The organism is Bacillus sp. AY3-1, from assembly GCF_008368785.1.
GTDB lineage: Bacteria > Bacillota > Bacilli > Bacillales > Bacillaceae_G > Bacillus_A > Bacillus_A wiedmannii.
In genome coordinates, this window is record NZ_QORZ01000009.1 from 230,686 (window position 1) to 288,356 (window position 57,671).

57 protein-coding genes and 2 pseudogenes (1 of these 59 running past the window's edge) are annotated in these 57,671 nt (G+C 37.4%); 15 read left to right on the top strand and 44 right to left on the bottom strand.

Annotated elements, in window-relative coordinates:
* The 5 genes from spoVAD to clpP form a co-directional block, all read left to right on the top strand.
* Positions 1-784, top strand: partial view of a stage V sporulation protein AD gene (gene spoVAD / locus DN389_RS06505; RefSeq protein ID WP_149236928.1) — the 3' portion only. The gene continues 233 nt to the left of window position 1, outside the view; only the last 784 of its 1,017 coding nucleotides appear in the window; its start codon lies beyond the left edge, outside the window; it ends in the stop codon at positions 782-784.
* Positions 781-1,131: a stage V sporulation protein AE gene (gene spoVAE, locus DN389_RS06510; protein WP_000575918.1), complete on the top strand. Its 351-nt coding sequence runs from the start codon at positions 781-783 to the stop codon at positions 1,129-1,131. Before spoVAD ends, spoVAE begins: the two co-directional genes overlap by 4 nt.
* 11 nt (positions 1,132-1,142) lie before the next feature.
* A complete protein-coding gene (locus DN389_RS06515; RefSeq protein WP_000215899.1) occupies positions 1,143-1,349 on the top strand; it encodes a DUF1657 domain-containing protein in 207 nt (68 codons plus the stop codon).
* 20 nt (positions 1,350-1,369) lie between these two features.
* Positions 1,370-2,239, top strand: coding sequence for a DUF421 domain-containing protein (locus DN389_RS06520; RefSeq protein WP_149236929.1), 870 nt, complete (start codon positions 1,370-1,372; stop codon positions 2,237-2,239).
* A 240-nt stretch (positions 2,240-2,479) separates the two neighbouring features.
* On the top strand, positions 2,480-3,061 hold the full coding sequence (gene clpP / locus DN389_RS06525; protein ID WP_001049163.1) for an ATP-dependent Clp endopeptidase proteolytic subunit ClpP: 582 nt from the start codon (positions 2,480-2,482) through the stop codon (positions 3,059-3,061).
* 395 nt (positions 3,062-3,456) lie between these two features.
* Here the strand turns inward: clpP and DN389_RS06535 are convergent, their stop codons facing one another.
* From DN389_RS06535 to DN389_RS06655, 25 genes are all read right to left on the bottom strand, one after another.
* Entirely contained in the window at positions 3,457-3,705 is a 249-nt protein-coding gene (locus DN389_RS06535) for an HPr family phosphocarrier protein (protein ID WP_000250305.1), read from the bottom strand.
* 23 nt (positions 3,706-3,728) lie between these two features.
* Positions 3,729-4,679 (bottom strand): DNA-binding protein WhiA, encoded by a 951-nt coding sequence (gene whiA, locus DN389_RS06540; RefSeq protein ID WP_000006567.1) that lies wholly within the window; start codon positions 4,677-4,679, stop codon positions 3,729-3,731.
* An 89-nt stretch (positions 4,680-4,768) separates the two neighbouring features.
* Positions 4,769-5,722: a gluconeogenesis factor YvcK family protein gene (locus DN389_RS06545; RefSeq protein WP_000712182.1), complete on the bottom strand. Its 954-nt coding sequence runs from the start codon at positions 5,720-5,722 to the stop codon at positions 4,769-4,771.
* Positions 5,723-5,725: 3 nt separating this feature from the next.
* Positions 5,726-6,607, bottom strand: coding sequence for an RNase adapter RapZ (gene rapZ / locus DN389_RS06550; RefSeq protein ID WP_000138461.1), 882 nt, complete (start codon positions 6,605-6,607; stop codon positions 5,726-5,728).
* A gap of 20 nt (positions 6,608-6,627) precedes the next feature.
* Positions 6,628-7,086, bottom strand: coding sequence for an NUDIX hydrolase (locus tag DN389_RS06555; RefSeq protein WP_001190080.1), 459 nt, complete (start codon positions 7,084-7,086; stop codon positions 6,628-6,630).
* A 228-nt stretch (positions 7,087-7,314) separates the two neighbouring features.
* Entirely contained in the window at positions 7,315-8,121 is an 807-nt protein-coding gene (locus DN389_RS06560) for a DUF368 domain-containing protein (protein ID WP_149236930.1), read from the bottom strand.
* Between the two features lie 163 nt (positions 8,122-8,284).
* Complete coding sequence (gene trxB, locus DN389_RS06565; RefSeq protein WP_001288065.1) at positions 8,285-9,241, bottom strand: thioredoxin-disulfide reductase; 957 nt, start codon at positions 9,239-9,241, stop codon at positions 8,285-8,287.
* A gap of 85 nt (positions 9,242-9,326) precedes the next feature.
* Complete coding sequence (locus tag DN389_RS06570; protein ID WP_000517700.1) at positions 9,327-10,838, bottom strand: tetratricopeptide repeat protein; 1,512 nt, start codon at positions 10,836-10,838, stop codon at positions 9,327-9,329.
* Between the two features lie 145 nt (positions 10,839-10,983).
* Positions 10,984-11,490 (bottom strand): acyltransferase, encoded by a 507-nt coding sequence (locus tag DN389_RS06575; RefSeq protein ID WP_098802151.1) that lies wholly within the window; start codon positions 11,488-11,490, stop codon positions 10,984-10,986.
* Between the two features lie 75 nt (positions 11,491-11,565).
* A complete protein-coding gene (gene ppaX, locus DN389_RS06580; RefSeq protein ID WP_088123735.1) occupies positions 11,566-12,216 on the bottom strand; it encodes a pyrophosphatase PpaX in 651 nt (216 codons plus the stop codon).
* 67 nt (positions 12,217-12,283) lie between these two features.
* On the bottom strand, positions 12,284-13,096 hold the full coding sequence (gene lgt, locus DN389_RS06585; RefSeq protein ID WP_000924234.1) for a prolipoprotein diacylglyceryl transferase: 813 nt from the start codon (positions 13,094-13,096) through the stop codon (positions 12,284-12,286).
* Positions 13,097-13,120: 24 nt separating this feature from the next.
* The gene (gene hprK / locus DN389_RS06590; protein ID WP_001127245.1) at positions 13,121-14,050 is read right to left on the bottom strand and encodes an HPr(Ser) kinase/phosphatase; all 930 of its coding nucleotides are present in this window, start codon (positions 14,048-14,050) and stop codon (positions 13,121-13,123) included.
* 156 nt (positions 14,051-14,206) lie between these two features.
* Positions 14,207-14,587, bottom strand: a complete 381-nt coding sequence (locus DN389_RS06595; RefSeq protein WP_001267307.1) for a phage holin family protein — start codon at positions 14,585-14,587, stop codon at positions 14,207-14,209.
* A 97-nt stretch (positions 14,588-14,684) separates the two neighbouring features.
* A complete protein-coding gene (locus DN389_RS06600) occupies positions 14,685-15,152 on the bottom strand; it encodes a DUF4275 family protein (protein WP_098189362.1) in 468 nt (155 codons plus the stop codon).
* 59 nt (positions 15,153-15,211) lie between these two features.
* Positions 15,212-18,082, bottom strand: coding sequence for an excinuclease ABC subunit UvrA (gene uvrA, locus DN389_RS06605; protein WP_033662791.1), 2,871 nt, complete (start codon positions 18,080-18,082; stop codon positions 15,212-15,214).
* An 11-nt stretch (positions 18,083-18,093) separates the two neighbouring features.
* Complete coding sequence (uvrB, locus tag DN389_RS06610) at positions 18,094-20,070, bottom strand: excinuclease ABC subunit B (RefSeq protein ID WP_046955584.1); 1,977 nt, start codon at positions 20,068-20,070, stop codon at positions 18,094-18,096.
* A 151-nt stretch (positions 20,071-20,221) separates the two neighbouring features.
* Positions 20,222-20,644 (bottom strand): DUF4362 domain-containing protein, encoded by a 423-nt coding sequence (locus tag DN389_RS06615; protein ID WP_098189360.1) that lies wholly within the window; start codon positions 20,642-20,644, stop codon positions 20,222-20,224.
* A gap of 52 nt (positions 20,645-20,696) precedes the next feature.
* The gene (locus DN389_RS06620) at positions 20,697-21,317 is read right to left on the bottom strand and encodes a hypothetical protein (RefSeq protein WP_088123738.1); all 621 of its coding nucleotides are present in this window, start codon (positions 21,315-21,317) and stop codon (positions 20,697-20,699) included.
* Positions 21,314-22,078 (bottom strand): MerR family transcriptional regulator, encoded by a 765-nt coding sequence (locus DN389_RS06625; RefSeq protein ID WP_149236931.1) that lies wholly within the window; start codon positions 22,076-22,078, stop codon positions 21,314-21,316. The genes DN389_RS06620 and DN389_RS06625 overlap by 4 nt, the downstream gene beginning before the upstream one ends.
* Positions 22,079-22,178: 100 nt before the next feature.
* Positions 22,179-22,406 (bottom strand): hypothetical protein, encoded by a 228-nt coding sequence (locus tag DN389_RS06630; protein ID WP_046955580.1) that lies wholly within the window; start codon positions 22,404-22,406, stop codon positions 22,179-22,181.
* Between the two features lie 16 nt (positions 22,407-22,422).
* The gene (locus DN389_RS06635) at positions 22,423-22,815 is read right to left on the bottom strand and encodes a hypothetical protein (protein WP_000043114.1); all 393 of its coding nucleotides are present in this window, start codon (positions 22,813-22,815) and stop codon (positions 22,423-22,425) included.
* A complete protein-coding gene (locus DN389_RS06640) occupies positions 22,812-23,033 on the bottom strand; it encodes a hypothetical protein (RefSeq protein ID WP_001150207.1) in 222 nt (73 codons plus the stop codon). Before DN389_RS06640 ends, DN389_RS06635 begins: the two co-directional genes overlap by 4 nt.
* 18 nt (positions 23,034-23,051) lie before the next feature.
* The gene (locus DN389_RS06645) at positions 23,052-23,441 is read right to left on the bottom strand and encodes a hypothetical protein (protein WP_060488049.1); all 390 of its coding nucleotides are present in this window, start codon (positions 23,439-23,441) and stop codon (positions 23,052-23,054) included.
* 11 nt (positions 23,442-23,452) lie between these two features.
* Positions 23,453-23,650, bottom strand: a complete 198-nt coding sequence (locus DN389_RS06650; RefSeq protein WP_000538359.1) for a helix-turn-helix transcriptional regulator — start codon at positions 23,648-23,650, stop codon at positions 23,453-23,455.
* A 234-nt stretch (positions 23,651-23,884) separates the two neighbouring features.
* Positions 23,885-24,907: a YeiH family protein gene (locus DN389_RS06655; RefSeq protein WP_142343537.1), complete on the bottom strand. Its 1,023-nt coding sequence runs from the start codon at positions 24,905-24,907 to the stop codon at positions 23,885-23,887.
* 151 nt (positions 24,908-25,058) lie between these two features.
* Between DN389_RS06655 and DN389_RS06660 the strand changes: the two genes are divergently transcribed.
* The 4 genes and pseudogenes from DN389_RS06660 to DN389_RS06675 form a co-directional block, all read left to right on the top strand.
* Positions 25,059-25,952, top strand: coding sequence for a LysR family transcriptional regulator (locus DN389_RS06660; protein ID WP_046955577.1), 894 nt, complete (start codon positions 25,059-25,061; stop codon positions 25,950-25,952).
* 51 nt (positions 25,953-26,003) lie between these two features.
* The gene (locus DN389_RS06665; RefSeq protein WP_046955576.1) at positions 26,004-26,372 is read left to right on the top strand and encodes a MerR family transcriptional regulator; all 369 of its coding nucleotides are present in this window, start codon (positions 26,004-26,006) and stop codon (positions 26,370-26,372) included.
* A 4-nt stretch (positions 26,373-26,376) separates the two neighbouring features.
* A complete protein-coding gene (locus tag DN389_RS06670) occupies positions 26,377-26,916 on the top strand; it encodes a flavodoxin family protein (protein WP_088123742.1) in 540 nt (179 codons plus the stop codon).
* Positions 26,917-26,927: 11 nt separating this feature from the next.
* Positions 26,928-27,286: pseudogene (locus DN389_RS06675) on the top strand (ribosomal protection-like ABC-F family protein); the annotation flags it as partial.
* 120 nt (positions 27,287-27,406) lie between these two features.
* On the opposite strand, the gene DN389_RS06680 reads toward DN389_RS06675, so the two are convergent.
* The 16 genes and pseudogenes from DN389_RS06680 to DN389_RS06755 all read right to left on the bottom strand — a co-directional run bounded on the left by DN389_RS06680 (position 27,407) and on the right by DN389_RS06755 (position 45,676).
* Complete coding sequence (locus DN389_RS06680) at positions 27,407-27,718, bottom strand: heavy metal-binding domain-containing protein (protein ID WP_000637523.1); 312 nt, start codon at positions 27,716-27,718, stop codon at positions 27,407-27,409.
* Positions 27,719-27,785: 67 nt separating this feature from the next.
* The gene (locus DN389_RS06685; protein WP_149236932.1) at positions 27,786-29,501 is read right to left on the bottom strand and encodes an ABC transporter ATP-binding protein; all 1,716 of its coding nucleotides are present in this window, start codon (positions 29,499-29,501) and stop codon (positions 27,786-27,788) included.
* Positions 29,502-29,730: 229 nt separating this feature from the next.
* On the bottom strand, positions 29,731-30,933 hold the full coding sequence (locus DN389_RS06690) for a PDZ domain-containing protein (protein WP_060488043.1): 1,203 nt from the start codon (positions 30,931-30,933) through the stop codon (positions 29,731-29,733).
* 244 nt (positions 30,934-31,177) lie between these two features.
* Entirely contained in the window at positions 31,178-32,614 is a 1,437-nt protein-coding gene (locus DN389_RS06695) for a S41 family peptidase (protein ID WP_080345565.1), read from the bottom strand.
* Positions 32,615-32,732: 118 nt separating this feature from the next.
* Positions 32,733-33,626, bottom strand: a complete 894-nt coding sequence (gene ftsX, locus DN389_RS06700) for a permease-like cell division protein FtsX (RefSeq protein ID WP_000645020.1) — start codon at positions 33,624-33,626, stop codon at positions 32,733-32,735.
* A complete protein-coding gene (gene ftsE, locus DN389_RS06705; RefSeq protein WP_000594325.1) occupies positions 33,616-34,302 on the bottom strand; it encodes a cell division ATP-binding protein FtsE in 687 nt (228 codons plus the stop codon). Before ftsE ends, ftsX begins: the two co-directional genes overlap by 11 nt.
* A 317-nt stretch (positions 34,303-34,619) precedes the next feature.
* The gene (cccB, locus tag DN389_RS06710; protein ID WP_000727965.1) at positions 34,620-34,943 is read right to left on the bottom strand and encodes a cytochrome c551; all 324 of its coding nucleotides are present in this window, start codon (positions 34,941-34,943) and stop codon (positions 34,620-34,622) included.
* A gap of 438 nt (positions 34,944-35,381) precedes the next feature.
* A protein-coding gene (prfB, locus tag DN389_RS06715; RefSeq protein ID WP_096001656.1) for a peptide chain release factor 2 occupies positions 35,382-36,480 on the bottom strand; the annotation gives its coding sequence in 2 pieces (ribosomal slippage) (positions 35,382-36,407 and positions 36,409-36,480; 1,098 coding nt in all).
* A gap of 144 nt (positions 36,481-36,624) precedes the next feature.
* Positions 36,625-39,132, bottom strand: coding sequence for a preprotein translocase subunit SecA (gene secA, locus DN389_RS06720; protein ID WP_098189356.1), 2,508 nt, complete (start codon positions 39,130-39,132; stop codon positions 36,625-36,627).
* A gap of 274 nt (positions 39,133-39,406) precedes the next feature.
* Entirely contained in the window at positions 39,407-39,949 is a 543-nt protein-coding gene (gene hpf / locus DN389_RS06725) for a ribosome hibernation-promoting factor, HPF/YfiA family (protein ID WP_000671189.1), read from the bottom strand.
* Positions 39,950-40,269: 320 nt separating this feature from the next.
* The gene (cspC, locus tag DN389_RS06730; protein WP_001990088.1) at positions 40,270-40,467 is read right to left on the bottom strand and encodes a cold shock protein CspC; all 198 of its coding nucleotides are present in this window, start codon (positions 40,465-40,467) and stop codon (positions 40,270-40,272) included.
* A 126-nt stretch (positions 40,468-40,593) separates the two neighbouring features.
* Positions 40,594-41,298, bottom strand: coding sequence for a ComF family protein (locus DN389_RS06735; RefSeq protein WP_149236933.1), 705 nt, complete (start codon positions 41,296-41,298; stop codon positions 40,594-40,596).
* Complete coding sequence (gene comFA, locus DN389_RS06740; protein ID WP_149236934.1) at positions 41,298-42,647, bottom strand: ATP-dependent helicase ComFA; 1,350 nt, start codon at positions 42,645-42,647, stop codon at positions 41,298-41,300. Before comFA ends, DN389_RS06735 begins: the two co-directional genes overlap by 1 nt.
* A 127-nt stretch (positions 42,648-42,774) precedes the next feature.
* A pseudogene (locus tag DN389_RS06745) lies at positions 42,775-44,200 on the bottom strand (C40 family peptidase).
* 146 nt (positions 44,201-44,346) lie between these two features.
* The gene (locus DN389_RS06750; protein ID WP_000400858.1) at positions 44,347-44,661 is read right to left on the bottom strand and encodes a winged helix-turn-helix transcriptional regulator; all 315 of its coding nucleotides are present in this window, start codon (positions 44,659-44,661) and stop codon (positions 44,347-44,349) included.
* Positions 44,662-44,833: 172 nt separating this feature from the next.
* On the bottom strand, positions 44,834-45,676 hold the full coding sequence (locus tag DN389_RS06755; RefSeq protein ID WP_000844776.1) for a DegV family protein: 843 nt from the start codon (positions 45,674-45,676) through the stop codon (positions 44,834-44,836).
* A 239-nt stretch (positions 45,677-45,915) separates the two neighbouring features.
* Here DN389_RS06755 and DN389_RS06760 point away from each other — a divergent pair, with 239 nt between their 5' ends.
* The gene (locus DN389_RS06760; protein WP_000926678.1) at positions 45,916-46,551 is read left to right on the top strand and encodes a YigZ family protein; all 636 of its coding nucleotides are present in this window, start codon (positions 45,916-45,918) and stop codon (positions 46,549-46,551) included.
* Between the two features lie 74 nt (positions 46,552-46,625).
* Positions 46,626-47,765 (top strand): LCP family protein, encoded by a 1,140-nt coding sequence (locus tag DN389_RS06765; protein ID WP_060488037.1) that lies wholly within the window; start codon positions 46,626-46,628, stop codon positions 47,763-47,765.
* 40 nt (positions 47,766-47,805) lie between these two features.
* On the opposite strand, the gene wecB is transcribed toward DN389_RS06765, so the two are convergent.
* The gene (gene wecB, locus DN389_RS06770; RefSeq protein WP_000140139.1) at positions 47,806-48,921 is read right to left on the bottom strand and encodes a non-hydrolyzing UDP-N-acetylglucosamine 2-epimerase; all 1,116 of its coding nucleotides are present in this window, start codon (positions 48,919-48,921) and stop codon (positions 47,806-47,808) included.
* Between the two features lie 75 nt (positions 48,922-48,996).
* Positions 48,997-50,367 carry a UDP-glucose dehydrogenase family protein gene (locus DN389_RS06775; protein WP_142954188.1) on the bottom strand — a complete coding sequence of 457 codons (1,371 nt, stop codon included), beginning with the start codon at positions 50,365-50,367 and terminating at the stop codon, positions 48,997-48,999.
* A gap of 585 nt (positions 50,368-50,952) precedes the next feature.
* On the opposite strand from DN389_RS06775, the gene DN389_RS06780 reads away from it, so the two are divergent.
* The 3 genes from DN389_RS06780 to DN389_RS06790 all read left to right on the top strand — a co-directional run bounded on the left by DN389_RS06780 (position 50,953) and on the right by DN389_RS06790 (position 55,744).
* Complete coding sequence (locus DN389_RS06780; RefSeq protein WP_000378302.1) at positions 50,953-52,026, top strand: glycosyltransferase family 4 protein; 1,074 nt, start codon at positions 50,953-50,955, stop codon at positions 52,024-52,026.
* A 200-nt stretch (positions 52,027-52,226) separates the two neighbouring features.
* Positions 52,227-52,964: a polysaccharide deacetylase family protein gene (locus DN389_RS06785; protein WP_088123748.1), complete on the top strand. Its 738-nt coding sequence runs from the start codon at positions 52,227-52,229 to the stop codon at positions 52,962-52,964.
* Positions 52,965-53,068: 104 nt separating this feature from the next.
* A complete protein-coding gene (locus DN389_RS06790) occupies positions 53,069-55,744 on the top strand; it encodes a sigma-54-dependent transcriptional regulator (RefSeq protein ID WP_149236935.1) in 2,676 nt (891 codons plus the stop codon).
* A gap of 139 nt (positions 55,745-55,883) precedes the next feature.
* On the opposite strand, the gene exsM is transcribed toward DN389_RS06790, so the two are convergent.
* The gene (exsM, locus tag DN389_RS06795) at positions 55,884-56,297 is read right to left on the bottom strand and encodes an exosporium regulatory protein ExsM (protein WP_149236936.1); all 414 of its coding nucleotides are present in this window, start codon (positions 56,295-56,297) and stop codon (positions 55,884-55,886) included.
* A 189-nt stretch (positions 56,298-56,486) separates the two neighbouring features.
* Here exsM and DN389_RS06800 point away from each other — a divergent pair, with 189 nt between their 5' ends.
* A complete protein-coding gene (locus DN389_RS06800; RefSeq protein WP_149236937.1) occupies positions 56,487-57,668 on the top strand; it encodes a chromate transporter in 1,182 nt (393 codons plus the stop codon).
* The last annotated feature ends 3 nt before the right edge of the window (positions 57,669-57,671 follow it).

Genomic DNA, 57,671 nt, shown 5'->3' on the forward strand with positions numbered 1-57,671 from the left:
CGTACTTGCAGGAGATTTAATTAATCAAATCACTCCAACAAGCTTTGCCTGCCGTACACTCGGAACACCATATCTCGGATTATTCGGAGCATGTTCTACTTCCATGGAAGGATTAGCGCTCGGGGCAAGTATTGTAAATGCAAAAGGCGCAAAATATTTATTAACCGGGGCATCTAGTCATAACGCTGCTGTAGAGAAGCAGTTCCGATATCCAACTGAATACGGCGGTCAAAAACCTCCTACCGCACAATGGACAGTAACTGGAGCTGGCGCAGCTATTTTAAGCGACACTGGACATGGTCCTAGAGTAACATCTGCAACAATCGGACGAGTGATTGATATGGGATTAACAGATCCTTTTAATATGGGTGGTGCGATGGCCCCAGCAGCTGTCGATACGATTGAGGCCCATTTACGCGAACGACAAATTGACGCCTCTTATTACGACTTAATTGTAACAGGTGATCTTGGACATGTCGGTCGCGAAATTGCTTATGACTTACTACATAAACACGGAACAAAAGTAACGAGCGAACAGTTTCAAGATTGCGGCATACTCATTTATAGAGAAGGGCAACCTGTCATAGCTGGTGCTAGCGGACCGGGATGTTCCGCTACAGTCGTGTACGGTCATTTATTAAACCGAATGAAAAGAGGAGAATTCAAAAAAATACTTGTCGTTGCGACAGGCGCTTTACTATCTCCACTTACATTCCAACAAGAAGAAACGATTCCGTGTATCGCTCACGCCGTTTCGATTGAATTTGGAGGTGCAACGCAATGATTTTTTTCTGGGCTTTCGTCATCGGCGGACTCATATGTGTAATTGGCCAACTTATGTTTGATGTTGGCAAGCTAACACCCGCTCATACAATGGCAACACTCGTTGTTGCCGGTGCTATACTGGACGGATTCAACCTGTATGAACCATTAATCGACTTTGCTGGAGCCGGGGCAACTGTACCTATTACAAGTTTCGGTAACGCCCTCGTTCACGGCGCAATGGAAGAAGCTGCAAAACACGGCATCGTCGGTGTCATTACCGGAATGTTTAAAGTAACAAGCGCTGGTATTTCTGCTGCTATCATATTCGGGTTCATTGGTGCATTACTATTCAAACCGAAAGGATAAGAGGTGTTTGTATGACAGTTATCGCTAGCGTTAAAACCTGCCTTGCTAGTGTAAGGGGCGCTCAAGCAAGTTTAAGCTCCCTTTCACTACATTCACAGGACGCGGAATCAAAACGCGTATTTCATGAATGTATGTTAGAAATGGACAGCATCATCGCTGATTTACAGAATAGAGTTTCATTATTAGAACGTGAAGAACCTCAATATAAAGGGTTTTAAGTAGACTGGAGGAAATGACTATGTCTCACCTGCCGGAATGGACACTTGTCATTCTTCGCTCTGTATTCATATTAATTATTTTATTCGCTATTACGAAATGGTTAGGGAAAAGACAAATCTCTCAGCTCTCCTTTTTTGAATACATAGCCGGAATGACAATCGGTGACATCGCTGCCCAAGTATCTACGGGGCTCGATTCAAAATTTTTCCACGGCGTCTTTGCGATACTCATTTTCGCTGTGGTACCTTTTTTCACAGGAATCCTCTCTTTAAAGAACAAAACAGCTCGCGACTTCTTTGAAGGAAAATCTACCGTATTAATAAAAGACGGAAAGATACTCGAAGACAACTTAAAGAAAGAAAAATATACAAGTGACGAATTACTGGAACTACTCCGTGGAAAAAATGCTTTCAGCGTAGCTGATGTTGAATTTGCCGTACTAGAACCGAGCGGAGAATTAAATGTATTATTGAAGAAAGATCGCCAACCACTTACAGCAAAAGACGTTGGCTTAAAAGTACCGAATGAAAAAGAACCACAAACTGTTATTATGGATGGCAATGTCTTAGATGAACCTCTATCCTCTAGTGGACATAACCGTGCTTGGTTACATTCTGAACTAGAAAAGCTCGGTGTTATTATTGAAAATGTCTTTCTCGGTCAAGTGGATTCATACGGACAACTTACTATCGACATTTATAATGACAAACTACAAATGCCTTCTCCTCAAAACAAGCCTTTATTATTAGCATCTTTAAAAAAATGTCATGCTGATCTTGAACTATTTTCCCTAGAAACAAAGTCGAAATCAGCAAGCGAAATGTATAGTAAAAACGCGAAACACATCGAAAAGATTTTAAATAAAGTAACCTATCTTTTAAAAGAATAGATATCACAAGAACGCTTCAGTAAAAAGGCGTTCTTTTCTTTTTACTACAGATTTCATGACGTTTAAATTTATGTAATTCGGTTATGATGTTGAAGATACATAAGCAGGGAATTTCAAAAACATAGCGAATAATTCATGGTACAACTACATATTTTTTTGATTTAAAGTGGTTTCGTTTGACCTTTATTGACCATAATTGTATTATAAGACTAAGAAAGCTTTAGAAGGAGGAAATAACAGATGAATTTAATTCCTACAGTAATTGAACAAACAAATCGTGGAGAACGCGCTTACGATATTTACTCTCGACTATTAAAAGACCGCATCATTATGCTTGGTAGTGCAATTGATGACAACGTAGCTAACTCAATCGTTTCCCAGCTTTTATTCTTGGAATCTCAAGATCCAGAAAAAGATATTCACATCTACATCAATAGCCCTGGTGGTTCTATCACAGCAGGTATGGCAATTTACGATACAATGCAATTTATTAAACCACAAGTATCAACAATCTGTATCGGTATGGCTGCATCTATGGGTGCATTCTTACTTGCAGCAGGTGAAAAAGGAAAACGTTATGCACTTCCAAACAGTGAAGTAATGATTCACCAACCACTTGGCGGAGCACAAGGTCAAGCGACTGAAATCGAAATCGCTGCAAAACGTATCCTATTCTTACGTGAAAAACTAAACCAAATTCTTGCTGACCGCACAGGTCAACCACTTGAAGTACTACAACGCGACACAGACCGCGACAACTTCATGACAGCTGAAAGAGCTCTAGAATACGGCTTAATCGATAAGATCTTTACAAATCGTTAATACTTAAAAGCGGAAGCGGCTCGTTCAGAATCGCAGGGCGATGGAGCCCCTGATTCCGAGGCGCTTTTTGCCTCGAATGAAGGGGCGAAACGACCGGAGATTCTAGCCGCTGGAGCTGGATAGACTAAAAGCGGAAGCGCCCTATAATTGGGCGCTTCTTTTATATATTGTTCCCTGCTCACATACCCCACCTAGTATAACCCTAAATATATCAACGATTTTTCAAATATATCGACCGTAACTCCAATTATATCGGCGATTATTTTAATATATCGACGATTCGACACAACTTATCGACTTACCGACAATCCTCGACAAGCATGCACCCCCTACATACCCGACTCCCAACACCAAATAACAAAACAAAAAAGCTATCGCACATGCGCGATAGCTTCTTATTGTATATATGCAGCTAATGCTTCTAAAGCTTCTTCTGCATCTGAACCTTCTGTTGTAATTGTTATCATGCTACCAGTTCCAATTGCTAAGCTCATAATCCCCATTATGCTCTTTGCATTCACTGTCTTTCCATCTTTCTCGATGAAGATATCCGCATGAAAGCGATTGGCCTCTTGTACAAACAACGCAGCCGGACGTGCTTGTAAACCGTTTTTTAATGAAACCTTAACTCGTTTTTGAACCACAGCTCCATTTCCCCTTTAACCTCTTATTTTTTTGCTACCGCTTCCCCCGCGCGTAATTTCTCTGCAATCTCATCGATTTTACGCAAACGATGATTAATACCCGATTTACTAATTTTCCCCCCGGATACCATCTCGCCTAACTCTTTCAATGTTACATCTTGATAATCTCTTCGTAATTGTGCAATTTCTCGCAGTTTATCTGGTAATATATCAAGACCAACTGTCTCATCAATATAACGGATATTTTCAATCTGCCTTAGCGCTGCACCAATTGTTTTATTTAAATTGGCTGTTTCGCAGTTCACTAAACGATTTACTGAATTACGCATATCGCGAACGATTCGAATGTCTTCAAATCTTAAAAGTGCATTATGAGCGCCTATAATATTTAAAAACTCCGTAATCTTTTCTGCTTCTTTCAAATACGTAATGTACCCTTTTCTTCTTTCCAACGTCTTACTATTTAAATCAAATCCGTTCATCAATTCACATATAGCATCATTATGTTCCTTATATAACGAAAAGACCTCTAAATGATAAGATGATGTTTCTGGGTTATTTACTGAACCACCTGCTAAAAATGCACCACGTAAATACGATCGTTTACAACATTTCTTCTCAATCAATTCTTGTGATATATTTCGGATAAACGAAAAGTCGTCTCGAACAATATGAAGATCAGCTAATATTTCGCGAGACTTCTCAACAAGCCGCACAATATATACATTATTTTTCTTCAATCGCATTTTTTTACGAACAAGTAATTCTACCGTCACGTCATATCCTTTTTTCAAAAGCGTATAAATCCTTCTTGCGATTGCCGCATTCTCCGTTTGAATATCGATAGATAGACGACGGTTTGAAAAAGAAAGCGATCCGTTCATTCGAAGTAACGCTGATAATTCTGCTTTCTCACAGCATTCCTTCACCTCAAGATTCGTTAGCTCTTTCTTTGTTTCTGATGCAAATGACACAGTCAACACCTCCTTATACGATTACTTTGGAACAAAAATCTTGTCCTATATGAAATGATGAGCGTTACCTCAAACGAGGCAACGCACATCTACAACAGTGAATATAAAATAGAAGCTAGTTTTAATGTATCGTGCCTTACAACACGATCATCATACTTCGCTAATTGATCTTGAATGACATCAATATTGCTCTCTGTAAAACGCTCTTCATCTACTACAACTGGTGCCGACATTTCTTCCTCATACAACTGACGTAATTCACAAGGAATATCACGGTTATTTACAATTGCAGTATCGATAAATGGTTTACCTAAATGATCATGTAACGCCTGCACATGGTCAAACGCAGTATATCCCATCGTTTCACCAGCTTGCGTCATAACATTACACACATATACCTTCTTCGCTTTTGCAGCAAGAACAGCGTCCCCGATTTTGTTAACAACTAAATTCGGTAATATACTCGTATACAAACTTCCTGGACCAAACACAAGTAAATCAGCTCGTTTAATCTCAGCCAACGTTTCATGTAACGGCTCTACATCTTCTGGAGTTAAAAAGACGCGGTTAATCTTCTTCCCGGAATAAGGAATCTTTGATTCACCTGTTACAATTTCTCCATCTTCTAGTTCCGCATGAAGTACCGCACTTTGGTTAGCTGCCGGTAATACACGTCCTCTGACATTTAACACTTTACTCGTTTCCGTAATCGCATGGAAGAAGTCTCCTGTAATCGAGGTCATACCCGCTAATAATAAATTTCCTAACGCATGACCTTTCAGCCCGTCTCCCGTTGTGAAACGATGCTGAAATAAAGCTTCCACCAGCGGCTCTACATCTGATAACGCAACAAGTACGTTACGAATGTCACCTGGGGGTGGAATTTCGAGCTCATCACGTAGTCTACCTGAACTGCCACCATCATCAGCGATTGTAACAACTGCTGTAATATCAACTGGATATTGTTTTAATCCTCGTAATAAAACAGAGAGTCCAGTACCGCCTCCCATGATAACAATTTTAGGTTTTCTCTCTTTTTTCATCCCTTAATGGCCCTTTCTCTTCTCCACATCACGATGAGATACATGAACGCTATACTCTGGTTTCAAATGTTTCCCAAGGTATTCTGTAAGCGTAACAGAACGATGCTGTCCACCTGTACATCCAATTGCAATTACAAGTTGACTCTTGCCTTCTCTTTTATAATGAGGCAGCATGAAAGTAATAAGATCCGTCAATTTTTCTAAAAACTTATGTGTCTCATTAAATTTCAGTACATACGACGAAACTTCTTCATCTAGTCCTGTTAATGGCTTCATATGTGGAATGTAATATGGATTTGGTAAAAAACGAACATCAAATACTAAATCTGCATCAATTGGAATACCGTACTTAAATCCAAATGACATAACATTTACACGAAATGCTTGCTCAGTTTCAGTTGAAAACAGATGAACAATTTTTTCACGTAATTCTTTCGGTTTTAAATCTGATGTATCCAGCACAATATTCGCTCGTGCCTTCATATCAGTTAATAAGCCACGCTCCATCTCGATTCCCTTTAACGGCAAACCAGTTGGTGCAAGTGGATGCGAACGTCTCGTTTCTTTATAACGAGTTACAAGCGTGCCATCTTTCGCATCTAAGAATAAAATATGAGGAATAATCCATGTACGTTCTGATAAATCATCAAGTGCTCCCCATAAATGTTCGAAAAACTCTCGGCCACGTAAATCAACGCCAAGTGCCACTTTATTCATTTTCCCTTTTGAATCCGCCATAAGCTCAATAAACTTCGGCAATAACATCGGTGGTAAATTATCTACACAGAAATATCCTAAATCTTCAAAACTTTGTAAAGCTACTGTCTTTCCAGCTCCAGACATTCCTGTAATAATTACCATTTTTATATCATTATTCTCTGTCATCGTATCCTCTCCTTGACGGTTTAACTCGGATCTAATCGATATGAAAGCAACTCAAAATCTGGGGTATATACAAATGTACCGTAGATTATGCCATTTCCTTTAATTAAATAATCAATAATGTGATAATCTCCTGGTGCCATTGCTAAATCATCAATTTTGTCAAATGTATGCCAACCAATGATGCCTTCTTCGCTCTCTAGTTTGTTTTCTCCTGCAAAATCTGTCGCTAAAAAGGAGAACATCATCCATTCAGAAACAACTTTATCACCTTCTTGGATGACAAAGGTGAAGACCCCTTTTAACGCTGGGTTCTTTAAATAAATACCTGTTTCTTCACGATACTCGCGAACAACGGAATCTCTTACTGTCTCACCACGCTCCATTTTCCCGCCTGGTGCAACCCACCAATTTCGGCGAGGTTTTTGGAGTAAGAGTACTTCATTATCTCTAATTAACACACAGTTTGTCACTCTTTGCATGTTTCTTCACCTCAGCTACTTGCAGTAAATTTCTCACTGCATACTCATTTCATTATACTATCAAAAACAGTTTGCTACAACGAAGGAGCCAGTCCTCTTTCGCTAAGCACATGCTACTCAACAATTTTAAAAAAGCTTTTTAGAACAAGCAATGTAAATGCCTAGACTTTCAATGAATAGCATGAAAAATCCCCTTAACGATTTTTATCGCCAAGGGGATTAAAGTCCTTATTTCTTACCGAAATAAGTAACAATCGCAAATCCTAAAATAAAGGTAATAATTGAACTTATAATTGAAAATCCTCCAGTTGGAATACCAGGGAACACAATTACAATCGAGCCGATAACAAGTCCAATAATTGCCGCAAATGTCATACTTTTATAACAATCTAACAAGAAACTAATTCCTTTACTACTTACAACAAACCCCGCCATAACACCGGCACCGATAACTACGATTAAAGGTAAGTTCAGTGTAGTTAAAGCATTAATTGCTGTCGGATACACACCAATAATTAATAAAATAAATGATCCGCTAATTCCAGGAAGCAACATAGCCATACTAGCCATCCATCCTGCGAAAAATAAACCAATTGCATTTAAAATTGTTAACGTCGTAATTGGATCTGCTGCCTTATCTGGTTTAAAGAAAGCTGTGATTGCAACAAGAATTGCTGCAACTATTAATAAAACAATGTGCTTACCTTTAAACGACGACTTTGCATCAGCTTCCCTCATTAACATCGGTAATATACTAATAATTAAACCGAGGAAGAAAAATTGAGTCGGTTCATAATGATTTGCAAGTAAATATTTAATAACGTGACTTAACGTTAAAAACGCTGCTGCCACACCAGCTGCAAGGGGAATTAAAAACCCTAAATGTTTTTTCCATTCACGACTAAAGAATCCACTAATTGCCGCAAGCAATTGTTCATAAATCCCTAACACAACAGCGATTGTACCGCCGCTCACACCAGGAATTAAATCACTAACGCCCATACAAAATCCACGATATATATTACGCCATTCCATACTGAATAAATTCCTCATTTCTTATAGTAATTTTTCCGTAAAGTCCAGTATATCAATAAGAAAGCTTATAATCCTAATATTTTTTGACAAAACTTTGACATTTTCAAAAAAAAAAGAAGAAAGCCCCTATCGGTAGCTTTCTTTTCAAAAGGCATATTATCCCTTATTTTTCTGATACTGTTTTTAGTTCTTCTAATAATTCTTCTACGTAATGTTGTGCACTTTGTGCTGCGATACTACCATCACCTGTTGCAGTTACAATTTGACGTAGCATTTTTTCACGAACATCTCCAGCGGCGAAAATACCAGGAACTTTCGTTTCCATACGCTCATTTGTTTCAAGGTAACCATTTTCATTTGTAATACCTAGTTCAACAAATGGTTTCGATAGTGGTAACATACCGATATATATGAACACGCCATCAGTTTTGACTTCTTTCTCTTCTCCACTGTTTACGTCTACAAGTGTTACGCTTCCCACTTTACCATTTGCATCGTTAATTTCTTTTATAGTGTGATTCCAAATGAAATCAACTTTCTCGTTTTGGAAAGCACGATCTTGTAAAATTTTCTGTGCACGAAGAGTGTCACGACGGTGAACGATTGTTACCTTTGATGCGAAGCGTGTTAAGAACACACCCTCTTCAACAGCAGAATCTCCACCACCAATAACTACAAGTTCTTTTCCTTTAAAGAAAGCCCCATCACATACTGCACAATATGATACACCACGGCCGCCAAGTTCTGTTTCGCCTGGCACACCAATTTTTTTATACTCTGCACCGCTTGCAACGATAATTGCACGTGCTTTATATTCTTTTTTACCAGCAATAATTGTTTTGTATTCTTTACCATCGATGACTGCTTTCACATCACCGTATGCATATTCAGCACCAAATTTCTTCGCATGCTCGAACATTTTATTTGATAAGTCTGGTCCTAAAATAGACTCATAACCTGGATAGTTCTCTACATCCTCTGTGTTTGCCATTTGGCCACCTGGGATACCACGCTCAAGCATTAATGTGCTTAAATTCGCACGAGATGTATATACTGCAGCTGTCATACCAGCTGGTCCTGCACCAATAATAATGACATCATAAATTTTTTCTTCTGACACACTATTCACTCCTATTCATTCCTACACAATTAAGTTACCCTCATTATACTGTTAGCATCATTTTTTTCCCAATGATTTGCTTACCCTATGTGTGCGTACGTTTAACAGCCTGCACATACTTTCGAACAGTCGCTACAGATACATTATATACATCCCCAAGTTCCGACTGTGTCATCTTATTTCCTTGTTCGCCGCGCACAATATATTCAACCGCAGCTGACCAGCCGTATACATTTGTAAAAACTGCCCCAGATGTATATAAACGTATGAACGTACAAAACCAAAATTGTAAACACTCTTCGATTAATTCATCATCTTTTTTCGTATAATTATATAAAGCATCCGCAATTTGCGCGCACTGTTCAAATTGCTGTAAATCAGCTGGAATGCTCTTATGGCTATTAAGTAAAAAGAAATACTTTGCAAGTTGCGATACGATTGGAACACCGTTCTTCGCCTGCGTTACATCAAAGAAGAATCCCACCTTCTCTGGCGTTGACAATTCATTCATTAAATATAAAGCTAGCATTTGTTCCTCTAGCGTCGCACTTTGTTGAAATGATTTTCGTAATTCTTCAAATAATACGTTTTGTCCTTCATCTGCTAAATTCAGCGCATTCCACGGTTCTTTTCCCTTTTTATCAGGGTGCAATTCTACAACATGCTGCCACATTTTTTCAGCTACTTGCTGATCTTTCACCATATAAGCAGAATATGCAAACCAATAATAAAAACTAACGTCTCCCTCATATCCTTGACGCTTTAATACTTTGAACCATTTATATGCAGGCTCAAAATGACCAATTGTTGCAAGTGTCGTTCCAAGTTTCAAACGATGCTCGAACGAAATCGGATATACTGAAACTAACTGCTCCGCTAACGCTTCTACTTGTTTATGCTCTCCAATTGAATATAGGAAAATAAGCGTATTACAAAGCGCATGTATATTACCAGGATTTTTCTCTAAAATCATTTCCGTTAACTTCAGAGCTTTATCTACATTACCAGATTGAAAATGTGCAATGGCTAAATTATTATGACCCGACCAAAATTCCGGATAATCTTTTGTAACAATTTCCAACGTAGCAATTGCTTCTTCCAATTGTCCGTTACGAATATAACGATTCGCTTCTTCTTGCATAACAATTAGATCGTCTTCATCCTCAATCTCTTCCTCACCCATCGCTTCTTCTTCCATAATTTCAAGTAATTCTAATGTATCTTCTACAAATTCCTTCTCTTCTGCAACTTCTAAATAGCGATCCGCATACTTTTTCGCCTGCTGAAATAGCCCCATATATGCATAATTATTTGCAATAAAATAATAGCATTGTTCAAGTTCTGGATTAGATCTAACAAGCTTAAAGAAGATTTGATTCGACTCTTGATATTCACCAGCCTCAGATAATACTGTTGCTAATTGGCATAAAATAAACGGCTCCTTCTCACTTTGTGCCGCTCTTCGAAAATATTTAATTGCATCTTGCAATTTTTGCCCTTTGTAAGCTCTCATCCCTTTTTTATAAAAGAAGTCCGCTAATTGATTAAAAGAGATAACTTGTCCGTTCTCCTTATATATTCCTTGATTTTTCCCCATATATCCTCCAGTTTTTTGTTTTCTTCGTTCACACATTCTTCTATCTATAAGTATAAACGATTCCGTAAAAAACAAAACAGTATATTATACTCAATTATTTCCTTTTTATTCATTAAAAAAGAAGAGAAATGTTACATTTTTAGCATCAACCTTCTCTAGCATCCATTTCTTCTTTCGTATAAATAACACGCATTGGATTTCCACCCACGAAAGCGCCGCTTGGTACATCTCTATGAACAAGTGTGCCAGCTGAAACAATCGCGCCATCCCCAATTTCCACACCTGGTAATATAGTTGTATTTGCTCCAATCATCACTTTATTTCCTATGACGATCTCTCCAAGTCGATATTCGCGAATTAAATATTCATGTGCTAAAAGCGTTGTATTATAGCCGATAATCGAATTTTCTCCCACAGTTATCTTTTCTGGGAACATAATGTCCGGCATTACCATAAGCGCAAATGATGTTTTCTCTCCGACTTTCATCCGTAAAAACGTGCGGTACAACCAATTCTTGACGGATAAAAATGGCGTATAACGCGCAATTTGGATAATAATAAAGTTCTTCATCACCTTCCAAAAAGACACTGTTTTATACACATTCCATAATGAATTTTCTCCTGAAACAGGATAGCGCGTTGTCCGTCGCACTTAGCTCGCCCCTCTACTAAAAAGTGAAACTGTAAGTTAGTAGAGAAACACACCCCTACTAACTTACTTGGACCTTTATGAACGGTTCATATTAGACAAAATCGGTAGTAAATCACTCATTTTATCTAACATAAAGTCCGGCTTGTAAGCCTCTAAATACGCTCTACCTTTCAACGTCCATGAAACCGCAGCTGTTTTCGTGCCCGCATTTTGTCCGCCGACAATATCATGATGATTATCCCCAACCATCAATGCTTCTTCCGGTTTTGCATCCAATAACTCAAGCGCTTTTTGAAGTGGCTCTGGATGTGGTTTCACATGCTCTACATCATCAATTGTCACGACAACATCAAAAAATTCATCAAGCTTTGACAACTTTAATCCCATCTCAACGGTTTGTCTCGCTTTCGTTGTAACAATACCAACTTTATAGCCTTGCTTCTTCAACTCTTGAACTGTTTCATATACAGTTTCATATTCTTCCACTAATTCATCGTGATGATCATGGTTAAATTGACGATAACATGTAATCATCTCTTCAACCTTGTTGTCATCAATCTTGCTGAAAGTATCATGTAAAGAAGGGCCAATAAATGGCAATACATCTTCACGCTTATATTGACTTGGATAATATGTATGTAACGTATGTAAAAAAGAAGAAATAATAAGTTCGTTTGTATTAATTAAAGTTCCATCTAAATCAAATAACACTGTATTTATTCTCATTGCCTTAGTCCCTTCTCTTTCCTGAATATGAAAGAAGCAGCATCTTATAATAAGATGCTACTTTTCTCTAATTTTCCGAATATCTTTTATCAGCTTGCCCCATTTTTCGTCTCACGATAATGAAAATAATAGAAATAACAACAAGTCCAATTGACATTACTTGTGCGATACGAAGTGGTCCTAACATTAAACTATCTGTACGTAAGCCTTCTACGAAGAAGCGCCCTATTGAATACCAAATTAAATATGTGAAGAATAATTCCCCGCGTCGTAAATTCACTTTTCGTAATGCAAGTAATAAAATGACACCTGCAAAATTCCATAATGATTCATATAAAAACGTTGGGTGATAGTAAACACCCTCAATATACATTTGATTAATAATGAAATCCGGTAAATGAAGTCCTTCTAAAAACTGTCTCGTTACTTCATCACCATGCGCCTCTTGGTTCATAAAGTTTCCCCATCGACCAATTGCTTGTCCTAGTAAAATACTTGGCGCAGCAATATCAGCCAACTTCCAGAATGAAACCCCGCGTCGTTTCGCAAAAAGAATCCCTGTAATAACAGCCCCGATTAAACCACCATGAATCGCCAAGCCACCTTGACGAATATTAATAATTTGACTCGGGTTTTGCGCGTAATATTCCCATTCAAAAATAACATAGTACATTCTCGCAAATAGAATAGCGATCGGTACTGCAATTAATACAAGGTCAACAAATGTATCTTTTGGAATACCTAGTCTTTCTCCCTCGCGAGTTGCTAGCCAAAGACCTAATAGCACGCCTGTACCGATAATAATCCCGTACCAATAAACAGGAAACGGCCCAAGTTGAATCGCTACACGGTCAAGCTGTGGTACAGAACCTAACAGCATATGTATGACCCCCCTCTCCAAAGTTTACTCCTGATTTCCTAACTCAATCGCACTCATTAATCGTTCAGAGAACTGTTGTGCTGCATTGACTCCCATACGTTTTAAACGGAAGTTCATCGCTGCTACTTCAATAATAACAGCCAAGTTTCGACCAGGACGAACTGGAAGTGTAATCTTCGTAAGCTCTGTATCAATAATCTTCATCTTCTCTTCATCAAGACCTAAGCGATCGTAATTTTTCTTTTGATCCCAAATTTCAAGATTAATAACAAGTGTAATACGCTTATAATTTCGCACTGCCCCTGCACCGAATAACGTCATAACGTTAATGATACCTAGACCACGAATTTCTAATAAATGCTCAATTAAATCTGGTGAGCTTCCTACTAATGTGTCTTCATCTTCTTGGCGAATTTCTACACTATCATCCGCAACAAGACGGTGACCACGTTTTACAAGCTCAAGAGCTGTCTCACTTTTACCGACACCACTTTGACCTGTAATTAAAACACCAACACCGTAAATATCTACTAACACACCATGTACAGCTGTTGTTGGTGCTAACTTACCTTCTAAATAATTTGTTAAACGACTTGATAATCTTGTTGTCGTTTGAGCAGAACGTAATAAAGGCATGCCTGATTCACGTGATGCATGCAGTAACTCATCTGGTACATCTTGATTACGAGTTATAATGATACATGGCGTCTCCTCAGTACAAAGCGCTTTCATTCTCTCTTGCTTTTGCTCTGACGTCAATGTGTCAAAGAACGTAAGCTCCGTCTTTCCAAGAAGCTGCACGCGATCAGCTGGATAATATGTGAAAAATCCTGCCATTTCAATTCCAGGTCGTGATAAATCACTTGTATCAATCGGACGATGAATTCCTTCTTCACCACTTATTAACTCCAATTGAAATTGTTCAATTAAATCTTTTGTCCTTACTTTCGGCATATGTATAAACCTCCACTCCGCTGCGGGTTCAGTCTCATTTGATGTAAAATTCCATTCTACCGGATATTGTACCATTTTTTTCTGGAAACAAGAAATACGGTTTCTAATAAATAGAAAAAAACATTTCATATACATCATGAAATGTTTTTCTTTTTGTCATTTTCTCTTTTTTTCATATAGTGGCTCCACAATTGCCTTTTCAATAATCATATTAAAAATAGAAATACAAATTGCCGCAACGATTGCTACACCAAACCCTGATATATTAAATGCATCTCCTAATAATGAATCTGCTATTTTTAACGTAATCGCATTAATAACAATTAAGAAGAACCCGAAAGTTACAAGAGTAATCGGTAGCGTAATTAAAATTAAAAACGGTTTTACGAACACATTTAAAACAGCCAAGATAATACTCGCAATAATTGCAGTCTGTATATTTGCTACGTAAAACGCGTCTGGTGCAATCCCTTTTAAAAGTCCCGATACAGCGATTAACACAACGCTATTTACAAGAAGTGATACAATCCATCTCATTTTCTTACACATCCTTTTGACATATATATTTCATCATACGCTAATAGATAATAAACGCAAGTATCATACAAACACTTATATCAATTTATTCTACTCTTCATGCTTGTATACCTACTAACATTTCCCCAGCAAAATAAGGGCCACACCATCTATGTTCATGAGTTTTCACAAAGGTCCAAGTGAAATCTTTGTCTACAATATAGATATCACCTTTATATGTATCATCCGTCTCCCGTAATATATCATCCATATGTAATAAACTCGCATCCGTTATTAGTATGACTTCCTCACAATGTTGATAGAATATGTAACAATTCTTTTTCACTACATTATGAAACGCGTTCTCCGCTTCTTTCCCATCTAAACACTTCTTTTTCTCATAACTAAATATGTGCCAAAGATACCCACATGCATACTTATCTCCATACAGAAAGATGTCTTCCTTTTCCTCATCACTTACATGATTTGCAAAGTTATCCTCCCAGCGCTTGCGAAAATATACACCCCAACTTTGAAACTCTCTTACTTTCATATTTTTCTTTCTTAAACCATCTACAAACTCCATCTTCTCCCCCTATGAACGAAAAACCGAGTGTCATTTCCACTCGGTTTTTCGTAATACACTTATTGTGATAATTCTACTTCTTTTATTTTTTCTTTCATTCTCGCTTTATCACGAACTAAAATCTCTTTTAAATACTTACCTGTATACGAGCGCTCTTCTTTCACTACTTGCTCTGGCGTTCCGGAAGCAACGATTTGCCCACCTTTATCTCCGCCCTCTGGTCCAAGGTCAACGATATAATCAGCTGTTTTAATTACATCTAAATTATGTTCAATAACAAGAACTGTCTCGCCACTTTCAACAAGGCGTTGCAGCACTTCTAGAAGACGCGCGATATCATGGGCATGCAAACCAGTCGTTGGCTCATCTAAAATATATAACGTACGCCCAGTAGAACGACGGTGTAATTCAGAAGCTAATTTCACGCGCTGTGCTTCTCCTCCAGATAACGTCGTAGCTGGCTGCCCTAATTTCATATAACCAAGCCCTACATCTACAAGCGTTTGAAGTTTACGCTTAATTTTTGGGATATTAGCGAAGAACTCTACTCCATCTTCAATTGTCATCCCTAACACTTCAGAAATGTTCTTATCTTTATACTTCACTTCTAACGTTTCGCGGTTATAACGTTTACCATGACAAACTTCACACGGAACGTATACATCTGGTAAGAAGTGCATTTCGATTTTAATAATTCCATCACCACGGCACGCTTCACAACGTCCACCTTTTACATTAAAGCTGAAACGTCCTTTTTGATATCCGCGCACTTTCGCTTCATTCGTTTGTGCAAACACATCACGAATATCATCGAATACACCTGTATACGTCGCTGGATTAGAACGTGGTGTACGCCCGATTGGCGATTGATCGATATCGATTACTTTATCTAAATGCTCAAGACCTTTAATTTCTTTATGAGTACCTGGCTTCGCTTTCGCTTTATATAACTTTTGCGCTAATGATTTATATAGTACTTCATTAATCATCGTACTTTTACCGGAACCAGATACACCCGTTATCGCTACAAACGTACCAAGCGGGAATGACATCTTTGCATTCTTTAAGTTATTCTCTTTTGCACCGACAATTTCCACTTTACGTCCGTCACCTTTACGTCTTTCAAGTGGAACCGGAATAAACTCTTTACCGCTTAAATACTTCCCTGTTAGCGAATTCTCATCTTGCATCACTTCAGCTGGTGTACCCGCTGATACAACTTGGCCACCGTGAATACCTGCACCAGGTCCGATATCAAGTAAATAATCAGCAGCCATCATCGTGTCTTCATCATGCTCAACGACAATTAACGTATTTCCTAAATCGCGCATTTCTTGCAACGTACGAATAAGACGATCGTTATCGCGCTGATGCAAACCGATTGAAGGCTCATCAAGAATGTAAAGTACGCCAGTAAGACGAGAACCGATTTGTGTCGCTAAACGAATACGCTGCGCCTCACCACCTGATAAAGTTCCTGCAGCACGACTTAACGTTAAATAGTCTAAACCGACGTTCACTAAGAATCCAACGCGCTCCTGGATTTCTCTTAAAATTAAATGAGCAATTGTTCGTTGTTTCTCCGTTAGCTCCACATTCGAGAAGAATTCCTGTACTTCTTGAACAGAATACTTCGTTACATCAGCAATCGTTTTATCACCAACGAAAACAGCTAAACTCTCAGGCTTTAAGCGTCCACCTTTACACTTCGGACAAGCTTGCTCTGCCATATACTTTTCCATTTGCTCACGGACATAATCAGAACTCGTTTCACGATAACGACGTTCGATATTTGGAATAACACCTTCAAATAAAATCTCATTTTCCTTTACTTGACCAAATTCATTTACATAGCGGAAATAAACTTTCTCTTCACCGCTTCCGTACAACACTTTATCAAATAAATCTTTCGGTATATCTTTCACAGGCATATCCATATCAACGCCGTAATGATTACATACAGATTGTAAAAGCTGTGGGTAATATTGTGAGCTTGTCGGCTCCCAAGGCGCAATCGCATGTTCATTTAATGATAAATCCCAATTCGGAATGACAAGTTCTAAATCCACCTCTAACTTTGAACCAAGTCCATCACAAGAAGGACACGCCCCGAATGGACTATTGAATGAGAACATGCGCGGCTCTAATTCTCCGATTGAAAAGCCACAATGCGGACAAGCATGATGTTCACTAAATAGAAGTTCCTCTTCTCCCATTACATCAATTAACACTCGGCCCCCGCCAAGCTTTAATGCACTTTCAAGTGAATCCGCAAGACGGCTTGCAATCCCTTCTTTTACAACAATACGGTCAATTACAACTTCAATAGAATGCTTCTTATTTTTATCTAACGCAATATCTTCAGATACATCAAGCATTTCACCATCAACACGTACACGAACATATCCTTGCTTCTTAATGTCTTCAAGCACTTTCACATGTGCACCTTTACGCCCAGAAACGATAGGAGCTAACACTTGTAATTTCGTACGTTCAGGATATTCAAGTACACGGTCTACCATCTGCTCTACTGTTTGTGATGTAATTTCAATACCATGATTCGGACAAATTGGCGTACCAATTCGCGCAAATAATAAACGTAAATAATCATAAATCTCCGTTACCGTTCCAACTGTTGAACGTGGATTACGACTCGTCGTTTTTTGATCGATTGAAATCGCTGGTGACAATCCTTCAATCGTATCTACATCCGGCTTATCCATTTGTCCTAAAAACTGACGCGCATACGCAGATAACGATTCTACGTATCTGCGCTGCCCTTCTGCATAAATCGTATCAAACGCTAATGATGATTTCCCTGAACCAGACAATCCCGTCACAACAACAAGCTGATTTCTCGGAATGGTTACATCAATATTTTTCAAATTATGTGCTCTAGCACCTTTTACGACAATAAAATCCTTGCTTATGCTCACTCTGTTCACCCTTCCGCTTTTAATTCTAATAGTAAATCTCTTAATTCAGCTGCACGCTCGAAATCTAACGCTTTTGCTGCTTCTTTCATCTCTGCTTCCATCTTCGCAATTGTCTTTTCACGCTCTTTTTTCGTCATCTTCTTGGCTGGTACTGCTTCATATGTTTCCGGCTCTTCAGCAGCTGTCGTTGCACGGATAACATCACGCACGCCTTTTTGAATCGTTTTCGGCGTAATACCATGCTCTTTATTGTAAGCTTCTTGTATAGTACGACGACGTTGTGTTTCTTCAATCGCAATTCCCATCGATCTCGTTATACGATCTGCATACATAATAACGCGGCCGTTTTCATTACGTGCTGCACGACCAATTGTTTGAATTAATGAACGCTCTGAACGCAAGAATCCTTCCTTATCAGCATCTAAAATAGCTACAAGTGATACTTCTGGAATATCTAATCCTTCTCGTAATAAGTTAATACCGACAAGTACGTCAAACTTACCAAGGCGAAGGTCACGGATAATTTCAATACGTTCTAACGTTTTAATTTCAGAGTGGAGATAGTTCACTTTAATTCCTACATCTTTTAAGTAGTCTGTTAAATCCTCTGACATTTTCTTCGTTAAAGTCGTAATTAATACACGTTCATTTTTTGCAATGCGATCTTGAATTTCTCCTAATAAATCATCAATTTGCCCTTCAATTGGTCGTATATCAATTGGTGGATCTAAAAGCCCTGTTGGACGAATAATTTGTTCTATTACCTCCGGTGCCTGCTCTAACTCGTACGGTCCTGGCGTTGCCGAAACGTAAATAACTTGATTCGTTTTCCCTTCAAACTCATCAAACGTAAGCGGTCTATTATCTAAAGCTGATGGCAAACGGAACCCATGATCCACAAGTACTTGCTTACGTGCTTGGTCCCCGTTATACATCGCTCTTACTTGTGGTACTGATACGTGTGACTCATCCATAACAATTAAGAAATCTTCCGGGAAATAGTCTATTAACGTATATGGCGTTGCCCCCGCCGGACGAAGTGTTAAATGACGGGAATAATTTTCAATCCCTGAACAAAAGCCCATCTCACGCATCATTTCTAAATCATAACGTGTACGTTGCTCTATACGCTGCGCTTCTAACAACTTGCCATTATCATTTAATTCCTTTAAACGCTCTTCTAATTCTTTTTCGATATTTTCAATAGCGACCTTCATTTTTTCCTCACGTGTAACGAAGTGAGATGCTGGGAAGATTGCTACATGATCACGTTCTGCTAATACTTCACCTGTTAACGCATTTACTTCGCGAATACGATCGATTTCATCGCCGAAAAATTCAATTCGAATACAATGCTCATCAAGTGATGCTGGGAAGATTTCAACTACATCTCCGCGCACACGGAATGTACCACGCTTGAAATCAATGTCATTACGTCCATACTGTACATCAACAAGTTCACGAAGCAATTGATTGCGGTCCTTTTCCATACCAACTCTAAGTGAAACAACTAACTCGCGGTATTCTTCTGGAGAACCTAAACCATATATACACGAAACACTCGCAACAATAATCACATCATCCCGTTCAAATAGTGCAGATGTTGCTGAGTGACGCAATTTATCGATTTCATCATTAATCTGCGCATCTTTTTCAATAAACGTATCTGTTTGCGGCACATACGCTTCTGGCTGATAATAATCGTAATAACTAACAAAATATTCAACTGCATTATTCGGAAAAAAATCTTTCAGCTCACTATATAACTGTCCTGCTAACGTTTTATTATGAGCCATGACAAGTGTTGGCTTCTGCACCTCTTTAATGACATTTGAAATCGTAAATGTCTTACCCGTTCCTGTCGCTCCAAGCAACACTTGCTTTTTCTTTCCACTATTAATTCCCTCTACAAGCTTCTCTATAGCTACCGGCTGATCACCTTGCGGGGAATACGCTGAGATAATTTCAAATTGATGTTCCAAACAAAACCGACCTCCTCGTAAAAAATCTGTATTCCCATTTTACCACGAATGCTCATAAAAAAACCAAGAAAACGAACAGATATTCGGTAAAACTTTCGACAATATATACATAGAAAAAGGAAGGAGCCAAAACTTCCTTCCTCTACTAACTCTATTTTTTAGGTACATATAATAAATCATATCCATTGCGCCCATTTTCATTCACACAGTCTATTAACCTATAAGCCGTTTGTAATTCACGCTGCTCTTTAACAATCCTTTTACAGCTATCTTCATCTATATCTGTATGATTACCAGCAAATCGATCTTGCCTATTATCTAATATACGAATTATATCTGTCCCACTATAATCTAACGTTTGAAAAACTGGATCACCTTCATGTGTATAATGTACAATTCTTATTTTATCAACTTCCCCTTGTTCCACATTCAAAACGAACTTTTCAAATTTATCTAGATTAGAAATTTCTGTTCCCTTTACAACAACATCATTCTTCTTATCAATTGTAATGTTAGGTTGTGAGCATGCTACTAAACTAAAGAGAAATAAGCATATAAAACCTGTTTTTCCTATTGTTACCCTCTCCTATACAAACTATTGGTATACTAGAAAAAGCTACTTTCCTCTACGAAAGTAGCTTCTCTTTTCCTTTCTCCTTCTTCGGGAAAAGAACATATGAAAACGAAATAACTGTATCCACTAAAAGTATAATCGCCCAAACTTGACTAACGCGATTAGCTGTTTTATTTAAAATAATCCCCGTTTCTAACCAATTATGCCATTGTTCAAACGGGACAAAACCGTACAGGAAGAAAAAGAAAATATGCACAACAACGAATAAAACAAGATGCAATACCCAATTTTTTATTTCTTGCTTCGCATAGGCCATACCTGTTAATTCTACCTGTTCTTCGATAATAGGCGCTGGTTCATTTCGCCATTTCGCAACTAGCTTTTGTACAAATATATCAAGCTTCTTCAAATCTTTTTTCCCGTAGAAGACCGCATACAATAAAATAATTACAGTAATAATTTGAAAGTTAGAGAACTTCCCTGTTTGATAATAGTCCACTACCCCTAAAGTTAAAATAAACACTTCATTTACGAGGATTACAATCCCCATAATAAAGCTCGCCTTCTTCAAACGGAATCCGTAACGAAGTAGAAAGAAACCGATAGCCGATAACCAAAATACAATCTCTGCCCCAATTAAAAAGTACCAACGATATTCTGCAAGTATACTCATTTATCCCTCTCCTTTTCATCATATATACGAAAAGCTTCATCCATCATATATAATAAAAGTTCTTCTTCAATTGGATACATGCTCATTTTCTGTGAATCTTCCTTCGATTTTCTAACTTCCCATAACTTATCTAAAAACGCTTCATCACCATTGGCCATTTCTAAACACTTCTGCATTAATCTCTTCGTTGCCCCTTGTACCTCATCACTCGCGGCTTCTTTGCCGTTTTTCATAAAAGTACGTAATTGCTTTAATAAATCTACCCATTCTAAAACATTCGGATCTTCTTCACTCATATTTGGCAAGTTATGAAGCAATTTTTGTTCTTCCTTTGAAAATACTTCATTTTGAAATATTTCACGTATACGAGACGACTGTTTCGAAAGTTGAATGAGTTCAAACATAACTTTCCAATCAAGTTCTCCCTCCACATCCACCGAATAAACAACAGCTTGTAAAACACGCTCCATTCGATTAAATTTCTTTTGTTCTTCCTGTACAAACCGAAGTTGTTTCTCAAGAGAACCCTTTAAGTTAAGCTCACCTTTTACTAACATATTCACAGCCTCTTTCAATGAAAAGCCCATTTCCTTTAAAAATAAAATTTGCTGCAGCCGTATTACGTCAGCTTCACTATATAAACGATGTCCACCTTCAGTCTTCCCGCTCGGCTTTAATAAATCTATTTGATCATAATAACGTAATGTACGTACTGTTATCCCTGTCTCTTTCGTCAATTGTTGTATTGAAATCACTACCATCACCTCTTCCCCTTCATTATAAAAGATGACGTTACGTAACTTTCAAGACTTTTGTAAAAAAAATACAAAAAGCTATTTATACTCTTTGTATAAACAGCTTTTACGGAAATAATCCCTTTTGTATAGCGCGCCCACAAAATAAAATAAGTGCTCCAACGACAACACTCGTTGCTGTTTTATGATAATGAGCTGAAACTAATAAATAATATGATAAACCTACAGTACCGAGCATAATACAAATGCTTGGCACTGGATAACGAGAGAAGTTCTGCATTCCCCAAAACAAAGCAAAAATAGCCGTAGCGACACATAACACCGGTAATCCCATCCCAGTTCCCCTTTTTCTATCTATTCCTTGTTGCTAACACACTCGTCGATGCCATACTTATTAATAGACCAAAAATAGCAATGTATAATAACTCATTTACATGTACTACTGGCCTATCTACATACTTATTTACACAAAGATATATAATGAACAAGAACACGAAGCTTGTAATACTAATCGTAAAATATGACTTCATCTTGTTCACAACTCGCTCATCAATCGACGGTACTCCCTCTTCTTTCAAACGCTTCTGTTCTCTATATTCCGCAATACTATATAAAATGATTAGTGCTACATTCGATATAAAAATAGTTCCCCACGAAATGCTTAAAATCATTAAACTCACATTTAAAACAAGACCCGCTAAAAACAAACTTCCTATGAACCGTATAACATCTTGCTTACTCATACATGATCGACCTCTTTTTGATTTCTATATTTCCACTTCGGCCAATAGTTCACAAGAAAATACACCCACTGCCCTAGTACAAATAAAACAAACGGCATACCAGCATTTCCATCAACAATTAAATTATATAAACTCCATATCGCTAAACTAATCGTAAAAAATACCCCTACATATTTAAACGCTTTATCCGACTGAAATCTCTCAAACTCATCTTGCATTTTTCATTCCTCCTATCTCTATGCCCGTTTTCCTATCATGACTCCTATGATGAGACTACCCGCAAATAAGGAACTACATATCATAAATATTTCTTGCACTGGTATAACAGCTCTGCCTATCGCTTTACTCGCAACAATATAAACAATAAGCAATAGAAACGCGAATACAAATGAGACATTTACATACTTTTTTATGTTTTCATTTACTCGCTCATCTATATCTGGAAGTTCTTCTTTTTTGTGCTTACGCTTTTTGTAATACGAATACACTATCAAAAATACAATTGCTAAAACGTTACTCACTACGAGCGATAATATTGGTATAGCCGGATTCATAATATGAACTACAATGTCTCCCAAAAACAATCCAAAAGTCGCACCGATAAATAACTTTTTAGTATCGTTCATTTTTTCTCCCCTTACTCTAGCGTAAATATTTCCTCCACCTTCACCCCAAAATATTTGGCGATTTTTAGGGATAACTCTAGACTCGGGTTATAATGATGGTTTTCAATCGCCACAATCGTCTGCCGCGTCACCTGCATCGCCTTTGCCATTTCAACTTGCGTTATATGATGTTGCTTTCTTAACTCTTTTATTTTATTTTTCACACCCATAGGCTCCACCTTCGAAAGTAAAGATATCTTTACTTTAATTATAAATATTTTCCAGTTATAAGTAAAGATATCTTTACAAATTTTAGAAAAACGTTTCACTGATCACCTTCTCTAACAAAGTACAAGCATAATTCAATTTATATCACCTATTTTTTTAATATATCGACACCCGTAGCACTATAAACATAAAAAAAGCTGTCCCAAAATATCTTTTGGAACAGCTTCTTCGCCCTACTACATAAATCCTAATACATATACAAGAACGTATCCAAGAATAGAAAGGAAAACCGAGCCGATCAGCCCCGCCACGAATGCCTTACTTCCTAACTTACGGAACGTTTTAAACTCTACATTTAAACCAAGACCCGCCATCGCCATTGCAATAAGCATGTAAGCAATGACAACAATATATCCAGCGACAACTTCTGGGATAATCCCGAGCGAATGCACTGCACTCATCGCTAAAAATCCGAAGATGAACCACGGAATTGGAAGGTCACGCCACGATTTTTTTTCCTCGCTGCCTTCACTCTTACCAAACCATAATCCAATTAAAATCGCTACTGGCACAAGCATTGCAACGCGCGTTAATTTCACGATAACTGCGATGTCTACAGCCGTACTTCCTCCTGGCGCCGCAGCTGCGATGACATGAGCGATTTCGTGCAGCGTCGCACCTGAGAATACACCGTAACCGTACGGTGAGAAGCCAAGCACTGGGTATAATAGCGTATAAATAAGTGTAAATATTGTACCTAAAATTGCAATAATTGCTGCCCCAACTGCCGTTTCTTCATCCTTCGCTTTCACTTGCGGTGCAATTGCCACGACCGCAGCCGCGCCGCAAATTGCTGTTCCACACGCTGTTAAAATTCCGAGTTTCTTTTCTACCTTAAATACTTTCGTTAGCCCATATACAACGAAAATCGTAAATGTAATAACAACGGCAGCGATGACCAATACTTTCGGCCCTGCCTTCGCAATATCAACAAGATTTAACCGCATTCCAAGTAAGATAATCCCAAAGCGCAGCAACTTCTTACTCGCAAAGTTCGTTCCGGCAATCGCATCATGAGGAACTCCAATTGCCGCACGCCAAACCATCCCAATTAGAATAGCAATCACTAATTGTCCCATAATATTTAAAAATGGAAGCTCTGCTAAATATTTCGCAGCAATTGCGATTAATAATGTAATCCCAATTCCTTGTGAAAATCCAAAGCCCTTCTTCTTTTGTATAACAAGTGTTTGTTCCACTTTGTACCACTCCAATAATCGTATTGGAACATGCATGTTCTTTCTACTTACATTATAAGAGAGTTTCTATAATAAGTTTAATATCAATATTGAATCTCTATCATCAGAAATACTTATGATAAGATGATAGAAAAAGAAAGGAGCCCATTACATGAACGTAGACATTTTAAAAATATTTGTTACTGTCGTTGAACAGAAGCATTTCTCCCGTGCAGCAGAATTATTAAACCTTTCACAGCCTGGCGTAAGTATGCATATACGCAACTTAGAAAACGAATTTGGCACTACTCTTATTCAGCGCTCCCCAAAGCACGTCCAAGTGACGGAGGCTGGAAACATATTATATATACATGCAAAACAAATGCTCTCTCTTTATGAAGATGCTAAGCAAGAAATTAACGAGCTACATAACGTTGTAACAGGAACTCTTCGCATCGGTGCTAGTTTTACAATTGGCGAATACTTACTTCCAAAAATACTGGCTAACTATGCGAATGAAAATCCACACGTTGAAGTTCATACCTTTATCTCAAATACAGAAGACGTTTTGCAAAGCCTTCGCTCTAATCAAATCGATATCGGCTTAGTGGAAGGGCAAGTCGTATACGCCGACGTGGACGTTGAAACGTTTATGCAAGATGAAATGAAGCTCGTCGTCCCGCCAAATCATCCACTGCTCCGCACAAATGAAATAAATGAAAGCACACTCCAAGATCAAGTATGGGTATTAAGAGAAAGTGGTTCTGGAACACGTGCTTATAGTGACCGCTTTATTCATCAACACCATTTAAAATTGAAGCGCTTCTTTACATTCAGTAGTATCCAAAGCGTGAAAGAAGCAGTTAGTGCCGGGCTTGGCATCGCTATACTTTCTGATTGGACTGTACGGAAAGAGTTACTGGCAAAAGAGCTATTCCACGTCGAAGTTCCAAATGAACAACTCATCCGTCCATTCTCCATCGTGCGCGGCAAATACTTCATCCCGTCTAAAGCTATTCAGGTGTTTTTAAATCATGTAGACTCTTTTGCGAAAAAACAGCATTGACCTTCACATTAGTGTGAAGGTTTACAATACATGTAAAAGGAGTGAAACACATTGCGAATTGGAGAGTTATCAAAAGAAACCGGGGTTAGCGAAAGATCACTAAGACATTATGAAGAAAAGGGATTACTCCCTTCTAAGCGCCTCGCAAATGGCTACCGTGACTTTGATGAAAGTGCCATCGAAAAAGTGGAGCTTATTCAAATGTACTTACAAATTGGCTTAAATTTAGAAGAGACGGCAAGGATGCTGCGCTGCCTCGAAATAGAGCCGCACCTGTACGAAAATCCTTGCAGCAGTATCCTTACGCTTTATGAAGATAAACTTAATGAAGTAACGAAGCAAATCTCATTACTTTCTAGCATTCAAACGAATTTGCAAAAACACGTTTCACTCCTAAAGCAAACAAAAGAAAAGGGATGATTACATGTTTGTTATACATGGCAGTTCAAGACAAAACGGAAATACAGAAGCTTTAACACATATGGTGATTGATGGAATTGAAACAGAACAAATTTACTTGCGTGATCATATCGTCCACCCAATCATAGATCAGCGCCATGATGCAGAAGGATTCCAACCTGTAAATGATGACTACGAGCAGTTAATCGAGCTTATGTTAGAGCACGACACAATTATCTTTGCTACACCGCTATACTGGTATGGAATGAGCGGTCATATGAAAAACTTCGTCGATCGCTGGTCACAAAGCTTACGCGATACATCCCTTCATTTCAAAGAAAAAATGAAAGGTAAAAAAATGTACGTTGTCATCGTTGGCGGAGACAATCCAAAGCTGAAAGCATTACCGCTTATTGCTCAGTTTCAATATATCTTTGATTTTGTTGGTTCATCATTTGAAGGGTATGTTATTGGGGATGCGAATGGACTAGATGAAATCAAAGACGATGCAGAAGCGCTAGCAAAGGCACAATTGTATAATAATGAATTCAAAAATAGCAAATAGAAATAAGTTTGACAAACTATTTAGACTTAGCAACGCAAGAAGAACTAGAAATCATGTTACAAGAATATCCTGGCACAATACTTTTCATTAGCCATGACCGTGCCTTCATTCGTTCTGTTGCAGACCATATTCTACAAGTAGATGAGAGTGAACCAAGAGTATTCCACGGTAATTACGAGCAATACAAAAAAAAAGAACAACCGATGCTTCTGTAAACGTTACTGAACAAGAATTATTACGATTACAAACAAAATTAACAGAAATCATCGGCCGAATCTCCATACCAAATCATCACGATGACATCACATCTCTCGAACAAGAATACGAAACATTATTAGTGCAAATCCGAAAATGTAAAGAAGCGCTCTAATGTCTTCCCTATATATCAACAAGGCCTTCCGCATTTCCCAAGAAATATTGAAACTTCGACATAGAATAGCATTAATAAAAGTGAAAAGCCGTGCAGTTCACATCAGCACGGCTTTTCACTTTAAATACGGACAGCAGTCCCGCTCACTGCAACCATTAGCATCCCTTCGCGAACTACTTCGTAATCCACGTCAATACCAACAATTGCATTTGCATTTTTTTGTCTTGCGAAAGTTTTCATCTCTTCCATTGCGATGTCGCGTGCTTCTTTCAATTTACTTTCATAAGCACCCGCACGACCGCCGACAACGTCACGGACAGAGGCAAAAAGGTCACGAACGATATTCGCGCCCATAATCGCTTCTCCATTGACGATATCAATGTACTCAATAATTTCTTTTCCTTGAATTGTAGACGTTGTTGTTACAATCATACTTTATAGCCTCCCATATGAGATTTCCATCTACTTATATGATGTGCTAATTCAGTAGAAATTATATTTACGAACTGAACTGTGCTTCGTATAACCTGCTGTATCCTCCGCCTTGCTCAATTAATTCATCATGTGAACCTTGTTCTGCAATACCATCTTTATTTACAACGACGATACGATCTGCATTTTTAATCGTTGCAAGTCTGTGAGCGATAACTAATGTTGTACGGCCGACAGATAGTTCAGCAAGTGATTTTTGAATCGCAAGTTCCGTCTCTGTATCTAATGCGGAAGTCGCTTCATCTAATATTAAAATTGGCGGGTTTTTCAAGAACATACGAGCAATCGCTAGACGTTGCTTCTGTCCACCAGAAAGTTTCACACCACGCTCACCGATAACGGTATCTAAACCGTCTGGTTGTGAGTAAATTAAGTCTTCTAACTGCGCACGTTTTACTGCCTGCCAAATTTCAGCTTCTGACGCCTTTAAGTTTCCGTAAGCGATATTTTCACGAATCGTTCCTGAGAATAAGAACACATCTTGCTGCACAATTCCAATTTGCTTACGAAGTGAAGATAACGTCATATCTTTCGTATCAATACCATCAATTTGAATCGATCCAGACGATTGTTCATAAAAACGTGGTAATAGACTACATAACGTCGTTTTTCCAGCTCCTGATGGTCCTACGAAAGCAACTGTTTCACCTGCATGTATTTTCAAACTAATATCATTTAAAATCGGTTCTTTATTTTCATATCCGAATGTAATGTTCCTATATTGAATATCACCATGTACATGTTTAACTTCCATCGCATCTTTAGAGTCTACAATATCTGGCTCTGTTTCAAGAAGCTCTACATACCTCTTAAAACCAGCGATTCCTTTCGGATAGCTTTCGATTACCGCATTAATTTTTTCAATTGGGCGGAAGAAAATATTCGTTAATAGAACGAATCCGATAAATCCACCGTACGTTAATTCACCTTGCAGAACAAACCATGTACCGCATATTAAGACGAAGAGTGTTACGAGACGCATGAGCATATAACTAATCGATGAATTTAACGCCATAATTTTATACGCCATTAATTTCGTTGTACGGAAACGAGTATTGTTTACAGCAAATTGCTCTTTCTCAAACTTTTCATTTCCGAATGCTTGTACAACACGGATACCGCCAACGTTGTTCTCAATACATGCATTGAAATCAGCAACGTCTGAGAATAGACGTCTAAACGTACCTGTCATTTTTTTATTGAAGTAAAGTGCCAACCATAATAGGAATGGAATGACGAAGAACGTTAATAACGCTAACTTCCAGTTGATCATCATCATAAATGAGAAGGCCCCAACTAAAGTCATAACAGCGATAAATAAATCTTCTGGCCCATGGTGAGCAATTTCCCCAATTTCCATTAAGTCGTTTGTAAGACGTGAAATTAAATGACCTGTTTTATTATTGTCAAAAAATCTGAATGATAGCTTTTGAATGTGATCAAATAATTTCTGCCTCATATCCGTTTCAATGTTAACACCAAGCATATGTCCCCAATATGTAACGACATATTGTAAGCCTGCATTTAAAATATACACTGCAAGTAAACCGAAACAAGCCCATAAAATAAGCGTCCAGTTTTGTCCTGGCAATAACTTATCAATAAATTGATTTACGATAAGCGGGAAGCCAAGTTCTAGTAACCCCGCGACAACTGCGCAAGAAAAGTCGAGTATAAATAAACCTTTATACGGTTTATAGTAAGAAAAAAATTTACGTAGCATATCTTCCCTCCATTTTCCAAAATTAAAAAGACTCCCTAAATGATAACCATTATCAAATAATTATTCAAGTTATCCGTCTATGAAACTAAAAAGAATATTTGCGATAGTTGTCGTTTTTTGCCGGAAAGTCGATATATTTGAATAATCACCGATATAAATTTCATTTACTACTAATCCCGCCCCCCACAACCAAAAAGGGTATCACCACAAGGTGATACCCTTTCTTCTATTACATCGCTTCCGAATCCCACTCATGCTCCTGCTGAACAAACACAATTCCTAATTCGTGATGTCCTCCGGCGTATAATGCCGTTTGAGCAAGACGAAGCTCTCCATTTGTATCTAATACTTCTAACTTACAAAATGCTCCTGTCGTCTTCGTTTGAAGCGCATCATAAAACTCCTCAGCGCTTCCTGGAATGACTCCATTTACTTTCGTAATTACTTCTCCAGGCAGTAAATTCAGCTCTGCCCCAATTGTATTCGGGATTGTATCTAATACAACAAGCCCATCATTACGTGCAGCGAAGTACGCCGGTCTTGTCTCATCAGCAATTTTTTCTTGCATGGAAATTGTGAAACGCCCAAGCATTGCGACTCCCATTGCGATAATGGCAAGTACGTGCCACCAATAACTTGCAATTCCTAAAACAAGTACAATTCCTGCTAATCCGTAGACACGTCTTCCTGTAAATAATAAAGCTTCCGTTGGCTCATAACTTCTAATCTTTCTCATAAATCCAATTAAAAATGGAACGAGGAATAGAGAATAAGTATCTGAACCGATTGAAACGACAGGCCACCATGAAATAAACTGCGTTACTGCATCACCTGGTACAAGAATAAAAATAGGCACAACCCATAAACGCTTTGATTCGTGTAAACCAATCTTTAGCCCACGCTTACCCTTCCTAATCTTCGGCGTAGAATATCCTACTGCATTTTTAGAAATCAACAAGCCCTCTACAACAAGCATGACGCCTAGTAAAATAGCAAGAGATACAATCGTACTCTCTTCACCTTCTCCAAGCTGTAAGAAGGAAACTGGTAGCTTAGAAGATAATAGAACGCATACAATTGCGATACTAAATGTATAAGCTGCTGATAAATATCGATACATAGCAGTTAATCCAAATAATAACGTCCAAAGTAAGATGACCCATAAGCTCGCTTTGGAAACAACAAGGCCAAGTCCAATTGTAATAATAGATACGATTAATCCGTATCCAACTCCCGCAAATAGAGATGTTCGCAGTTCAAACCAAACATCATAAACTTTAAAGGAAAAATCCTTTCGTTCTCGTAACATACGTAAGTATCCAACGAAGATACTACTTATTAAAAATACATAGACAGCAGGGTGTAAGAAAAAACGTCCAACTGCCCGCATTATTTCAAAAATCCATGCCTCCACGAACCCATTCACCACCATTTATATCATTCTTTCTTTTTATATTATCATAACTGGACAAACGTTTGTTTAACACAAAAAAATACAGGCAGCAAACTACCTGTATTTCTTTTTATCCCGCTTTAATGGGCAGTAAGACCCCCACCTCAAAATTCAGCGAAAGCAAAGAGTTTAGGTGGGGGATCAACTGCCCATAAAAGTCCGATTGGTGAGGGCTAATAATCAGTGGGGGATGAAGAAAACCCCCACTGATTAAAGTTTCACTTTATTTCGCTATTAATTTTAATGCGGACTGTAATTGTAGATCATTTTCTCCAGAACGGATTTTTTCAATAATTTTAGTTTGAATCGCCTCAGCTGTCTTTTTATCCAGCTGTCCCGTCGCTTCCATCTCATTCGCATTTTGGAATGCTTTCAGCGCTGATTCTGTCTCTTTACTAAAGTATCCATCTTCACGCCCCGGTACATATCCTAAACTCTTAAGCATTTCTTGCGCGTGTTTTACTTGCACATCATTTGAATTGTATGAAAGTGTTTTTTCAATTTGAATTGGTGTCGCATGATAATAATCTGGTTGCTTCACTTCTATTGTTGGCGCGATTCCTTTTTTATGAATCCAGTTTCCATCCGGTGTTAACCATTTAAACATCGTTAATTTAATGTTGCTGCCATCTTTAAATGGAACGGCTTGCTGAACAGTACCTTTACCAAACGTTTTTTCACCAATTAAATCGTATCCTTCTCCCTCTTTTAGCGCACCCGCTAAAATCTCTGAAGCAGAAGCACTTCCGTTATCAATTAATACTGAAATTGGATATGGCTTTTTCTCTTTCAGTTCCGTAGAGAATTTCTTTTTCTCACCATTTCGTTGCTCTACTTGTAGCATCGGCTTTTTATCCGTCATAATTTCCCCTAGTATCTCTTCTACACTATTTAAGTAGCCACCAGGATTACCACGCACGTCAATAACTAAGCCTTTTATGTTTTTCTTCTCTAACTCTTTTAACTGATCCTTAAATTCTTTCGCCGTATTTTCAGCAAAAGAAGTGATTTGCATATAACCGATATCTTTTCCGCTCTCTTGTTTCACAGAACTAAACACCGTAAAGATTGGAATTTTTTCACGCTTAATTTTAAATACAATCGGATCAGCCACTCCTGCACGCTTAATTTCAATCGCGACAGTCGTTCCTTTTTTACCACGAATCTTTAATACTGCTTCTTCACGTGATAAATCTTTCACACTATTTCCATCTACAGATAAAATTTGGTCATTCGGTTTAATTCCAATCTTTTCTGCCGGTGAGCCTTTAATTGGAGATACGATAATAAGCTTACCGTCCGTTTTGTTCACCTCAGCCCCGATCCCCTCTAGCTCAGGATCAAGTGATTCACTAAACTGTTTAGCCGTTTCTTTATCCATATACGTGGAATAAGGGTCCTTCAGCGTAGACAACATGCCTTGTATTGCACCTTCGACTAACTTGTCATCCTTCACGTCTTCCACATAACGTGAATCAATTAGTGCATACGCCTCATTAATTTTTGCCAAATTCCCTTGTGAGGTGCTAGCGTTTCCACTCGAAATTGTTTGCGTTACTTCTGCTGGGTTAACCCCAAATAAAGACATACCTGCAAACATTCCGCCAGCACCAATTAAAAATGCAACAACCATTCCAATAATTGCAACTCTACGTTTCAATGCGGAATTCCCCTTTCCAAAACACACAGGTGGTGTAGCAAAAGGCATCACACAGTGTGTGATGCCTTTACCTATTTCTACTATATGATAAGCTTGTACGAATTATGTTTGCAACTTTTTATACTTTTAAGAAGCGACGAATTGACATTACACTTCCCCACATACCGATTAAAGCCCCGATTAACACTAGTAAACCAGCTAATTGGAATACGAAAGGACTGTATGGTAGAAGTTCGAAAATTGTTCCGCCAAGTTTTTCGTTAAACACACTTTGTAGTGAATTATACGTAACTAGAATTAAGCCAATTGGAATAATTGATCCTAATACTCCTAGGAATAATCCCTCTAATAAGAACGGCCAACGAATAAACCAGTTTGTCGCACCTACCAATTTCATAATTTCGATTTCTGTACTACGAGCATAAATTGTAATTTTAATTGTATTAGAGATTAAGAACATCGCTGTGAATAAAAGACCTGCAATTAACGCAATCCCGATATTACGTCCTGTTTTTACAGTATCAAACAATTTTTCAACTTGCCCTTTACCATATTGAACATTACTTACAAACTGCATTTTCTCAATCTTTTTCGCGATTGTCGCTGTATCTGTTGGTTCTTTTGCTTTTACAATGAATACGTTTTTAAGTGGGTTATCTTGTTCAAATAACTCAAACGTTTTTCCACTATCACCTAAGCTTTTAATTAAGCGTTTTAGCTCTTCTTCTTTAGAAGAATATTTAATAGACTCTACTTTTGCAATCTTACTCATATCATCTTCTAATTTCTTTTGATCAGCTTCTTTTGCTGCTGGATCAATGTGTACACGAATTTCTACATCTTGCTCTACTTTCGTCGCAAAATGGTTCATATTCATAATCGCTGTTAAAAAGACACCTACAAGTAATAATGTAACTGTTACTGCACTAACAGAAGCAAACGTCATCCATCCGTTACGTGATAGATTCTTTACACCTTCTCGCAAATGTCGACTAAGGGTCTTAGCCTTCATATCCGTATCCTCCCTCAATCTCATCTCGAACAATTTTTCCGCCTTCAATCGCGATTACACGATGACGAATTGTATTTACGATATCTGAGTTATGTGTCGCCATAACAATCGTTGTACCACGCTCGTTAATACGCGTAAAAATCTTCATAATATCAAGAGCTGTTTCAATATCTAAGTTACCTGTTGGCTCATCGGCAATTACAACCTTTGGTCTATTAACAATTGCTCTCGCAATCGCAACACGTTGCTGCTCTCCGCCCGAAAGTTCACTTGGTAGTGCGTCTGCACGATCCTCAAGACCTACAAGACCTAAAACTTCTGTTACACGCTCACGAATGGCTTCTTTTTCTTCTTCAATTACTTCTAAGGCAAACGCAACATTCTCATATACCGTTAACTTAGGTAGTAATTTAAAATCTTGGAAAATTACGCCTAATTGACGACGGAAATATGGAACATCTCTTTCTGCTAATGTTTCAATAACAAGTCCATTTACATTAATTGATCCTGTAGATGGCTTCTCTTCACGATACATCATTTTAATAAATGTAGATTTCCCGGCTCCACTCGGTCCAACTACGTATACAAACTCACCTTGTTTAATGTTAACTGTGAGACCAGCAATGGCTTTCATACCATTCGGGTACTCCTTATAAACATTCGTCATTTTTATCATTATTTATCACCCAATACTTAATGATTTTTTTCGAAATACTTTTCTGTACATCTGAAAATAAAAGATAACCTTTTATTCTCGCTTAACCACTCTTGTTGAAGGTAGTCTACTTACAATCTTTTTATAAGCAATACTACTATGTAATATATTTCAGCAAAATTCTACAAACCCCATTGTAACATCAAACGGTTTCCAGTTCGGATACATTTTTGTTACAGTTATGTTACACCCCGAAAAAAGGAAACGAGTCGTCATAGTTCTTACCCAAAATCATTTTGGGATAAGATTATATAACCAACCCGTCCAGTTTACCTTTTTTATTTATGTTCAGCTAACCACTCAGCTACTTTTTTCGCATCCTCACCTTGAATGATTCCTGGTGACATGGAACCGCGACCTTTTTCAATAATCTTTTCAATCTCTGCTGCATCATATTTCTGTCCCACTTTTCGTAAATCCGGTCCAGTTGCTCCCGATAAATCTTTCGCGTGACAGCCTATACAACTTTTTTGGTAAATTTGCTCTGCGCTATCTGTGCTTGCAGATTGTTTCGAAGGCTTACTCTCTTCTTTATTTCCACATGCTCCTAAAGCAAAAACGACTGATGTTCCTAACGCAATAGCCAACAATTTCTTTTTCACTTTTATCGCTCCCCATTGTTGATATTCTTTTCATTCCTAACACACTCATTTTCATTATAAGCATTATCTTTATATAGAAAAACTAAGGTATATTTCATATTTTTCAAAAATACAGTAAGAACCCTGATAATATAAAGCTTTCATAAGTTGTTTCAATTCTGTGAACAACATAAAAACTTCTATAAAGAATTCTTGTTGAACAGAAAATCACAAAAGTTCTGTTCAAGTCTTACTCTATTACCACTCTGTTTTACTATTCTCTACTTTTTACAATACAATATACAACATTGTATGCTACATATAATCTCATCAAAAAGAGAAGTTGTCGTTTCCAACTTCTCTTCCTCTTTACTTCATCTATAGAAATAAAATCAAATTCTTTATATCCTCGATTATCCTCAGCATACGCCGACAACTTTGTTGGCTTTTTTTCGCTTATTAGATGCGAGAACGTAAGTAAGCATCAATAAATGGATCAATTTCTCCATCCATAACCGCTTGTACGTTACCAACCTCTGTATTTGTACGGTGGTCTTTCACAAGAGAATACGGGTGAAATACGTAAGAACGAATTTGGCTACCCCATCCGATTTCTTTTTGTTCACCGCGAATTTCATCTAACTCCGCTTGTTGCTCTTCTAATTTCTTTTGGTATAATTTCGCTTTTAACATTTTCATCGCGTGCTCACGGTTTTTAATTTGTGAACGCTCTGACTGACATGTTACAACTGTGTTTGTTGGTGTATGTGTAATACGAACTGCTGAGTCTGTCGTATTAATATGCTGTCCACCTGCACCACTTGCACGGTACGTATCAACTTTTAAGTCTTCTGAACGTATTTCGATTTCAACTTCATCATTGAACTCAGGTACAACTTCACAAGATACGAACGATGTATGACGACGGCCTGAAGAATCGAATGGCGAAATACGTACAAGACGATGTACACCTTTCTCTGCCTTTAAATAACCGTAAGCGTTATGACCTTTAATTAATAAAGTAACACTCTTAATACCAGCTTCATCACCTGGTAAGTAGTCAACCGTTTCTACTTTAAACCCACGTTTTTCAGCCCAACGTGTGTACATACGTAATAACATAGAACCCCAGTCTTGTGACTCTGTTCCACCAGCACCTGGGTGTAATTCTAAAATAGCGTTATTTTTATCATAAGGATCGCTTAGTAGTAACTGAAGCTCATACTCATTCATTTCTTGAATTAAGCCTTTCACTTCAGATTCAAGTTCCTCATGTAAATCTTCATCATACTCTTCTTTTAAAAGCTCATGCGTGATTTCTAAATTTTCGAATGTCTCATCTAACTGACGGAACTTTCCAACCATCTCTTTCAGTGCATTAGCTTCGTTAATTACAGCTTGTGCGCCTTGTTGGTCATCCCAAAATCCTGCACCCATCATTGTCTCTTCTAACTCTGCAATTTGTTTTTCCTTAGTAGGAAGGTCAAAGAGACCCCCTAAAAGCCGCTAATCTCTTAGCCATTTTCTCTAATTCTTGTCTAATTTCTACTAATTCCATTTCCTTCACCTCTATGTAATTGCTGTTACTTTCTTATGAGAACAAGGGAAACTCTCTCCACTTATGACGGAGAGAGTTTAAACTTTCTTAATTATACATTTTTGATGTAAAATTTTGCAAAGCAATCTGGGCTACCGCCCTGTATTACTTCCCGATACCACAGCAGTTTTTATATTTTTTGCCGCTACCACATTTACATAAATCGTTGCGGCCTACTTGTTCACCTTTTACAACTGGTTTTTTCTTCGCTTCTTCGCCATCGCTAGATGGATGAACAGCTTCACCTTGAACAACTTCTTGACGCTCTAAGTTTTGTTCAATTTCAGCTTTCATAATGTAACGAGAGATTTCCTCTTCAATAGAAGCAATCATTGACTCGAACATTGCAAATCCTTCCATTTGATACTCACGAAGTGGATCAATTTGACCGTAAGCACGTAAATGAATACCTTCACGAAGGTGATCCATCGCATCAATATGCTCTGTCCATTTCGTATCTACTACACGGAATACAACAACTTTTTCAAACTCACGCATTTGCTCTTCTGGCAGAAGCTTTTCTTTGTCGTTGTAACGCTCTATTAATTTCGCGATAATTGGCTCGCTCATTTCCTCTGGAGCAAGACGACGTAACTCTTCTTCTTTTATATCGCCTTCTTGCAGAAGGTTTGTATTTAAGTAGTCAACAAGACCTTTAATGTTCCAATCTTCTTCAATTTCCTCTTGTGTATGAAGCGCAACAGCACGTTCTACTGTAGATTTCATCATACCTTCAATAATACTGCGTAAGTTCTCAGAATCCATTACTTCTTGACGCTGTTTGTAAATAACTTCACGTTGCTGACGAAGTACATCATCGTACTGCAGTAACTGCTTACGTGCATCATAGTTATTTCCTTCTACACGTTTTTGTGCAGATTCTACCGCACGAGAAACCATTTTACTTTCAATCGGCTGTGAATCATCCATACCAAGACGATCCATCATCGCTTTCATATTGTCAGAACCGAAGCGGCGCATTAGTTCATCTTCCATAGACAAGTAGAACTGCGTTACACCAGGGTCCCCTTGACGACCAGCACGACCACGTAACTGATTATCAATACGACGGCTTTCGTGACGCTCTGTACCGATAACTGCTAGACCAACGTTTCTAATATCGTCTCCAAGCTTAATATCCGTACCACGACCAGCCATATTCGTCGCAATCGTTACAGCACCTTTCATACCAGCTTCTGCAATGATATCTGCTTCTCGCGCATGGTTTTTCGCATTTAAAATGTTATGGCGTACACCTTTACGTGTTAACATTTTTGAAATAAGCTCTGACGTTTCAATTGCAACTGTACCGACAAGAATAGGTTGCCCTTGTTTATGACGATTTACAATATCCTCAACAACTGCATTGAATTTGCCTTCCATTGATTTGAAGATTAAATCAGCACGGTCATCACGAATAATATCTTTGTTCGTTGGAATTACGATAACATTCATATTGTAAATACTACGGAATTCTTCTTCTTCCGTTTTCGCTGTACCAGTCATACCAGATAACTTTTCATACATACGGAAATAGTTCTGGAACGTAATTGTTGCGAGTGTCATACTTTCATTTTGAATTTCTACGCCTTCTTTTGCTTCAATAGCTTGGTGCAAACCTTCGCTATAACGACGACCTTTCATAAGACGACCAGTGAATTGGTCTACAATTACGATTTCGCCTTCTTGTACAACATAATCTGTATCAAGGTGCATGACAACGTGTGCACGGAGCGCCTGATTAATATGGTGAAGAAGTGCGACATGTTTTAAATCGAATAAGTTTTCAATATGGAAAGCTTTCTCTGCTTTCGTAATACCATCTTCAGTTAACATTACATTTTTCGTTTTCACATCAAATGAATACTCTTTTTCATTTTCTAATGTACGAACGAATGCATTTGCAAACATGTATAGCTCTGTTGATTTTTGAGCTTGTCCCGAAATAATAAGCGGCGTACGTGCTTCATCGACTAAAATAGAATCGACTTCATCGATAATAGCAAAATGAAGTGGACGCTGAACGCACTGTTCTCTATATAAAACCATGTTGTCACGTAAGTAATCGAACCCAAGCTCATTATTTGTGCTATACGTAATATCAGCAGCATAAGCCTCTTGTTTCTCTTCGCGTGACATGCTGTTTAAGTTAATTCCTACTGTTAAGCCTAGGAACTCATGAAGTTGTCCCATTTCGCTCGCATCACGTTGTGCTAAGTATTCATTGACTGTAACAACGTGAACACCTTTTCCTGTTAAAGCATTTAAATATACAGGTAATGTAGATGTTAATGTTTTACCTTCACCCGTTTTCATCTCAGAGATATTCCCTTCATGTAAGGCAATACCACCCATTAACTGCACGCCATACGGACGCATTCCAAGAACACGAGTCGCAGCTTCGCGAACAACTGCAAAAGCTTCTGGAAGTAGATCATCTACTGTCTCACCTTTTGTTAGACGTTCTTTAAATTCAAGCGTCTTTCCTTTTAATTGTTCATCTGTTAGTGGCTTAATAGATGATTCTAATGCATCAATTTGCTCAACTGTCTTCTGCATACGTTTAATTTGGCGTTGATTTACATCAAATACCTTTTTTAAAATACCGATCATAGGAAATACGCTCCTCTTTTTTATTAAAATAAAACTTCCGATTGTTTTTTCTTTTTCTATTACAATCAGTCGTTATAAAAATCAAATGTATGTTATGCCAATTTTTCTCCTAATTAAAAAAACTAAAATGTATATACCTAATGATAATTGTAACACTTGTCTTATAACTATGACAACAATCGGCCGAATGTCTCGTTCTAAATTAAGAAAACTTTTAAAACAAATCTATTTTCAGCAAAAAAAGCGCAGCCATTTCGGCTGCGCTTTTGAATTATTATTTAGTTTCGATTAAACCATATTTCCCATCTTTACGGCCGTATACAACATTAGTTTCATTTGTATCAGCATTTGTGAAGACGAAGAAATTATGTCCTAGCATATCCATTTGTAGGATCGCTTCTTCAACGTCCATCGGTTTTAAATCAAATCTTTTTGTACGTACAAGTTCTAATTCATCCTCTTCTACCGCATCCAGAACAGCTACTGCTTCTGGAAGGATAAAGTTCGTTTTCATAGAACCTTTCTCACGTAACTTACGATTTACCTTTGTTTTATGTTTACGAATTTGTCGCTCAAGTTTATCAACTACTAAATCGATAGCAGCGTACATATCGCTATTAGTTTCTTCTGCACGAAGTAATAAATCAGTAAATGGAATTGTTACCTCGACACGTTGCTTGTCAGAGTATACTTTTAAATTAACTTTAATCTCTGGGAATGTATCAAAATAACGCTCTAACTTACTTAGTTTTTTCTCTACATATTCCTTTAATGCTGGAGTTACTTCAATATTTTCACCACGAATGTTGAATTTCATAGATGAATTCCTCCTTTCAAGCCTATGTACTATAATTTCGACATTGGCTTAAAAACTCCTTCTAACTTTTTTAAAAAAATTAGTGGAATTGCGATTTTTTTATCGTTTTTTGTTGAAATGAAAAGATGCATCGTTTCTATCTTTATTTTATCCTATTAACATCGTGAATAACGAATATAACTGTGGACAATTCGTTACAGAAAAGAAACAACTTTTTGACAACTTGATTCATAACAAAAACCTCTTGCAAAAAACAAGAGGTTCTACCATATATATAACGTTGCCACAAACGCAGCTCTCTCTTCCCAAAAACAATATTCCTACAGTTTTACAACATTAGCTGCTTGTGGTCCACGTGCTCCATCTACAATGTCAAACTCAACTTGTTGCCCTTCTTCTAATGACTTATATCCATCTTGTTGAATAGCAGAAAAATGAACAAACACATCATCACCATCTTCACGCTCAATAAACCCAAATCCCTTTTCTGCATTGAACCATTTCACTCTTCCTTGCATGTTCATTCCATTCCCTTCACTCTAAAAATCAGGGCATTCGCCCCATACTTTGACTATAACGAATGACAACTTACGAAGTCAAAGAAGACTTATCGTCTTTTTATTATCCCTTTCGACAGTTACAGATCAACTTCTACAGAGCGTCAAACTAGAAACTTCCCTTGCTCCTCTATCGTATAAAAGACTTCCAATTTGTCTAACTGTAATTCCTGTCGTATATACATCATCAACGAGTAAAATATGTTGATCACGAAACATATCTTCTCCCTGAAAATAAAAAGGATTACTTCCCGAAAGCCTTTCTTTACGTGTCTTCTTACTTTGCTTTTCTGTTTCCCTTCTTCTTAATGAGGGATAAGAAATTTTGACAGGCAAACAAGCTGCTAATAACTCTGCCTGATTAAAACCACGTTCATATTCCCGTTCCCTACTAAGCGGAACAGCAATAACACTTGAAACGCTCGTAAAATGCTTTTGAAACAGCTCCCGAAAGGATCGATAAAAAATATGAACTAACTCCGCATCTCCCCGAAACTTAAACTGTGCTAATATTTCTTTCATCTCATCATCGTACACGTGCAAAGAACGATTTTTAAAAGGACGATACTTCTCCTCATTTATCCACCTTACGCAATCCATACAAATATCATTTTCTTTATATTCGGAAGGAAAATCCTCTAAAGATCGCCCACACTCCATGCAAATCTCTCCTATAATATAGGAAAGTTTCCGCTCACACCTATCACATATATATTTTTTGTGAGACTTGACAAAGAAGGTGTACCAACTAACTGTTTCCAACATATACTCATCGCAAAGTAGACAATGCATTAATCGATTAATCCTTGTTCTTTCGCCTTTTTGTTCATACTTTGAATATGCCTTTTCGCGCGTACCATCGCCTCTGTCTTACCGCAATGAAAATAAACGACCTCGCCATAAGGTTCTTCAAAACTACGACCTGCTCGGCCGGCAATTTGTACGAGCGCACTTTCTGAAAAGATTTCTTCTTCCGCCCCTAACACCGCAACTTGTAAATTCTTCACAGTTACTCCTCTCTCTAAAATTGTCGTTGTAACTAATAACGGAATTTCTCCCTTTCTGAAAGCTGCTACTTTTTCTTTTCTCATCGGATCTTCTGCATGTACACCATCGATTCTAGGATCCAACGTTTTCAATATCAGGCTCAATTCTTCTATATATCGCACATGAGGAACAAATAAAAAAATGGGATACTTTTTGCTTACGTACATTTTTAACCATTGTAGTAACACTCGAGGAATTCTTTTATGGTGGAGACTTTTCTTCCAATTTCCGCACCAGCAAAATAGAGGAACTGGTAACGGATGACGATGGTATCGTCCAGAGACAATGATACCTTTTTGTTTACCACTTCTGAAATTATGTTTCCGCTTTTCATCGGGAGTTGCCGTTAAATAAATACGCGCCGCTTTCTCTTTCATCGCTTGTTGCACTGCATACTTTAACATTTGATCCGCATAATACGGGAAGGCATCTATCTCATCTACAACCATGACATGAAACGCTCTATAGTAACGTAACAGTTGATGAGTCGTTGCAACGACTAACGCTGCATCTTTGTCCCTATCTTCACTTCCTCTGTATAAGGACGCTACATTTACATTTGGAAACACTTTTTGTAATCTCGGCGCTAATTCTAGTACAACATCTGTTCTTGGTGTTGCGATACAAACTCTTTCTCCTTTTTGAAGTGCCTCTGCAATACCGTAAAATAGCATTTCAGTTTTTCCAGCCCCGCACACAGCCCAAATAAAAAAAGAGTCTTTCTTCTTAATAGCTTCTATAACACCTTGCGCCGCCAACTCCTGACCAGTAGACAAGGCCCCGTTCCACTGTAACGAATTTAAACCTTTTTCTCCTTTTCTTTCAGCGATCCCACGAACGAGTACAGCACATTCACTAACTCTCCCCATCGTTATACACTTCCGGCAATACGTACATACTTTACTGCACCTTTTACATAAAAATGACGCAAATAGTCGCTGCTCTATATTTCCGCAGCGCTGACACATATATTTAGAAGCTTTCTTTTTTACACCTTGTACACATACGACCTCCCTCTTCTTTTTCAAATCTTGTAATGTATCCCGTAAATCTGAAGAGAGTTCCTCTAATAGTAACTGTTTCCCTGCTAACATCAGCAATCACCTCCAGCACTACTATAAACCTTTCTCATAATCTCGTAAAAACTCAAAAAAGCCGATAACCTACTTATAAAATAGTAAGCTATCGACTTTATACACGTTTTTTTATTAAATTATAATCCTATAATCTTCCGTAACCTAAGAAATGTTTTTGGTTGTAACTACTGCTTAAGCTAGCGTAAGCAATCCCTTTATCACCAGCATGAATCATTTGGCCATTACCAACGTAAATACCGATGTGAGATGGACCTGGTTTATAAGTACCTTGGAAGAATACTAAATCTCCAGGTTGTGGGCTACTTACTCGAGAAACTGAATTCCAGTAACCTGCAACGTCTTGACGCCCTACACCATAGATGTAAGAAATGAATCCACTACAGTCAAAACCACCGTTTGATGGAGATGCACTTCCCCAAACATATGGTAAGCCTAAGTAACCTTGTGCTTTACCAATTACGCCACCCGCATTTGGAGTTGGCGCTGGCTCTGGTTTTTTCGTTTCTTGCTTAGGTGCTTCTTTTTTAGGCTCTTCTTTTTTAGGTTCTTCCTTTTTAGGCTCTTCTTTTTGAGCTTGTCCACCGTTGTTTGCTGGTGCAGCTTGCTGAGCAGGTGCTTGTGCTGGCTGAGCTTGCGCATCTTTAGCAGCTTGTTCTGCTTGTTTTTGAGCAGCAGCTTCTTGTGCAGCTTTTTCTTGTGCTTCTTGTTCAGCAATACGTTGTAATTGTAATGCTTGTTTTTCAAGATCTTTCAATTGACTTTCCGTACTTGTCATTGAAGTTACAACTGTATCCATTTTACCACTTAAATCGTTTACTGCTGTTGCTTTTTTCGCTTTTTCAGCGTCAAGTTCTTTCTTAGCAGTTTCAATTTGAGCTTGTGCTTCTTTTAATTCTTTTTGCTTTGTTTTTACCGTTTCAACATCTTTTTTCACGTTCGCTTGATCTTCTTGTTGTGTTTTCATGATATCTTCGTCAGACTCAAGAATTTTAGAAACAGAAGTTAAACGATCAACTAAATCTGCAACGTTTTTAGAGTTTACAAGAACTTCTGTTACAACGTTCGTGTTTGGTTGCTCTTGAAGTGCAACTAAACGCTTTCTTAATAACTCTTCACGTTTTGCAATTTTCGTTTGTAGTTCTGCAATATCTTTATTTTTATTTTCGATTAATTGCTCAGTATCCGCAACTTTTTTCGTTGTTTCATCAAGTTTTGAAGCATTCTCTTGAACAGATTTATCCAAACCTTGAATTGTTTTGTTTAAGTCATTCATTTGCTTTTGTAATACATCACGTTCTTGTTGTTGTTTATGTAAAGTGTCATTTTGTGTATTAATTTGTGATTTCACGTCAGAAATTTTATCTTCTGCAAATACATTTGGTGTTAGTCCTGAAAACATTAACCCTGCAACTAATGCGCAAGATGCCATTTTTAGCTTTTTCATTTTATTTTTTACACCGCTTTCTTTTGTCTTTTTTCCGTATATAACCTATAAAATTTATACCATATTTCGGGATTTTTTTTGCTAATGTTACGCTATTGTAAAACAAATGTAATATTATATGTAACTCTATCGCAAAATATGCATATTTTTGTATATATGTGTAGAATTTTAAAAGCTTTTTATAAGCAAAGAAAAAACGCAAGGTTTCCCTTACGTTTTGTTACATACACTAATACGAATGAAATCAAAACGTTATTTCATCCATTTCTCAGCCCAATTTTGGACTTCATCCATAACACTTTCTAATGCTTTCCCTTTTTCAGTTAAGCCGTACTCGATTCGAACTGGTACTTCTGGATAAACATTACGAACTACAATGCCTTCACTTTCCAATTCCTTTAAACGCTCTGATAACATACGATCGCTCATATTCGGTATAATATCTGCGATTTCTCTAAAACGTTTTGACTCTTCAAGCAAAGATTTAATAATTAAGCCAGTCCATTTTTTACTAAGCAAAGTAAAAGCTGACTCAAACTTTGGACATAAACAAGAATTATGCTCCATATGTTTCACCTCTCTTCTATTATAATATAGTTTCTTGTAAAAAGTAAGTTATAAAACTTTCCTCATTATTTTATTTTACGTACATTTTACCATTTCCAAATATTAACTTGTCAACTACACGTAAAATATCCGTAAAAAAACCCTCTTCAAAAAGAGAGCTTTTTATATCTTATTACTTCGTATACCATCCAAGTCCTAGTGCACCTTCACCTAAATGCGTACCGATTACAGCACCGAAATAACCTGTGCGGATTGTAACATGAGGATATTTTGCTTCTAATTCTGCCTTCCATTCATTCGCTTCCTCTTCACGTTGTGCATGAATGATAACTGCTTCCATAGGTACACCTTGACTTGCTTGCTCATCAAAAATTTCAACAATTCGTTTTAACGCTTTTTTACGTGTACGAATCTTTTCAAATGGAATAATGATTTTATCTCTAAAATATAAAACGGGCTTCACTTGTAACAAACTACCAATGAAAGCTTGTGCACTATTTAATCGTCCTCCACGTTGTAAATGATGTAAATCATCCACTACAAAATAAGCGTCCATCGTTTGCTTCATTTCATCAAAACGGGCAACGATCTCTTTCGGATCTTTTCCTTCGCTTGCTAATTTTGCCCCTTCACGTACATAGAATCCTTGTACTTCACAACTAATTTCAGAGTCGTACGTATATACATCAATACCCTCTACCATTTGCCCGGCTGTCGTTGCCGTTTGATATGTACCACTAATCCCACTTGAAAGATGAATGCTAATAACCGCATCATAATCCTTAGATAGTTCTTCAAATAACTCAACAAACTTTCCGATTGCTGGCTGAGAAGTTTTCGGAAGTTCTTCTTGCTCACGTACTTTTACATAGAAATCATCTACTGAAATTTCAGCTTCTTCTTGATAAGATTCCGTTCCAAACACAACGTTTAATGGAATCATATATATATTGAGTTCATCACGAATATGCTTCGGTATATATGCTGTACTATCAGTAACAATAGCTGTTTTCATTTGCGTACCTGCCTTATAAAAAAGTTTTTATTCCCTAAGTTTACACGAAAACTAAAAATGGTGCATCCATACATGAAAATGCCAATTTGAAATAACACTTACCATCTCGACAAATTACAACAAAAAGGTGAAATACTCACCAAAAATTTCAACTTATTTATAAAAAATGTTTGAATATAAAAACGCTCGCTTTTAAAATGTAAAGTACTAGTCATTTTGGTAGATAGGGGCGTATACGAGTGTTATTACAATATTTAACAATCAAAGACTACGGTGAGCACGAAATTGTCATTCAAAAATCAAGATTTATTTGTTACGTTAGCAGAGCTACAACCGAAGCAGAAGCTCAAGAATTTATACAAAAAATAAAAAAACAAAATTGGAATGCCACACATAATTGTTCTGCGTATTTGATTGGCGAACAAGATCAAATCCAAAAAGCAAATGATGATGGAGAACCTAGCGGCACAGCTGGCGTACCTATGTTAGAGGTACTAAAAAAACGCGGTTTAAAAGATACCGTCGTTGTCGTTACACGCTATTTTGGTGGCATCAAACTTGGCGCAGGTGGATTAATTCGCGCATATGGAAAATGTACAAGCGAAGGCATTAATCATGTCGGTGTTGTTCAGCGAAAACTAATGCGTGTTATGCAGACCGAAATTGATTACACATTACTTGGCAAAATTGAAAATGAATTACGTAATTCGAAATATGCCATTAAAGATATACATTATCTCGAAAATGTCACATTTGATACGTATGTAGAAGAAGACGGAAAACAAGCATTCACAGATTGGATGATTGAGTTAACAAATGGGAAATGTACAATTACAGAAGGAGATATGTTGTACTTAGAACAAGATGTTATCTAAGAATAACTACATCCTCACCTTTAAAGATTAATGTAGTAAATTACTTTCCTACAAATGAACTAAGGAGATTATATATGGAAGAACGTTATTATCATCTCCAAAATAGCAGAATAAAAAAGAAACGAAGAAGAAAGTTTTTCTACTTCCTTATTTTCGTATTTTTATTTGGTGGTGTAGGACTTTATATATTAAATTCCTACTCTTCTCTCATGGGGATGTATAGTGGTTTTACTCGTCAAAAATCGGACTTGAGAACCGAAGATGTAGAAATTACAAAGGAGCCTTTTACACTCCTCATTATGGGTATAGAAGATTATGCAACGGACGGTCAAAACGGTCGTACAGATTCATTAATGTTTGCGACCGTCAATCCTAAAACTAAAAAGATTTCGCTTATGAGTATCCCTCGTGATAGTCGCGTTCCAATTGTTGGTAAGAACAAAGAGGACAAAATTAACGCTGCGCACGCTTACGGCGGAGAAGAAATGGCAATCAAAACTATCGAAGGTTTTCTAAAAGTTCCTGTAGACCATTATATTAAAATTGATTTCCAAGGCTTTAAAGGAATTGTTGATGCTGTTGGCGGTGTTACTGTTGATGTCCCATTCGATTTTTGGGAGCGTTCAGACGTGGATTACTACAAAAAAATCGAATTTAAGCAAGGACAACAAGACTTAAATGGGGAAGAAGCACTCGCATACGTACGTATGCGAAAGCAGGATCCAAACGGCGATTATGGTCGGGCCGCTAGACAAAGACAATTACTAGCCGCTGTTGCTCAAAAACTAAATTCAGCCTCTACCGTATTTAAAATTAAAGATTTAACAGCAGTCGTTGGAAAATATATAAAAACTGACATTCCTATTTCTGACGGACTTGCACTTTACAATAAACTATCTGGGTTTGATCCTTCTACAATACAAACGTTCAAGCTTGAAGGAGAAGACAAAAAAATAGGTGGTATTTATTACTTCCTTCCAGATCCAATCGGTGTAGAGACAGTACGTAACGAAATTAAAAAAGAATTAGGAGAAACAGCAAACACGCAAGAAAATCCAACTACAAAAACCGAATCAAACCCTTCTTCAAATGCTAATTCTAACGAAAAAGCGAAGAAAGAAACGAATCAGAACCAAAATCAGAACAAAACACCAACTGAACCACCTCCTTCTACGAATGCTCATGCAGAGTGGATTATGAGAAATCAGCAATAACAAAAAGAGCCAAATCGCATATGATTTGGCTCTTTTTTATTTACTTATTAAAGTGTTGTAAAATTGCTTCAACAATGCGCTCTGATGCACGGCCATCACCGTAAGGATTAGATGCTTTTGACATCTTATCATGAGCTTCTTTATCTGATAACAATTCATCAGCAAGACCAAAGATTGTCTCTTCGTCTGTTCCTGCTAATTTCAATGTACCTGCTTCAATACCTTCTGGGCGCTCTGTTGTATCACGAAGAACAAGAACCGGTACACCAAGTGACGGCGCTTCTTCTTGTACACCACCAGAATCAGTTAACATTAAGTATGAACGAGCTGCAACATTGTGGAAATCAATTACATCTAGCGGCTCAATTAAATGAATGCGGCTATGATCGCCTAAAATATCATTCGCTGTTTCACGAACAACTGGGTTCATATGAACCGGATACACAACTTGTACGTCTTCATGCTTATCAACAAGACGTTTAATTGCACGGAACATATTACGCATTGGCTCTCCTAAGTTTTCACGGCGGTGAGCTGTCATAAGTACAAGACGATCGTTTCCAAGTTTCTCTAGTACAGGATGACTATATGTTTCTTTTACAGTCGTTTTTAGTGCGTCAATCGCTGTATTTCCTGTTATGAAAATGCGTGACTCATCTTTATTTTCTTTCTGTAAGTTCGTTGCTGATTTTGTTGTAGGTGAGAAATGAAGATCTGCCATGACGCCTGTTAATTGGCGATTCATCTCTTCTGGGTATGGAGAATATTTATCCCATGTACGAAGTCCTGCTTCAACATGCCCTACTGGAATTTGATTGTAGAAAGCAGCTAAACTTGCAATAAATGTTGTCGTTGTATCACCATGTACAAGTACAATATCCGGCTTTGCTTCTTTCATTACTTTATCCAAACCTTCTAAACCACGCGTTGTAATATCAATTAAAGTTTGGCGGTCTTTCATAATATTCAAATCGAAATCTGGCGTAATTCCAAAGATACTTAATACTTGGTCTAACATTTGACGATGTTGCGCTGTTACAGTCACAATCGACTCAATTTTTTCTGGATGTTTTTGCAACTCTAACACAAGAGGTGCCATTTTAATTGCTTCTGGACGTGTCCCGAAAATTGTCATTACTTTTAAACGTTCAGTCATTTTATTACCTCTTTTCTTTCACTAGTTACAATTTCCCACCTTACATATATCACCATACCTAGATACACGCATTTTTTAACTAATAAAAAAAGTATTACTATTACGGATGCTTTTTCGCCCGATCGAGTAATACTCTAATCCCTGCTTCTTGGCATCCTCATTAGTATAGCAATTTCTCCCATCAAATAGAATGGGCTCCTTCATAAGCTTTACATACTTCTCTAACGGATAAGTTCGTATTGATTCCCATTCTGTTAAAATAAAAACAGCATCAGCTTCTCTAATCGCTTCATCTATGCATCCGGTGTAGCGTATAGTCTCTCCAAACACACCTTTTACATTTTGAATAGCCTGCGGGTCATATAGAATCACATCTGCATCCATATTAATTAATTCTTCTATTATAACAAGGGACGGCGCTTCTCTTATATCGTCAGTATTCGGTTTAAACGCTGCGCCAAGAACTGCAATCTGCTTTTTATTCATATCTATTATTTTCTTTGCTTTTTCAACCAGTAACAACTGTTGTTTATTATTCACTTCAATAACCGCTTTCAACAAACGAAAATCATGAGAAACATTCCCTGCAATTTGCACAAGCGCTTTCGTATCTTTCGGAAAACACGAACCCCCATAACCAATGCCCGCATTTAAAAAAGACGCCCCAATTCTCTTATCCATTCCCATCCCTTGTGCAACGTCTAATACATTGGCTCCTACCTTCTCACATATATTTGAAATTTCATTGATAAAACTAATTTTTGTCGCTAAAAAAGCATTCGATGCATATTTAATCATCTCTGCACTTTTTATATTTGTAACATACGTTTTTAAGTGTAATTCACTATACAAATTCTCCACTTTTCGTGCCGCTTCCTCATTATCTGCTCCAATTACAATACGATCTCCCTGAAAAAAATCGTAAATCCCTGAACCTTCCCGTAAAAATTCCGGATTCGATACGATATGTAATTCATATCTATTTTGTAATTTCTCCTCAATCCATCCCCTCATAACATCATTTGTACCTACAGGAACCGTACTTTTCGTAACGACAATAATGTCATTCGTCGCATATGTTCCAATATCGTCACAAGCACTTCGAATATATGTTAAATCCGCTGTCCCATCTAATAAAGACGGCGTTCCAACTGCAATAAATATAAATTCTGCATCGTAAAATGCTTTTACTCTACTTGTTGTAAAAGTTAAACAATCATTCTCACATGCATCATTTATTAATTCATATAAACCCGCTTCATAAATAGGCAGATCTCCTTGCTTTATCCGTTCAATTTTCTCATCATTTATATCAAAACATGTGACTGAATGGCCTAACATTGCCAGTCCTACTCCTGTAATTAATCCAACGTATCCGGTACCTATTATCGTAATTTTCATTTCCTTTTCGCACAGGAATATACAATAGAAAATATACGAATACATAGAATTCTCCCTGTGCTTCCCCCTCTCACATTAAAAATGAGAAAACTCTTTTACTTCTTTATTATATGAATTACTTTTTCCATTCTTTTTTAAGTTTTTGTAAAATTACATGTAAGAATATAAAATGAAACTTTATTCAGTAAGGGTCATCCGTCATCGACTAATTATTAGTTAAACCAATCAGGCTTTTACAGGAATTAAGATCCCCACCTAACTTCTTTTCTCCAACTGAATTTTGAGGTGCGAACCTTACTGCCCGTTCATGCGGATAAATTCCCACATTTTAACACGGAACTTACTCATTTCTACGTGTAACACTTATAATACTGAAATAAAAGTATTCACTATCGAAGAAAAAGAGAAAATGTCATATTCCAAAGCCCAATACGATTAACCTTCTCAAATGATTCAACATTCTGTATACAATTGTCATATATTCTATCCGCTTCCATTTACCACACAAAGAAAAAAAGATTGAATTCTAATCTTTTTGTGATACCATATGTTATGAGCCTGTAAATAATCATCTAAATTTTCAGAAAAAACATCTAAAAATTACGTTTAAATATAAAAGGTGGGGTATTAATGGACTCACAGGTGATTTATGCCATTTTGGCATCCTTTATCACTGTACTCGGCGTTACTCCTTTCGTTATTAAATTAGCATTTAAGATAGGAGCAACAGATAAACCAAACGCGCGTAAAGTACACCAAAAAATCATGCCCCGTCTTGGCGGATTAGCAATTTTTATCGGTGTAGCTGTAGGTTTTGTTGTTGGTGGGTTATACGAACAAAGAATGTTATCAATAAGCTTAGGCGCTATCATCATCATTATCATTGGGATTTTAGATGATATGTATGAATTATCAGCAAAAGTAAAATTTGGTGGCCAGCTATTAGTTGCTATATTAATTGTAAAAAGTGGATTATTAGTACAGGTACTATATATACCAATTATCGGGGATACTGAACTTGGATGGCTCGCATATCCAATTACAGTTTTTTGGATTGTAGGCATTACAAATGCCATCAACTTAATTGATGGTTTAGATGGATTATCCGCTGGAATCTCATCAATCGTTCTAGCAACATTGGCTTACATGGCCCTCACCAGCCCTATGGGTACTGGTGCAGTTATTATCTTGCCATTAGCACTTATCGCACTTGCAAGTACGCTTGGATTTTTATTCTATAATTTCCATCCAGCAAAGATTTTCATGGGAGATACCGGCGCCCTATTTTTAGGTTATTGTATTTCCATCCTATCTTTATTGGGATTATACAAAAGTGTAACGCTATTTAGTTTCCTTGTTCCAATTATCATTTTAGGTGTACCTATATTTGATACAACTTTTGCGATTATTCGTCGTATTGTAAATAAAAAACCAATTTCAGCACCAGATAAATCTCATTTACATCACCGTCTCCTAGCAATGGGATTCTCTCATCGTACGACGGTGCTCATCATTTATGCATTTGGTATTTTTTTTAGTGTAAATGCTATTTTTTTCACTAAAGCGACGCTATGGATATCAATGATTCTTCTGTTTGCTTTAATTTTCTTTACTGAAATAGTCGCTGAAGTAATCGGTCTTGTACACGACCGTTACAAACCACTTATTTCCTTTTATAAAAAAGTAAAAAAACGCGAAGACTAATTGTAGTATAGCCTTTACAATTATGAAATATTCAAATAGCATCCTCTTTCTTATAAGAGGATGCTATTTTTTATTCATCATTTTATATTTCCAAAATATAGATTGTTTGAGAGCTCCACTATTGGAGAAAGATATACATAATAAGAAAAGGATTATATTTTCTTTTTTACATCTTGATTGTCAAACTGAGGGTGAATGTTATGATCAAGCGAGTATTTCAATACGTTATTTTATTTTTAACAATTACTATGTACGCGTCATCTCATGCAGGAGCAACTACAATGCCCCCTGCTGAACATCATCCAAATACTGAAACTACCTCTCCTATCCAAAAAATCGCGTACTTAACATTTGATGACGGACCAAACAAATATACTACGCAAATTTTAAACATCTTAAAGGAAAAGAACGGAAAAGCAACTTTCTTTGTTATTGGCGGAAAAGTGCCACATTATAAAAAAACAATGCAACGATTAATTAAAGAGGGGCATTATATCGGACTTCACAGTATGTCACACGATGTAAAACGCCTTTACACTGGTGATCCTTCCGCTTTAATTACAGAAATGGAACAAACACAAAATATTGTTCAGCAAGTTACAAAATTAAATACACATCTCGTTCGTGTCCCGTATGGTAGCATGCCTTACTTAAAAAAGAATTACCGTGATGCACTTGTATCCGCCCAGTATAAAATGTGGGATTGGACAATCGATACATATGACTGGAAAAGCTATGACAATCCTTCTGCCATACTAGAAAGAGTACGTAATCAGAGCGATGAACAAGTGGAAGTGATTTTAATGCATGATTCGAGTGTAACCGTACAAATACTGCCTAAAGTAATTGATTACTTACAGTCACAAGGATACAAACTTCTTCCCTATAATCCATCTTCTCACCTCGAAGTGAACTTTTGGAAAGACACAAGATTGTAACAGCTTTAGTGCCTATTTGCTAAAGCTGTTTTATTTTTCTCTTCCCACCCTTCCCATTTTTGTGTAAAATTTTAAATAGTGATGAAGTTTCGAGGTGAATAGAAATGAAACGAATAGATCTCATTTTTAACGCAATACAAGAAGGCAATTATATAGAAGGTGTAACCGCATCAGAACTCGCTACCCTGTTACAACTAGATCGTGCCAATGTAAGTAGCGACTTAAACAAACTTGTAAAAGATAAACGTTTATTAAAAACAAATACGCGTCCTGTTCGTTTTTATATAGAAACGAACGCTTCGTTGGAAACGCATTCAAAGGAAATGACTTCATTAGATACATTTGCAATTGAAAATACAAGCCTTAAAATCGCAATCGAAAAAGCGAAAGCTTCTATTCTCTATCCTCCAAACGGTATGCATACTTTACTGCTAGGAGAAACAGGAGTCGGAAAATCTATGTTCGCTTCTTTAATGCACGAATATGCAATTGAAGTTGAACAGCTTCCTAAAAATGCACCATTTATCGTCTTTAACTGTGCCGATTACGCAAATAATCCACAGCTACTACTTGGGCAGTTATTTGGGATTAAAAAAGGAGCTTATACAGGGGCAAGTGATCAAAAAGGGTTAATTGAAAAAGCACATGAAGGGATCCTTTTCTTAGATGAAGTACATCGCCTTCCTCCAGAGGGACAAGAAATGCTTTTCACCTTTATTGACCGCGGGGTATACCGCCGCCTTGGAGAAACAGAAAACGAGCGTAAAGCACAAGTATTAATCATTACTGCAACAACAGAAGAACCAAATTCATTTTTATTAAAAACATTTACAAGACGTATACCAATGACTGTTACGCTGCCACCACTTCGTGAGCGTACACATAAAGAACGATTTGCTTTACTGCAACTATTTTTCACAAATGAAGCAATCCGTCTGCGAAAAGAAATTCACGTTAGTCCGAATGCAATGCGCGCTTTCGTCTTTTACAATTGCCCCAATAACATCGGGCAATTAAAAACGGATGTACAAATTGCCTGTGCGAAGGCCTACTCTGAGTTTGTGACAAAGAAACGTGATTCTGTCTATGTTTCAAGTACAGATTTACCTTGGTATATGAAGGAAGGGTTATTCATTGAAAGAAAGAGCCGTCATCTATACCAAATACCAAATGAAACATTTGTATTTACAGGTGATGAAGGTTGGAGTAATCATAAAACAGAAAATGAAAAACAGTCTTCTATTTACGATTATATTGACTATAAATATGAAGAACTTCAAGCTCGCGGTATTGAAGAGGACGAATTAGAATTACTAATAGAAAATGATCTTCAAAGCTTTTTCGTACAATATTTTAACCAAATATCAAAAAAAACAAGTCATGAAAATGTTTTTAAAATTGTGGATCGTAATATCGTTTCCGTATGTGAAAAAATTGCGGAACTTGCTGAAAAGCATTTATCTAAGACGTTTGATGAAAAAGTATTTCTCGCTTTAAGCTTACATGTACAGACAACTCTACAACGTTTGCAAGCTGGGAAACAAATTCATCACCCACAATTAAATCAAATTCGTACGAAATATAAAGACGCTTTTTCCGTAGCTATGCAATGCATTCAACTACTGGAGGACGAATTACAAATAACAATGCCTATTGATGAAGCAGGATTTTTAACAATGTTCTTCGTTGTTGATCCAATTCCTGCCTCACAAACAGAAGTAAAAGTATTAATATTAGCGCACGGCAACGGCATCGCAACAGAAATGGCAAACGTCGCAAACGAACTGCTCGGCATTGAGGAAGTAACCGGTATCGATATGCCGTTACATGAATCGCCGAAAGATTTCTTAGAGCGTGTGAAAGTGTATATGAAAACACTCCAAAATGTAAATGGACTTCTCTTACTCGTCGATATGGGCTCGCTCGCTTATATTGGTGATATATTAGAAACTGAGTTCAAAATTCCGGTACGTGTTCTTTCCATGACAAGTACTCCACATGCACTAGAAGCAGCTCGAAAAGCTCAACTTGGCTACTCGTTAGATGCATTATATGAAACAGTGAAGAACTTAACACCGTTTTACTTAAACGTACAAGAAGAAAAGAAAAAGCCACTATCACCAATGAAGTCTGTTATTTTAACAGCTTGTTTAACTGGGGAAGGCAGTGCTTTAGCTATTCAAAAAATGTTAGAGAACTATTTGCGATTTGACAAAGACTTAATTGAAATTATTCCAATTAGTATCGTCCATGAAAAAGATTTAACGAAAATGATTGAGAACATAAAAAAAGAGCGGAATATCATTTGTATCGTCACAAATTTCGATGTGCAGGTGCCATGCTTAACATACCATTTCCAAGACATTGTAAACTACACAGCGATTCAGCCAATTCAAGAATTAATTACGTATGAAGAAACATATGCAAAAATGGCTGATATTCTGGAACAACAAATGCAGCGGAACGACGGAGCATTACTTATTAAAACAATTCGTTACGCATTAAATACAATTCAAGAATTAATTTCCTTACAGCTAACTCCTGACAGCTTAATGGGTGTGATTCTGCATATGAGCTGTATGGTTGACCGTCTTCAAAAAGGAGAAAGCCTCCTCCCTCATCCAGATAAAGAGAAACGAAGACAAGATGAGTACTGGATGTATATGAAAGTGAAAAAAGCATTACAACCAATTGAAAATACATTTGAAATACAAATACCTGATGATGAAGTGTTTTATATCATGGACTTCTTCATTAAAAATCAGCCTGTAAAAAATTAATCGAAGCAGTTTTTAAATATATCGACCGTAACGCGAATTATATTAGCGATTTTCAAAATATATCGATTTACCGACAATAATCGCTAAAATTTGCACCTTATAGAAAAAAGGCTGTTCCAAAATATGGACAGCCTTTTTTCTACTTCTTTACTTTTCTGATTCTCCCCCTGATTTCGCCCTTCTTATTAGACTTTGTATAAACATTTACATATACATTCGCCTGAATGATTTCTTGAAGTAAGCTATCAAATGCTCTCCCCTGTAAAGGCCCTTCAAAATCTTCCACATTGACTACACCGGTCACGATTCCTTCATTTACACTAATACCTTGCTTTATTGGACCAAATAAATTTAAAACCACTGGACCAATTTGATCCGCTTTCCCTAAATGAATTTGGCATGATGTAACTTTTTCGATGTTTTTCAATATGATCCGATATTGTAATTTCTTTAAATCATCACTAAATATAAACTCTGTTACACCATAAGCTTCTGTATTTACAGGAGGTAGTTCCCTCTTCCCTGTTAACCTCGCAAAGAAATGTGTTGTCATACGGGCATTCTCCTTATATAAATTTCCCAGCACTACTTCTACTACTTTATGGTTTATACATAATCATTTATGACTTTTTCAAGTTTTAATTACGAAGAAAAGATTCACACAATCTTTACATTAGAATCGTTCCTTTTTCTTTACTACCTCTTGTATAATGCACGTAGAAAAGCATTCTAGGAGGTAGTTTTGAAAAATAAAAAATACACTTTCCACACATTATTAGAGATTTTTCTCGTCTCATTTAAATTAGGACTTACTTCATTTGGTGGTCCTGTCGCCCATCTTGGCTATTTCCACCACGAATACATACAAAAAAGAAAATGGATGGATGAACGAAGCTATGGAGATTTAGTAGCACTATGTCAATTCCTTCCTGGTCCTGCTAGCAGTCAAGTCGGTATGGGGGTTGGATTATTAAGAGGCGGGGTATTAGGAGCTATTATTTCATGGGTTGGATTCACTTTACCGTCTGTGCTTGTTTTAGTTTTCTTCGCCTCATTCCTTAATCAATTCGACCTTGGAAGTGCTGGCTGGATTCATGGACTAAAACTTGTAGCAGTCGCCATTGTTGCTCATGCCATATGGGGAATGGCGCAAAAATTAACGCCAGACCGAAATCGTGCGACGATTGCTATTGTAACTGCCGCAATCGCCTTATTATGGCCAAGTAGCTGGACACAAGTCATTCTCATTATAGTATCTGGCTTTATCGGCTGGTTTTTATATCGCAACCAACCAATTAGTCAATCTCAAAATATAAAAGTACCTATTTCAAAAACGATAGCAGTTTCTTGTCTCATCTTATTCTTCGGACTATTACTGTTGCTACCAATATTAAGACCGTTCTCATATTACATCGCTTTATTTGATAGTTTCTATCGCTCTGGCGCACTTGTATTTGGAGGCGGACACGTCGTGCTACCCCTTCTTGAAGGTGAGTTCGTACAAAACGGAATGATGACGAAAGAACAGTTCCTAGCTGGATACGGATTAACACAAGCCGTACCAGGCCCACTATTTACATTCGCTTCTTATATAGGAGCTGTGTTAAACGGGACGCTTGGGGCAATACTCGCAACAATTGCGATCTTTCTTCCTGCTTTCTTGCTCGTTATTGGTGTTTTACCATTTTGGGACAGTGTGAGAAAAATCTCTTACATACAAGGCGCACTATTTGGAATCAATGCAGCCGTTGTCGGTATTTTATTAGCAGCTTTTTATGATCCTATTTGGACGAGCACAATTATGAACGCTGTAGACTTTGTTTTTGCATCTCTTCTATTTTGCTTGCTCGCTTTTTGGAAAACACCACCTTGGGTTATCGTTATACTCGGAGCCTTTGGCGGATATATCCTATCCATTTTGTAAATA

Bases quoted from the DNA above. Each gene is read 5' to 3' on its own strand.
- spoVAE (WP_000575918.1), top strand. From the start codon at position 781: ATGATTTTTTTCTGGGCTTTCGTCATCGGCGGACTCATATGTGTAATT.
- DN389_RS06515 (WP_000215899.1), top strand. From the start codon at position 1,143: ATGACAGTTATCGCTAGCGTTAAAACCTGCCTTGCTAGTGTAAGGGGC.
- DN389_RS06520 (WP_149236929.1), top strand. From the start codon at position 1,370: ATGTCTCACCTGCCGGAATGGACACTTGTCATTCTTCGCTCTGTATTC.
- clpP (WP_001049163.1), top strand. From the start codon at position 2,480: ATGAATTTAATTCCTACAGTAATTGAACAAACAAATCGTGGAGAACGC.
- DN389_RS06545 (WP_000712182.1), bottom strand. From the start codon at position 5,722: ATGAAAAAAGAGAGAAAACCTAAAATTGTTATCATGGGAGGCGGTACT.
- rapZ (WP_000138461.1), bottom strand. From the start codon at position 6,607: ATGACAGAGAATAATGATATAAAAATGGTAATTATTACAGGAATGTCT.
- DN389_RS06555 (WP_001190080.1), bottom strand. From the start codon at position 7,086: ATGCAAAGAGTGACAAACTGTGTGTTAATTAGAGATAATGAAGTACTC.
- DN389_RS06560 (WP_149236930.1), bottom strand. From the start codon at position 8,121: ATGGAATGGCGTAATATATATCGTGGATTTTGTATGGGCGTTAGTGAT.
- DN389_RS06570 (WP_000517700.1), bottom strand. From the start codon at position 10,838: ATGGGGAAAAATCAAGGAATATATAAGGAGAACGGACAAGTTATCTCT.
- ppaX (WP_088123735.1), bottom strand. From the start codon at position 12,216: ATGAGAATAAATACAGTGTTATTTGATTTAGATGGAACTTTAATTAAT.
- lgt (WP_000924234.1), bottom strand. From the start codon at position 13,096: ATGCTGTTAGGTTCTGTACCACAGCTTGACCGTGTAGCGATTCAACTT.
- hprK (WP_001127245.1), bottom strand. From the start codon at position 14,050: ATGCCGAAAGTAAGGACAAAAGATTTAATTGAACAATTTCAATTGGAG.
- DN389_RS06595 (WP_001267307.1), bottom strand. From the start codon at position 14,587: ATGAGATGGATTGTATCACTTCTTGTAAATAGCGTTGTGTTAATCGCT.
- DN389_RS06600 (WP_098189362.1), bottom strand. From the start codon at position 15,152: ATGGAGTTTGTAGATGGTTTAAGAAAGAAAAATATGAAAGTAAGAGAG.
- DN389_RS06620 (WP_088123738.1), bottom strand. From the start codon at position 21,317: ATGAGTATACTTGCAGAATATCGTTGGTACTTTTTAATTGGGGCAGAG.
- DN389_RS06625 (WP_149236931.1), bottom strand. From the start codon at position 22,078: ATGGTAGTGATTTCAATACAACAATTGACGAAAGAGACAGGGATAACA.
- DN389_RS06630 (WP_046955580.1), bottom strand. From the start codon at position 22,406: ATGGGATTACCGGTGTTATGTGTCGCTACGGCTATTTTTGCTTTGTTT.
- DN389_RS06635 (WP_000043114.1), bottom strand. From the start codon at position 22,815: ATGAGTAAGCAAGATGTTATACGGTTCATAGGAAGTTTGTTTTTAGCG.
- DN389_RS06640 (WP_001150207.1), bottom strand. From the start codon at position 23,033: ATGCAAGATGAGTTTGAGAGATTTCAGTCGGATAAAGCGTTTAAATAT.
- DN389_RS06645 (WP_060488049.1), bottom strand. From the start codon at position 23,441: ATGAACGATACTAAAAAGTTATTTATCGGTGCGACTTTTGGATTGTTT.
- DN389_RS06650 (WP_000538359.1), bottom strand. From the start codon at position 23,650: ATGGGTGTGAAAAATAAAATAAAAGAGTTAAGAAAGCAACATCATATA.
- DN389_RS06660 (WP_046955577.1), top strand. From the start codon at position 25,059: ATGAACGTAGACATTTTAAAAATATTTGTTACTGTCGTTGAACAGAAG.
- DN389_RS06670 (WP_088123742.1), top strand. From the start codon at position 26,377: ATGTTTGTTATACATGGCAGTTCAAGACAAAACGGAAATACAGAAGCT.
- DN389_RS06680 (WP_000637523.1), bottom strand. From the start codon at position 27,718: ATGATTGTAACAACAACGTCTACAATTCAAGGAAAAGAAATTATTGAG.
- DN389_RS06685 (WP_149236932.1), bottom strand. From the start codon at position 29,501: ATGCTACGTAAATTTTTTTCTTACTATAAACCGTATAAAGGTTTATTT.
- DN389_RS06690 (WP_060488043.1), bottom strand. From the start codon at position 30,933: ATGGTGGTGAATGGGTTCGTGGAGGCATGGATTTTTGAAATAATGCGG.
- ftsX (WP_000645020.1), bottom strand. From the start codon at position 33,626: ATGAAGGCTAAGACCCTTAGTCGACATTTGCGAGAAGGTGTAAAGAAT.
- ftsE (WP_000594325.1), bottom strand. From the start codon at position 34,302: ATGATAAAAATGACGAATGTTTATAAGGAGTACCCGAATGGTATGAAA.
- secA (WP_098189356.1), bottom strand. From the start codon at position 39,132: ATGATCGGTATTTTAAAAAAGGTATTTGATGTAAATCAACGCCAAATT.
- hpf (WP_000671189.1), bottom strand. From the start codon at position 39,949: ATGAAATTCAACATTCGTGGTGAAAATATTGAAGTAACTCCAGCATTA.
- cspC (WP_001990088.1), bottom strand. From the start codon at position 40,467: ATGCAAGGAAGAGTGAAATGGTTCAATGCAGAAAAGGGATTTGGGTTT.
- DN389_RS06735 (WP_149236933.1), bottom strand. From the start codon at position 41,298: ATGCATTGTCTACTTTGCGATGAGTATATGTTGGAAACAGTTAGTTGG.
- comFA (WP_149236934.1), bottom strand. From the start codon at position 42,647: ATGTTAGCAGGGAAACAGTTACTATTAGAGGAACTCTCTTCAGATTTA.
- DN389_RS06750 (WP_000400858.1), bottom strand. From the start codon at position 44,661: ATGGAGCATAATTCTTGTTTATGTCCAAAGTTTGAGTCAGCTTTTACT.
- DN389_RS06755 (WP_000844776.1), bottom strand. From the start codon at position 45,676: ATGAAAACAGCTATTGTTACTGATAGTACAGCATATATACCGAAGCAT.
- DN389_RS06765 (WP_060488037.1), top strand. From the start codon at position 46,626: ATGGAAGAACGTTATTATCATCTCCAAAATAGCAGAATAAAAAAGAAA.
- wecB (WP_000140139.1), bottom strand. From the start codon at position 48,921: ATGACTGAACGTTTAAAAGTAATGACAATTTTCGGGACACGTCCAGAA.
- DN389_RS06775 (WP_142954188.1), bottom strand. From the start codon at position 50,367: ATGTATTCGTATATTTTCTATTGTATATTCCTGTGCGAAAAGGAAATG.
- DN389_RS06780 (WP_000378302.1), top strand. From the start codon at position 50,953: ATGGACTCACAGGTGATTTATGCCATTTTGGCATCCTTTATCACTGTA.
- DN389_RS06785 (WP_088123748.1), top strand. From the start codon at position 52,227: ATGATCAAGCGAGTATTTCAATACGTTATTTTATTTTTAACAATTACT.
- DN389_RS06790 (WP_149236935.1), top strand. From the start codon at position 53,069: ATGAAACGAATAGATCTCATTTTTAACGCAATACAAGAAGGCAATTAT.
- exsM (WP_149236936.1), bottom strand. From the start codon at position 56,297: ATGACAACACATTTCTTTGCGAGGTTAACAGGGAAGAGGGAACTACCT.